The organism is Bradyrhizobium sp. SZCCHNS1050, from assembly GCF_032484785.1.
In the GTDB taxonomy this organism is placed as follows: domain Bacteria; phylum Pseudomonadota; class Alphaproteobacteria; order Rhizobiales; family Xanthobacteraceae; genus Bradyrhizobium.
Map to the genome: position 1 here is coordinate 5036750 of NZ_JAUETR010000001.1, position 57463 is coordinate 5094212.

Genomic DNA, 57463 nt, shown 5'->3' on the forward strand with positions numbered 1-57463 from the left:
GGTCTCAGGCTGAATTGGCTGCTCGATCCAATTTGAGTGAGAGTACCATTCGCGATTGCGAAAAAGGCCGCCGGATCCCGTCAATCAACAATTTGGCGGCCGTCAGGCGCGCCCTGGAGGCGGGAGGCGTGCAATTCATCGATGGCGACCAGCCCGGTGTTCGATTGGCGCGCTGAGAGTTAACTCCGATCGCTCAGATTCCAAAGTCGCCCTGGGCTCGCTAGCCGCCCATGGAATTGGCCATCATCTACTCTGCAGCCGCGGCAACTTCTGGCGAAGCCAATAGCCGAGTTCAACACTCGGATGGGACCGGCGCCGCGGACGCCTCTTGTTTGCGATCAAGGCGCGAGAATAGCCAATGATGGCTCATTGGTCATTCGCCCTGTTCTTGACGCTTGCCCTGACGCGCCCGCAACCCGGGAAGTGGTTCGAGACCGATTTGGCAGTCCGTAGGCCGGCTCGCGTTCCGAATAGCGATGTAACCTATTGGAATTCCCAGGGTCGGTTTCTCTCTGTGTTTCAGAATGCGCGTTGATTTGTATAGCGGACCGCGCAACTTTTGATTCCGCCATTCGGAGGTTCGATCCCTCCGCCCCAGCCAGGTCGAGCGCGACCGGCAGGGATGGATATTGCCGGTGGGAACCATGTCGCCGGCGCGTCCGATGTTTCGGACGCCTGCGACGGCAAATTTCCGGAAGTCCAGACAAGTCGCGGGCTGTGGCTTGGTCGCGCGCCGCGTGATGGTTCACAAATCGTAGCAAACTGAAGGACATGCAGGCGCCTCATGCGGCGCCGCTCCGCTGGCACGATTGCTGCTTACTGAGCCGCCAAACGAGCGCCAGCTCCAGAACAACAGATGCGAGGGGACGTCCGGATGCCAGCCCACAGCTCATTCCTGACCTGAGACCCGGCGACAGGCGATCCCGCCTGTGCGAGCTTCTCGGGTCCGCCCCCGGCGCGGCCCGCGTCCAGACGCACGACGTTGCCCCGGCACGCAATGGAGCCGGCGCGGAAGCGGGTCATAGGCAGACCAGAGAGATAGACCGAGTGAGATCAGGGAGAGAAGATTCGATGTCTGCAACCACCACAGCGGCCGCGGCGCCGCAGAAACCGTTCTACCGGGTCCTCTATGTGCAGGTCCTGTTCGCGATCGTGCTCGGTGTCATCGTCGGCTGGCTCTGGCCCGAGCTCGGCAGGAACGAATGGATCAAGGCGCTGGGCGACGGCTTCGTCAAGCTGATCAAGATGGTGATCGCGCCGGTCATCTTCTGCACCGTCGTGTCGGGCATCGCGCATGTCTCCGAGGTGAAGAAGGTCGGCCGCGTCGCCGTCAAGGCGCTGATCTATTTCGAGATCGTCTCGACCTTCGCGCTCGCGCTCGGGCTCATCGTCGGCAATTTCATTCAGCCCGGGGCAGGCTTCCAGGGCCAGAGCAGCAACGCCGCCGCCGTCGCCAACTACGCCAAGCAGGCGAGCGAGATGAAGTCGGTCGACTTCGTGCTCCACATCATCCCGGACACGGTGGTGGGAGCGTTCGCGCAGGGCGAGATCCTGCAGGTGCTGCTGTTCTCGATTTTGTTCGGCATTTCGCTGATGACGCTCGGTGAGCGCGGCCATACGATGCGCGCGTTCATCGACGACGCCGCGCACGCGATCTTCGGCGTCATCGCCCTCGTGGTGAAGGCCGCTCCGATCGGCGCCTTCGGCGCCATGGCCTTCACCATCGGCCGCTACGGGCCGCAGGCGCTCGGCAACCTCGCCGGCCTGATCGCGACCTTCTATCTCACCGCGCTCACTTTCGTCGTGGTCGTGCTCGGCATCATCGCCCGCATTGCCGGGTTCTCGATCTTCAAGTTCCTCAAATACATCAAGGACGAGCTGCTGATCGTGCTCGGCACCTCGTCGTCCGAGAGCGCGCTGCCGCAGATGATGGAGAAGCTTGAACGCCTCGGCTGCTCCAAGCCGGTCGTCGGCCTGGTGGTTCCGACCGGCTACTCGTTCAATCTCGACGGCACCAACATCTACATGACGCTGGCGACGCTGTTCATTGCGCAGGCGATGAACGTTCACCTGTCCTTCGGTGAGCAGATCACGATCCTGCTGGTCGCGATGCTGACCTCGAAGGGCGCCTCGGGCATCACCGGCGCCGGCTTCATCACCCTGGCCGGAACGCTGGCGGCCGTGCGGCCGGAGCTCGTTCCCGGCATGGCGATCGTGCTCGGCATCGACAAGTTCATGAGCGAGTGCCGCGCACTGACCAATCTGTGCGGCAACGGCGTCGCCTGCGTGATCGTGGCGTGGTGGGAAGGCGAGCTCGATCGCGACAAGCTGCGCATCGCGCTCGATCGCGATATCGACCCGGCCGACGTCGAAGTCGCGGTCACGACGGGATAGGCCTGCGGTCGTGGGGGCGCTGCCGTCGCATTCCAGCGCCGGTGGCGCCGGCCGCGGCCATGCCCAATCGCGATGCCGCCAACATCTCGGATAATCTGCTAAGGTAGCGGCGGGCAGGGGCTCACCGTGGAGGCATCCCGCCTGTTGCCGCAAGGCCGAGCAGGTTCCGACGCCATCGCGACGATACGGCGTATCGTGAACATGGTCGCGCTGGCTGGGGCGGCGGTGCCGGAGGGACGACGTCACCGGCGTGACATCGGAGTCATGCCGTCGCGCCGCGGTCACCCTTGGAGAGGTTCGATGATGGCCGTTGCGCAGCCTGGTGTCCCTCGCATCGTGATCGTCGGCGGCGGCGCCGGCGGCTTGGAGCTCGCGACCCGGCTCGGAGACAGATACGGCCGCAGGGGCAAGCTCGACGTCACCCTGGTCGAGCGCAACCGCACCCATGTCTGGAAGCCGAAGCTGCACGAGATCGCCGCGGGCAGCATGGACCTCTCGGCCCATGAGGTCGACTATCTCGCCCAGGCCTATTGGCACGGCTTCCACTACCGCATCGGCGACATGATCGGCCTCGACCGCGACAAGCGCGAGGTGCTGGTGGCGCCCTATCTCGATGCGGAGGGGCGCGAGGTCACGCCGCGGCGGACCATCCCCTATGACGTGCTCGTCATCGCCATCGGCAGCCAGAACAATGATTTCGGCACGCCCGGCGTGGTCGACCACGCGATCAAGCTGGAATCGCAGCACGACGCCCGGCGCTTCCACGAGCGCATGGTCAACGCCTGCATCCGCGTCCATTCGCAGTCCTCGCCGATCGCGCCGCACCAGCTGAAGGTCGCGATCATCGGCGCCGGCGCGACCGGCGTCGAGCTGGCCGCGGAACTGCATCGCACGACCCGCGAGGTGGTGGCCTATGGTCTCGACCAGGTCGACGCCGAGAAGGACATCAGGATCACGCTGATCGAAGCCGCGGGCCGGGTGCTGCCGGCGTTGCCTGAGCGGGTCTCGCGCGAGACCGAGAAGCTGCTCGCAAAGCTCGGCGTCGAGGTGCTCGTCGGCGCCAAGGTCGCCGAGGTCGGGCCTGACAAGGTGAGCCTCGCCGACGGCCGCGTCATCCCGGCCGAGCTGATCGTCTGGGCCGCGGGCGTCAAGGCGCCCGACTTCCTGAAGGACATCGCGGGGCTGGAAACCAACCGCATCAACCAGCTCGTGGTCAGGCAGACCCTGCAGACCACGCGTGACGAGCGCGTCTTCGCCATTGGCGACTGCTCGGCCTGCTCCTGGGGCGAGCGCGGCAACGTCCCGCCGCGGGCGCAGGCCGCGCATCAGCAGGCCTCGCACCTCTACAAGCAGATTCCGCGCTTCGTCAGGGGCGAGCCGCTGGCGGACTACCGCTATCACGATTTCGGATCCCTGGTGTCGCTCGGCGAGTTCAGCACGGTCGGCTCGATGATGGGCGCGCTGGTCGGGGGCAATCTGGTGTTCGAAGGCCTGTTCGCGCGGATGATGTATCTGTCGCTCTACAAGATGCACGAATACGCGCTGCACGGGCTCGCCAAGGTCACGCTGGACACGCTGGCGCGCCTGATCACCCGCCGCACCGAGCCGCACGTCAAGCTGCACTGACGGGCGCGCCGAGGGCGCCGGCACGGCCGATTTTGTTGTCGCCTATTGCCCGGCAAGACCTTAGACTTGCAGCACAATTACGGATACGGGCGCGGCCCGGTGCATGGGCCTGGGAAGCGATGGGCCTGGAAAAGGGAATGACGGACCTTCCATTCCGGATCGGCCTCGAGGGACATCCCGACGTCACCGCGGTGGTCCGCAGGCGCGCGGGCTTGGTCGTTCGCGGAGTGATGGCGGCTGCGCTGGTCGGCGTCGCGGCATGGCTCGGCTATGCCATTGCCTTTTCCCGCGGGCTCGATCAGCGGCACGCCGCGGCCCAGCAGCGGCTGGCGGTCGAGGCCGCGCAGCTCGACGGCTACCTCTCGCGCTTCGAATATCTGCCCTCGCTGCTGGAGACCTCGCCCGATGTCTTCCGGCTGCTCGGCACGCCGGACGATCGCGCGCTGCAGCAGAGCGTCAGCCTGCATCTGAAGTCGATCAATCTGCTGGCCGGCGCCGACAACCTCTATGTCCTCACCGTCGCCGGTGATGCGATCGCCGCCGCCGACTTCGATCAGCCGGGAACGCCGGTCGGCAGCAACCTGTCCTACCGGCCCTATATGCGCCAGGCGCTGGCGACCGGCCGCGGCGCGTTCTTCGGCATCGGCATCACCAGCGCGCGCGCCGGCTATTACCTGTCCTATGCGGTCAAGCAACAGGGACGGACGATCGGCGTCGCCGTCGTCAAGGTCAATCTCGATGCCTTCGAGCGCGAATGGCGCAACCGCGGTGCCGACATGCTTCTGGTCGACGCCCGCGGCGTCACCATTCTCGCCTCGCGCGAGGAATGGCGCTTCCGCCCGTTGACGCCGCTCTCGGTGGATGCGCTCGAGGAAATCGCGACGTCGAAGCCCTATGGCAGCTCCAGCCTCGCGCCGCTCGACTGGACCTTCATGGAGAGGACCGATCGCGGCGGCCAGGTCGCGACCGAGCGCGGCGCAGTCTACAGCGTCGACGAGCGTCCGCTCAACGGGCGGCAATGGCAGCTGCTGCTGCTCGACGACGAGACGCCGATCCGGCGGACGGCCTTGATCATCGGCACGCTCTCGGGTCTCGCCAGCATCGTGGCGCTGCTGGCGCTCGGCCTGCTGGCGCAGCGACGCCGCGAGATCCGGCAGCGGCTGGCGAGCCAGGCCGCGCTGCAGGCCGCCAATGATCGGCTGGAAATGCGGGTGCAGGAGCGCACCGCCGAATTGCGCGCCGCGCAGGACGAGCTCGTCCATGCCGGCAAGCTTGCCGTGCTCGGCCAGATGTCGGCCGGCATGGTGCACGAGATCAACCAGCCCTTGGCGGCGCTGCAGACCGCTTCCGACAATGCCGTGCAATTCGTCGATCGCGGCATGATCGGCGAGGCCCGCGGCAATCTCATCCGCATCGGCGAGATGGTCCGCCGTCTCGCGCGCCTGACCGGCCAGTTGCGCGTTTTCGCCTACAAATCGAACGCGCCGCTCGATGCCGTCGCGGTCGAGCAGGCCCTGTCCGAGACGTTCAAGATCCTCGGCGCGCGGGTGAAGGACGGCCATGTCGACGTGACCATCGATCTCGCGCCCGAGCTTCGTGTCAGGGCCGATCAGATCCGGCTCGAGCAACTGCTCTGCAACATCATCGCCAACGCGCTCGATGCCGTCGAGGGCGCCGCGCGGAAGTCCATCCACATCTGCGCCGTGCGTGAGGAGGGGCAGTGCCGCATCGCCATCGCCAACAGCGGCCCGGCGATCGCCGCCGATGTCCTGCCGCGCCTGTTCGAGCCCTTCGTCACGACCAAGCCGGCCGGCAAGGGTCTCGGACTTGGGCTCGTCATCGCCAATCACATCGCGCGGTCGTTCGGCGGCGAGCTGCGGGCGCGCAATCTTGAGCCGTCCGGCGCCGAGTTCATCGTGCTGCTGCCGCTTGCCGATTGAAGAGGTTCCCACATGACTCCTGAGCAACCGGTCGGCGTGATCTATGTCGAGGACGACGAGGATGTCCGCATCGGCGCCGTCCAGGCGCTGCAGCTCGCCGGCCTGTCGGTGACGCCGTTCGCCTCCGCCGAAGCCGCAGGCGGAATCGTTCGCGCCGACATGCCGTTCGTGGTGGTCTCCGACGTGCGGCTGCGCGGCAAGAGCGGCACCGAGTGGCTGTCCGAGCTGCACCGGCTCGATCCGGACCTGCCGGTCATCCTGGTCACCGGTCATGGCGACATCTCGATGGCCGTGGAAGCGATGCGCAACGGCGCCTATGACTTCATCGAGAAGCCGTGCTCGTCGGAGCAGCTCGTCTCCGTCGTGCGCCGCGCCCTCGACAAGCGTCGCCTGACGCTCGAAGTCCGCACCTTGCGCTCGGCGCTCGCCGACCGCCAGGGCATCGAGGCGAGCCTGCTCGGGCGCTCGCCGCAGATCCAGGAGGTGCGCCGCCTCGTCGCCAATCTGGCCTCGACCAATGTCGACGTGACGATCTATGGCGAGACCGGCACCGGCAAGGACGTCGTCGCCCGTTGCCTGCACGCTCACAGCGCCCGGCGCGGCGGCAACTATGTCGCGGTGAATTGCGGCGGCCTGCCGGAATCACTGGTTGAGAGCGAATTGTTCGGCCACGAGGCCGGCGCCTTCACCGGCGCGACCAAGCAGCGGATCGGCAAGATCGAATATGCCCATGGCGGCACGCTGTTCCTCGACGAAATCGAGAGCATGCCGCTCAGCGTGCAGGTGAAGCTGCTGCGGGCGTTGCAGGACCGCTCGGTCGAGCGCGTCGGCTCCAACAAGCCCGTGGCGGTGGACTGCCGCGTGGTGGCGGCCAGCAAGGCCAATCTGCTCGAGCTCAGCGAGCAGAAGCTGTTCCGCGCCGATCTGTATTATCGTCTCGGCGTCGCCTTCATCGAGCTGCCTCCGTTGCGCGAACGCCGCGAGGATATCCCGATCCTGTTCGAGCACTTCACCCTCGAGGCCGCCAAGCGGTTCGAGCGCGACGCGCCGATCGTGAACGAGCAGACCATGTCGCTGCTGCTCGGCTACTCATGGCCGGGCAACGTGCGCGAGTTGCGCAACGTCGCCGACCGCTTCGTGCTCGGTGTGCTCGACCGCAAGGTCCTCGACCGCTCGGGCGCCGCAGCCTCGGAGCTGTCGCTGCCACGGCAGTTGGAGAACATCGAGCGCTCGATCATCGAGGATGCGTTGCGCCGCAAGCTCGGCGACGTGCCGGCGACCGCGGCGCTGCTGAGCATTCCGAAGCAGACGCTTTACGACAAGATCAAGCGGCTCGCCGTGAAGGTCGATGGCATCCGCGAGGGCGCGCCGCTGCGGCCGCAGTCCTGACCGTGGCTGCATCGCCAGCGCTCGTCCGCATCATCATCGCGTCGACGCCGACCGCCACTGCGCTCATCTGATGTTGCGACGCGCGACTTATGCTCCTCGCGGACCCGGTCGTCCTGTGGCGGCAGGAAGGCATCTGTTCCATGCCGGCGATCAGGAACGAATGCTGGAGAAGGCTTGTTGAAGGATCATGACAGGCCGAGACACCCGCGACCTGCGCTCCGGCGCCTACGACCCCGTCAGCAAGGACGGTCTGCCGCAGCCGCAACAGGTCAAGGACAAAACGACGCCCCACCAGCAGGAGCAGTGGGGCGCCGACGTGCGGGCCAAGCCGTTGCCCGGCACCGAGCCGGTGCTTCCGGAAGGGCTCAGGCGCGAGCGGCGTGATCCGCTCAATCGCAACACTGGTCGCCGCGACACCGACTAGTGCGCGGCGACCCAGCGCCTACTTCGCCGCGATCACCATGATCTCGACGGTGTATTGCGGCGCGGCAAGCCCGGCCTCTACGGTGGCGCGAGCCGGGGTGTTGCCGGCCGAGACCCAGCCGTCCCACACGGCGTTCATTTCGCCGAATGTCTTGATGTCGGTGAGGTAGATCGTCGCCGACAACAGCTTCGACTTGTCGGTGCCGGCCTTGGCGAGATGGCCGTCGATGATCGAGAGAATCTCCTCGGTCTGCTTGGTAACGCTTTCACCGGCCGTCTTCTGCGCGACGACGCCGGCGAGATAGACGGTATTGCCGTGAACGACGACCTGGCTCATGCGCGGGCCAATTTCGAAACGCTGGATCGACATCGAAGAACTCCTCAAAAGGTCAATTCGGGGCCTCTCCCTAGCGCGTGCGACGCGGCAACGCCAGTCGGCCGAATGGCCACTCTCGCCACCTTGGGGCGTGCGACCTTGCGTTGTCGACAGCGCCGCGGCACACGGAACGCGGCACTTCACGATGATCCGCCCTTGTCGCGCTGCAAGGCGGGCTTGCCCATGGGGCAGGCAAAGGCGGGCGTTTTCCGCGCTTGCACAGATATTTGAGACATGAAACATTCTGCGCGAGGTTGCTTTTTGAATGGCGGAGGGGCGTGATGCGGAAACGATCGATGCTGGCGGCACTCGCGGCGATGGCTTTGGTGACGAGCGCGGGGCCGACATTCGCACAGCAGACGATCCGCGTCGGCTGGACCATCCCGGCGGAAGAATCCAAGTACTGGATGATGAAGCGGCCCACCGAATTTCCGGATCTCGGCAAGACCTACAACATCGAGTGGACCCAGTTCCAGGGAACGGCACCGATGACGCAGGCGCTCGCCGCCGGCGCGCTCGACTGCGCCACGCAGGCGCCGCTGTCGCTGGCGAACGGCGTGGTCGGCGGCGGCCTCAAGGCCTACATCGTCGCCCAGCACGTCTATGAGAAGCCGGGCGGTTTCTCGGTCTACTGGGCGGTCAAGGACGATTCCCCGATCAAGACCATCGCCGACCTGAAGGGCAAGACGGTCGGCATTTCCGTGATCGGTGGCGGCACGCAGGGGCCGTTCAACATGCTGCTGAAGCAGGCCGGGCTCGATCCCGCCAAGGACATCAAGCTGGTCGAGGTCGGCTTCGCGGTGTCGGAGGATGCGCTGCGCCAGGGCCGCGTCGACGCCGTCAACATGAATCAACCCTTTGCAGCGCGCGCCGAGGCCAAGGGCGGCACCCGCAAGCTGTTCTCGCTGTCCGAGGCGATGCCGAACATCGTGCACATCCTCGAGGCCTGCCGCGCCGACTTCGTCGACAAGAACCCGGAGCTGGTGAAGGCCTATGTCCGCGACATCACGACGGGCATGAAGAAGGCGCTCGCCAATCGCGACGAGACCTTGAAGGTGGTGTCGGAGGTCATGAAGGCGCCGGTTGCCGTCATCGACACCTATCTGCTGAAGGACAATGATTTCGGCCGCGATCCGGTCGCCGCGCCGAACTTCCCGGCGATCCAGAAGATGCTCGACATCTACGCCGAGACCGGCATGCTGCCGAAGCTCGACGTCGCCCAGTTCAAGCATCCGACGATCGTCGCGCCGATCCAGTAGGCGGCCGGCGCGGAGCCTTGTCGATGAGGAAGCTGCGATCGCGCGTGACGGTGGAGGGGCTCGATCGCGCCCCGCACCGCGCCTTCATGCGCGCGATGGGGCTGGATGATGCCGACATCGCCAAGCCGATGATCGGCGTCGTCAGCCAGAAGGGCGAGCAGACGCCCTGCAACATGACGCACGACTTCCAGGTCGATGCGGCCAAGACGGGCATCTCGGAGGCCGGCGGCACGCCGCGCGAGTTCGCCACCGTCTCGGTCTCCGACGGCATCAGCATGAACCACGAGGGAATGAAGTTCTCTCTGTTCTCGCGCGAGCTGATTGCCGACTCCATCGAGGCCGTCGTCCATGGCCTCGCCTATGACGCGCTGATCGGCTTCGGCGGCTGCGACAAGACCTTGCCCGGCGTCATGATGGGCATGGTCCGCTGCAACGTGCCGTCGATCTTCATCTATGGCGGCAGCGCGCTGCCCGGCAACTACCAGGGCCGGACGCTCACGGTGCTCGATTCTTACGAGGCCGTCGGCAGCTACATGACCGGCGAGATCGATGCACGGACGCTCGAAGGCATCGAGCGGACCTGCCTCCCGACGATCGGCGCCTGCGCCGGGCAGTTCACCGCCAACACCATGGGCATGCTGTCGGAGGCGATGGGCCTGTCGATGCCCAACGTCTCGATGATTCCCGGCGTCTATGCCGAGCGAGCCCACGTCGCGCGTCAGGCCGGACGCCTGATCATGCAGATGCTCGCGCGCGGCGGGCCGCTGCCGCGCGACATCGTCACCCGCAAGGCGCTGGAGAACGGGGCGGCCATTGTCGCGGCCACCGGCGGCTCCACCAACGCCGCGCTGCATCTGCCGGCGATCGCCAATGAGGCCGGCATCCGTTTCACGCTCGACGATGTCGGCGAGGTCTTCGCGAGCACGCCGCTGATCGGCAATCTCAGGCCGGGCGGCAAGTACACGGCGAAGGACGTCTACGACATCGGCGGCGCCGCCGTTGTGATCCGCGCGCTGATCGAGAGCGGCCACATCGACGGCTCCTGCATCACGGTCACCGGCCGCACGCTGGCTGAGGAATATGGCGCGGCCAATGCGCCGGACGGCGAGATCGTGTTCAGCCCGGCCAGGCCGATCATGGCGGATGGCGGCGTCGCTGTCCTCAAGGGCAACCTCGCGCCCGACGGCGCCGTCATCAAGGTTGCCGGCCTCAAGAACCTGGTGTTCGAGGGCCGCGCGCGGGTGTTCGAGGACGAGGAGGCCTGCGTCGCCGCGGTGCGCGCACGCAACTATCAGGCCGGCGAGGTGCTGATCATCCGCAACGAGGGTCCGGTCGGCGGTCCTGGGATGCGCGAGATGCTCGGCGTCACGGCGCTGATCTATGGCCAGGGCATGGGCGAGAAGGTCGCGCTGATCACCGACGGCCGCTTCTCCGGCGCCACCCGCGGCATCTGCATCGGCTATGTCTCGCCGGAAGCCTTCGTCGGCGGTCCGCTGGCGCTGGTGCAAGACGGCGATCCGATCCGCATCGATGCGAAGGCGCGCACGCTCGACGTGCTGCTCGATGAGTCCGAGCTCGCGGTGCGTCGCAGCGCGTGGTCGCAGCGGCCGCCGCGGCACAGGGCAGGGGCACTGGCGAAATACGCGAAACTCGTTGGGCAGGCACCGCTCGGCGCCGTGACTCACGAAGGGCCGGCCGAATGGCCCTGGTTCGATCAGGACCGGGAATGATCCGCGCGTGGCGACGATTGGCAGGTTTCTTGCTAATCTGCGGCAGTCTGTCTTGCCTGATTTCACGGAGCGTTTGAGCGTGCTGCATCGGAAAGAGAAGCCGACATGGACGTGACCCCGATCCGCCCCGGCCAGCTCGCGGGCACTCCGCTCGGCCGTCGCGCGGCCACGCCGATCATCGAGATCGATCACGTGTCGCAGGTGTTCAAGACCTCGTCGCGCCGCGACCACACCGCGCTGTCGGACATTTCGCTGACGGTCGGCGAGGGCGCCTTCGTCTCGATCCTCGGTCCCTCCGGCTGCGGCAAGTCGACCTTGCTCTACATCGTCGGTGGCTTCGTCAGCCCGACCAGCGGCACCGCGAAAATGAAGGGCAAGCCGATCACCGGTCCCGGCACCGATCGCGGCCCGGTGTTCCAGGAGTTCGCGCTGTTTCCCTGGAAGAGCGTGCTCGGCAACGTCATGTATGGTCCGCTGCAGCAGGGCAAGAAGCCGGCGAAGGCCGAGGCGCTCGCGCGGACTTTGCTCGCCATGGTCGGACTTACCGGCTTCGAGAAATTCTATCCCAAGGAGCTCTCCGGCGGCATGAAGCAGCGCGTCGCGCTGGCCCGCACGCTGGCCTACGGGCCGGAGGTGCTGCTGATGGACGAGCCGTTCGGCGCGCTCGACGCGCATACGCGCACGCGGCTGCAGAACGACCTGCTCGACATCTGGGAGCGCGACCGTAAGACGGTCCTGTTCGTGACCCACTCGGTCGAGGAAGCCGTGTTCCTGTCCGACAAGGTCGTCATGATGTCGCGCTCGCCCGGCCGAATCCGCGAGGTGATCGACATCGATCTGCCCCGGCCGCGCCGCCGCGAGGAACTGCTGCTGGACCCGCGCTATCAGAAATACATCGTCGACATCGAGCGCATGTTCGACGATTCCGGTGACAACGAGCTGCCGTCATGAATGGTCTGTCGAAGCCGCTCGCGCCGATTCTGGCCTGCTGCGGCCTGCTGCTGGCTTGGCAGCTCGCCTCGCTCGGGCTCAAGAACGACAGCTTCCCGACCGCGCTGGAATCGCTGCGCGCGATCCCGCCGATCCTCACCGACAAGGAATCCCTGATCAACATCATGGCCTCGCTGCGGCGGATGGCGATCGGCTTCGCGCTCGCGCTTGCGTTCTCGATTCCGCTCGGGTTGCTGATGGGGCGCAGCCGGTCGACCGCCGCCTTCTTCAATCCGCTGCTGATGCTGATCTACCCGGTGCCGAAGGCGGCGCTGATGCCGATCATCATGCTGTGGCTCGGCGTCGGCGACATCTCCAAGACGCTGGTGATCTTCCTCGGCGTCAGCCTTCCGGTGATCTACCACAGCTTCGAGGGCGCCAAGGCGGTCGAGGAGAAGATGCTGTGGTCGGGCGCGGCGATGGGGCTCTCGGCCGGCGAGCGCCTGCTGCGCATCGTCCTGCCCGCAGCCTTGCCGGAGATCCTGACCGGCTGCCGTACCGGCCTGGTGCTGGCGCTGATCACGATGGTCACCAGCGAGATGATCGCGCGGCAGTCCGGCGCCGGCAACATCCTGTTCAACGCGCTCGACATGGGCCAGTACGACACGGTGTTCGCGATGATCATCATCATCGGCGCCATGGGCATCTGCCTCGATGCGGCGTTCGAGGTCGTCAGGCGCTGGCTGGTGCGCTGGTCCGAGCCGCAGTTCGACATGCCGCTGAGCTTCTCATGACGCGCACCTCCAACGACATCCTGCTGGGCGCCGCGCCGATCGTGCTGGTCCTGCTGCTGTGGCAGGGGCTGGTGTCGTTCGGCTACGCGCCGCCGACCCTGCTGCCGCCGCCGGGACAGGTGTTCCTGCGCATGGGCCAGCAACTCACCAGCGTCACCTTCCAACAGGACATCGTGGCGACGCTGTTCCGGCTGTTCGCGGGCTTTGCGATCGCCGTGGTGCTCGGTGTTTCCCTGGGAATTGCCGCCGCGGTGAGCCCGCCTGTCAACGCCGCCGTCAAGCCGATCGTGCGCGTGCTGGCGCCGCTGCCGAAGGTCGCGCTCTATCCGGCCTTCCTGCTGCTGCTCGGCTTCGGCCACGAATCCAAGATCATGCTGGTGGCGGCGGATGCGCTGTTTCCGATCCTGCTGTCGAGCTATTACGGCGCCGCCACGGTCGAGCAGAAGCTGATCTGGTCGGCGCTCGCCGCCGGGACGCCGCCGCGCGACGTCCTGTGGAAGGTGGTGCTGCCGGCCGCGATGCCCTCGATCCTGACCGGTTGCCGCATCGGCCTCGTGATCTCCTGCATCGTCGTGTTCCTGGCCGAGATGATCACCTCGACCGACGGGCTCGGTCACGTGCTGGTGACCGCCGCGCGCACCTTCCAGGCCGTCGACATGTTCGTGCCGCTGATCACGATCTCGCTGCTGGGCCTCATTCTCAACGCCCTGCTGCAAGGCCTGCGCGCTTATCTGCTGCGCGGCTTCCCCTCGGTCTGATAACAACACAACGACAATCGGGAGAACGACCATGCTGGCGGATCGCATCGAGGCGAAATGGATCGACGCATTCTGTGAGATCTTCGAGCGCTGCGCCGTGAAGGCGGGCGACACCGCTGCGATCCTGTCGGAGACGCAGTCGCGCGCGCTCAACGTGCACATCGCCGAACTGGCGCTGCTGCGCATGGGTGCGCGTCCGTTCCACGTGGTGGTGCCGACGCCGCGCAACAAGCATCCCGTTCCCGTCCGTTCGACCGGCGCGTCGGAGGCGATCGGCAAGCTCGGGCCGGTGGTCTCAGCGCTTCAGCAGGCCGGCTTCGTCGTCGACTGTACCATCGAAGGCCTGATGCATGCGGTGGAGACGCCGGAGATCCTGAAGGCCGGCGCGCGCATCCTGGTGATCTCCAACGAGCATCCCGAGGCGCTCGAGCGCATGGTGCCGGACTCGGCGCTCGAAAAGCGGGTGCGCGCCGCCGCCAAGATGCTGCGCGGAACCAAGCGGATGCGCGTGACGTCGAAGGCCGGCACCGACCTCGACGTGATCATGGAGGGCGCCTCCACCGTCGGCGTATGGGGCTGGACCGATCGTCCGGGCACCCTGGCGCACTGGCCGGGTGGCATCGTCGTCAGCTTCCCCAAGAGCAAATCGGTCAACGGCACCATCGTGATGGCGCCCGGAGACATCAACCTCACCTTCAAGCGTTATCTGAGTTCGCCTGTCACGATGACCCTGCGCGACGACTACGTCACCGATCTGGCAGGCGAGGGCGCCGACGCAGCGATGATGCGATCTTATCTCGCGTCCTGGGGCGACCGCGAGGCATACGCCGTGTCGCATGTCGGCTGGGGCATGAACCCCGGCGCGCGCTACGAGGCGCTGGCCATGTACGACCAGCGCGACACCAACGGCACCGAGCTGCGCGCCGTCCCCGGCAACTTCCTGTTCTCCACCGGCGCCAACGAATTCGCCGGCCGCTACACGGCGGGTCATTTCGACCTGCCGATGATGGGCACCACGATCGAGCTGGACGGTGTGGCCGTGATCAAGCACGGCGTGCTGCAGGACGTGTTCGGATAGAGTCCTGCGCATTCTACTGGCGAGCTGCCGCCGCGGCGGTAGTGCGCTCCCCTCCCCCTTGCGGGGAGGGGGCGGGGGTGGGGGTCCCCATACGCTGAACTTCGTTGTGGGCACAACTGCTCGTACCCAAACCTCCACTGTGAGACGCGTGGGGCCGCAACACGCCATCGGTTGATCGATGCAGGGCTCTTGTGCTCCAAGCACAACTCGTGGGCCCCCACCCCCAACCCCTCCCCGCAAGGGGGAGGGGGGCGCACCGTCCTCACGGGGCGGGCCGGCCCAAATGACAAGCGCCGAGACAGAATCATCTCGTTATTCTGTTAAAAATAATCTTCTTGCTATTTTTCGGAAATCATGGTTCTCTCTCTGCATCCCGCCTCACTGCGGAGGGGCGTTGCGCGCGATCGTCACGACACGCGAGGTGGGGATGCGATGGCCGCGAGAGATCGCAGCGTCTTCTTACGAGGGCGCGGACGAACGATCGCTCGCGGACGTGAAGTCGCAGCGTCCTGATACCCCGATGCTGGTATCAAGTCGCGTCGGCCTGAGTGCCGCGCGGTGATGGTGGCCAACAAGCCCGGCGCACCAGGGAGACTGCGTATAAGCGTTAGACCCATCGCGCAGGGAATGCCGGCGTGTTCGGCTTTGCCTGTGGTACCTGCCGCCTGCATTTTTTTCGCAGGCGGGCCATGGGTGAGGCCTTCACCCGGCATTCCCTGCGCCCTCTGCATGATTCGCGAGGGACCCATTCGATGCATGACTCGGGCGAGATGCGCCGCGAGAACGACCAGTTATGCCGTAGCTGTTTATTTGGCCCGCTGTTTGAGCCGTGAACCCACCCCACCCACCGCCGTCGGCGTTCGCCGGGACGACGTCGGAGTTCGTTGATGTCGTTGCGGTCAACATTCGCGAGAGGCGAAGATCACCGCAGCCGTAGGGTGGGCAAAGCGGCCACCCGCAGGGCGGTTGCGTGCGCACCGTAGATCCACGCAATCGGCGCGACTGGTGGGCACGGCGCGCGAGAGATCGTCACGATCCGGCGACGGCGTGGCGCGCCTTTGCCCACCTCACGGCTCCGTTGCTGCCGCGTGCTCCGCCTCAATCCACCACCGGCGGCCGGGCGAGCTTGAAATGCCGCAGCATCTCGACCAGCGCGCCGAGCCGCTGCTCGCGATAGGCCGCAACGTCCATGCCGGAATAATCGAGGAAGCCGGCGCCGGTGCGCAGGCCGATGCGGCCCTCGGCCATGTTGCGCTCGATCACCTCGGGTGCGCGGTAGCGGTCGCTGCCCAGTGCGCCTTCGAGGTAGCGGCTGGCGTAGTAGAGAATGTCACCGCCGCCCCAGTCGATGAATTCGAGCAGGCCGAGTACCGCATAGCGGAAGCCGAAGCCGTAGCGGATCGCCTTGTCGATCTCCTCGGCGCTGGCGACGCCTTCGCCGACCATCCGCGCCGCCTCGTTCATCGCGAGTGCCTGGATGCGCGGCACGATGAAGCCCGGCGTCGCCGCGCAGACCACCGGCACCTTGCCGATGTCTTCCAGTAGCGCCTTCAACCGCGCCGTGACCTCGGGATCGGTCGCCTTGCCCGGCGAGATCTCGACCAGCGGAATCAGATAGGCTGGATTGAGCCAGTGCGCATTCAGGAAGCGCTCAGGCCGCTCCACCGCACCGGAGAGATCGTCGACCAGGATCGTCGATGTCGTCGAGGCGATGATGACGTCGGGCGCGACCGCGCGCGACGCCGCAGCCAGCACTTCGCGCTTGAGGTCGACGATTTCCGGCACGCCTTCGAACACCAGCGTGGTCTGTGCGAGGACATCGCCGCTCGAGCCGGCCGGCGCGACGGCGATCTTGTCCATCAGCTTGTCGGCGTCAGCGGCCTGCAGCATCCCGAGCCGCGCCAAGGTCGCGAATGTCGCGCCGACCTCGCCGAGCGCGTCGCGCTGCAGGCTGGCGAACTCTTCCGCCGTGCGCGGCTTGATGTCGATCATCGTCACGGGATGGCCGGCATAGGCGAAGGCGACGGCGATGCCGCGGCCCATGCGGCCGGCGCCGAGGCAGGCGATATGACCGCGCGCGCTCATTGAGCAAATCCATCGCGCAGCAACGCCTGCAGTGCGGTCCGGTCGAGACCAGCCAGGCCGAGGCTCGCCAGCGTGCGTCCCGTTGCCATGAAATCCTCACCGCAGATCGCACCGCCGATGGCCAGGAAGGCGCGGGCGAGCGGCGTCGGCGTGCCGGTCAGCTCGGCGGCCGAGATCAGGAACGACAGGCCGAGCCTGAGATCCTCGCGCATGTAGCGGTGCTGCGTCAGCACGAGCTGCTCGCGCCAATCGCCGGAATCGGTGAGCCGATCGTGCGAGCCGCGGCCATACATCCAGATCTCGCCCTCCTTGGCGTAGTGATGCGCCAGCGGAAAATGCGGCGCGCCGTAGCCGAGCGCCTCGCGCACCGCGATCCGCTCCGCATCGAGCGCGTCGGTGACGCGGCGGATAGAGGGCTGCGTGCCTTCCTTGTGAATGTCCCAGCGCTCGAAATGCTCGATGGGACCTGCATTCATCACGATCAGCGGCGGATGGATGATGCAGCCGGCATTCATCAGCGCACCCGACAGCGCATCGCCGCATGGCTCGATCACGCCGGGGAAGGCGCGGCCGATCACCGCGAGCGCGTTCTCCGCCGTCTTGAGAGGAAACACGCCGACCGGGAGCCGCTTGGCGCGGATGGTGATCGCGACCTCGAACGGGGCGTGCTTGCGCGTCAGCCAGGGCAGGGTGCCGGTCTCGGCGTAGCTGACGCTGGCTTCATTGCGGGCCTCGCGCGCCGCCGCCGCGAAGATCATGGTGCCGAAGGTCGCCGGGGGCAGGAACACGACCTGCCCATCGGCGAGATGCGGCGCCAGCAGGCGGGCGATGTCGGCTTGCGCGAAGGCCGGCGCCGGGCAGAGGATCAGCTCGGCACCGCTGATAGCCTCGCCGATGTCGGTCGTGACCAGCGCGAGCCGCGCCTCATGCCGGCCATTGACGTCCTTGACGACGATCGTTGCGCCCGCCGCGCGATGCTGCGCGACAGCGTCCGCATCGCGGCGCCACAGCCGGACCTCGTGACCTCCCAGCGCGAAATCGCCTGCCGCCGCAAAGGAGCCGTTGCCGCCGCCGAGCACTGCGATTTTCAAGAGCGCGTCTCCGTCTCGCTTATTTTGGGGCCATCGATCTGGCGCAGCAGATGGTGCTGCACCTTGCCGAGCGCAGTGCGCGGCAGGTCGTCGACGAACACGATGTCGCGCGGCACCTTGAAGCGCGCGAGCTGCGACTGCAGATGCGCGCGCAGGGTCTCGGCGTCCAGCGCGCAGCCCTGGCGCCTGACGACGAACGCCACCGGCACCTCGTCCCAGCGCGGATCGGGCCGGCCGATCACGCCGCAATCGACGACGTCGGGATGCTCGCTGAGCACGCGCTCGATCTCGGCCGGGTAGACGTTCTCTCCGCCGGAGATGATCATGTTGTTCTTGCGCTCGAGCACGAAGAAGTACCCCTCCGCATCGCGCTGGGCGATGTCGCCGGTGCGGTACCAGCCGTCATGGATCGCCTGTTGCGTGGCTTTGGCGTTGCCCCAATATTCGAAGAACAGATTGGGCCCGCGCACGGCGATCTCGCCCGCTTTGCCCGCCGGAAGCTCGTCGCCGTCTTTGTCGATGATCTTGGCCTCGCAGCACAGCCCGGGCAGGCCGGTCGAGCCTGCGCGCGAGAGGTCGCCGCCGAGCCGTGTGTAGACCGCGATCGGACAGGTCTCGGTCGAGCCATAGACCTGCAGCACCGGCACGCCGCGCGCCGTGATACGCTCGATCAGCGCTGGCGGCACGATGCTCGATCCGGTCGCAACAGCTCTCAGCGAGGACAGGTCCGTCGCGTTCCAATCCGGATGCTCGGTGACGGCCTGGATGGTTGCCGGCACCAGCACGGTCAATGTCGGCCGGTCGTTGACGATCGCTGCCAGCGTCGAATCCGGCGTGAAGCGGGCGTGCAGCGTGACGGTGGCGCCGTGATGCAGGGCCGGCGTGGTCTGGATGTTGAGGCCGCCGACATGGAACAGCGGCAGCACCGTCAGTACGTGATCATCGGAGGTCAGGCCATGCATGTGCTGGCTCATCACCCCGTTCCACAGCAGCGCCTCCTGCCGCAGCACCGCGCCCTTCGGCCGGCCCGTGGTGCCCGAGGTGTATACGATCAGCAGCGGGCAGGAGAGATCGATGTGCGGGTTGCGGTCGTCGCCATGACCGCGCGCCAGCAGTTCATCGAGCGTCAGTCCGTCGGCCGGGGCAAAGTCGATGCCGACCGGCGCTGTCTCCGGGTGGCTCTCGGCCAGCGCCGGCAGCACCGGCGCGAACGCCTGCTCCAGCACCAGCACCTTGGCGGCAGCATCCGAGAGAATGAAGACCTGCTCGGGCACTGCAAGCCGCCAGTTCAACGGCACCAGGATCGCGCCGAGCCGCGCACAGGCATAGAGCAGGACCAGATAGTCCGGCCGGTTGAGGCTCAGAATCGCGACGCGGTCGCCACGTCCGACGCTGAACTCCGACTTGAGCGCGCGGGCCATCAGCGCGATGCGCTCGCTGAAATCGGCATAACTCTGCGTTACGCCTTCGAAATGGATCGCCGGCTTGTCCGGCGTGAACGCCACATTGCGCTCGATCAGGCTGCAGAGGTCCACGCTCAGTCGTCCGTCTCGCCGGGCTCGTACAGTGCCTCGCGGCCGATGCGGTCGAGGCACAATTCCGCGGTCCAGGGCAACATCAGGGAGCCGCAACGGCTATCGCGATAGATGCGCTCCAGCGGCAGCGTCTTCAGCATCGATTGTCCGCCGCAGGTGCGAATGGCGAGCGCCGCCAGATCATTGGCCCCCTCCATCACCGAGTACTGCGCCGCATAGGCGCGCAGCACCTGCTCCTTCGTCGGATTGGCGCGTGCCTCGGTGACGGCCTGGAACCAGATGCCTTTGACTTGTTCCAGCTTGATCTGCATCTGCGCGACCGCGATCTGCTTGGTCGGGTACATCCGCCGCTTGACCGGCGGCATGCCCGGCACCTCGCCGCGCAGATATTTGACGGTGAAGTCATACGCGGCCTGCGCCAGCCCCATATAGGTCGGCGACAGCGTCATGAACATGTGCGGCCAGCGCATCGCTGCCTGGAAGTAGACGCCGCGCGGCATCAAGGCGGCGTCCTCCGCAACGAAGACATCCTTGAACAGCAGTGTGCGTGACACCGTGCCGCGCATGCCCAGCGGATCCCAGTCACCGACGACAGAGACGCCCTCCGTTTTCGCCGGCACAGCGAGATAGAGCGTGTTGCGGCGGGACGCCTTCTCACCCTCGCTGACTTCGGTGCATAGCACTCCATAATAATCTGCGTGTCCGGCAAGCGAGGCGAAGATCTTCTTGCCGTTGATCAGCCAGCCGCCCTTGACCGGCTTGGCCTCGGTGCCGAACGCGACGCCGCCCGCTGCCGCCGCGCCGCCCTCCGAGAACGGCTGCGAATAGATCGCGCCGTCGTCGACGATGCGCTTGTAGTGGATCGCGCGCCGCCGCTCGTGCTCGGCGCGGACGTCCTCGTCCATGTCGAGATCGTCGGCGAGCGGTCCGGACCACAGGGTCGAGCAGACGTGCATGTTCCAGGTCAGCGCGGTGGCGCCGCAATAGCGGCCGATCTCGGCGGCGGTGAGTGCATAGGTCTGGTAGCCCGCACCGAGGCCGCCGAGAGCCTTGGGAACGGAGATGCCGAGCAGGCCCGCGCGATGCAGGTCCTTGTAGTTCTCAGTCGGAAAGCTCGCCTCGCGATCCCAGGTCGCGGCGCGGCCCGCCAGCACGCTCTGCCCGAGTTCCCGGGCCCGTGCGATGATGTCGGCCTGCTCGGCCGTGAGCCGATATGCCGCCGGATCGAACATCGGAGCATCGAGGGCTTCGCCGGAGGCTGTCGCCGTCTTCTGGACCGGGATCGTCATCATCTCTCCGCTGTCGCTGGTGTTGCACGTGCCGTCAGGAACGTATCGAGTGCGGCGTTGAAATCGCCGGGCCGTTCGAGATTGACGAGATGACCGGCGCCCTGAAGTTCGACGTAGTCGGACGAAGGAATGAAGCTCGCCATCTTCTCCATCATCGGCGCCGGCGCGTTGCGATCCTTCGAGCCCGAGAGCACCAGCGCCGGCACCTTGATGTCCTTCAAGGCTTGTCGCCGGTCGAAACCGAGCAGGGCCAGCATGCTGGCGCGATAGCTTGCCTCGGGTACGCCGGCCATGCAGGAGGTTGCAATTTCAAGGCCGCGCGGATCGGGATCGTCGCCGACCAACTCCTTGACCAGGTCCGGCGCCAGCGACGCCATCGTCGCGCCCCGATCGAGCGGGCCGAGGCGCGCCTCGATGAACGATTTCTGCCAGTCGCCGTCGGCCTTGCCGAAGGCCGGGCTGGTCTGAGCCAACACCACGGCTGCCGCGGCCTGCGGATGCGTCGTCAGCCATTCCTGTACGATCATTCCGCCGATGGAATGACCAACGAGGATCGGCTGCTTGGCGCCGATCTGGATCAGGAAATCTTGAAGCGCAGCGGCGAGCGTGGTGATGCTGACCATGTCGAGCCGTGCGGATCGGCCATAGCCCGGCATGTCCCAGGCCACCGCATGGCAGCGCTCGCCGAAATAATCGAGCTGACCACGCCATGCGCGCGCGGCACCACCGATGCCGTGCAGGAACACAACGCTCTGTTGCTCGGGCGTCCCCGATGCCTCGTAGCCGAAGCGGCCGTCCTTCGTGGTAAAGATTTGCGACGCAGGCACGCAGACCTCCGAGATATGCCCGAGGCCGCTACGTTGCTCGCTCCGGGCCCTTGAACGCTAGTCGCGGTAACCGAGGTGTCAAGCCGCTTCCGGCGTGTTGTTGCAAAAATTTGAAGTTTAAAATAACTTCCCCGTCGAGACCTGCCAACGAAATCAGAGGAGGCGCACGCATGTCCGGACTTCCGCAAGCCGCGCATGCGATGGTGACGGGGGGCGGGCGCGGCATCGGCCGCGAAATCGCGCGCGCCTTGAAGCTTGCGGGCGCAACCGTGACGATCGTCGGTCGCAACGGCGCAACGCTCGATGAGGCGGTCGCGGCCGGATGCGCGGATCACGCCGCAATCGCCGATGTTGCCGATCCGGCGGCGCTCAATGCCGCAGCCGCAAGCGCCGCCGCGCGTCGGCCGATCGACATCCTGATTGCCAATGCGGGAAGCGCAGAATCGGCGCCGTTCCTGAAATCCGACACCGCGCTGTTCCACCGCATGATGGACATCAACTTCATGGGCGTCGTCCACGCCGTGCAGGCGGTGCTGCCGGCGATGAAGGGCAGGCCCTATGGCAGGATTGTCGCCGTGGCGTCGACCGCGGGTCTCAAGGGCTATCCCTATGTCAGCGCGTACACCGCGGCCAAGCATGCGGTCGTCGGCCTCACGCGATCGCTGGCGCTGGAGCTGGCCGCGACGCGCGTCACGGTCAATGCCGTGTGTCCCGGCTTTACCGATACCGATCTTGTCGCGGAAAGCGTCGACAACATCATGAAAAAGACCGGCCGCAGCCGGGAGCAAGCGATCGCCGAACTTGCCAAGCACAATCCGCAGGGGCGTCTCATCACGCCGCAGGAGGTTGCCGACACCGTGCTGTGGCTGTGCGGCAGCGGTGCCGGTGCGATCACAGGGCAGGCGATCGCGGTTGCCGGCGGCGAAGTGTGAGCCGCAGCGCCCTGGCCTAACGAAGACAGTTGAACAGAGGGAGCTTACATGTCGAGACCGGCCAATCCCGTCACCGTGCCGCTGGCGGACTACAAGCCCAGCCATTTCCTGCTTGCGGTCAAGGATCGCGTCGCGACCGTGACGTTGAACCGGCCCGAGCGCAAGAACCCGCTGACCTTCGAGAGTTATCGCGAGCTGACCGACTTCTTCCGGGCCTGCGCGTTCGACGATGACGTCAAGGCGATCGTCGTGGCCGGTGCAGGCGGCAATTTCTCGTCCGGCGGCGACGTTTTCGAGATCATCGGTCCGCTGGTGAAGATGGACACTAAGGGCCTGACCGCGTTCACCCGCATGACCGGCGATCTGGTCAAGGCGATGCGCGCCTGTCCTCAGCCGGTCGTGGCTGCCGTGGAGGGCATCTGCGCCGGCGCGGGCGCGATCGTCGCGATGGCCTCGGATATCCGGCTCGCCACGACCGGTGCCAAGGTCGCCTTCCTGTTCAACAAGGTCGGCCTTGCCGGCTGCGACATGGGCGCCTGTGCGATCCTGCCGCGCATCATCGGCCAGTCGCGCGCCTCCGAGCTGCTCTACACCGGCCGCTTCATGAGCGCGGACGAAGGCGAGCGCTGGGGCTTCTTCAGCCGTATCGTTGCGCCGGCCGAAGTGCTGACCCAGGCGGTGACGCTGGCGACCGAGATCGCGAACGGTCCAACCTTCGCCAACACCATGACCAAGCGCATGCTGGCCATGGAATGGGCGATGTCGGTGGAGGAGGCGATCGAGGCGGAGGCAGTTGCCCAGGCCTTGTGCATGACAACAGAGGATTTCAATCGCGCTTTCGAAGCCTTCGCCGCCAAGTCCAAACCGGTCTTCCAGGGGAATTGAGCTGCTGCGGGAACCGAAGGGACTTGCCAGGAGATATTTTAGGTCTAAAATAATTTTCATTGGCTCGGCTCTCCAGTGGAGGCGCTCATGAAGATCGCGATCATCGGCGGCGGACCTGCCGGTCTCTATGCGGCGATATTGCTCAAGAAGCAGCGGCCCAGCGCCGACATCGCGGTCTACGAGCGCAACCGCGCCGACGATACGTTCGGCTTCGGCGTGGTGTTCTCCGACGCCACGCTCGACAATTTCGAGAAGCACGATCTGCCGAGCTACCAGCGGATCACCCAGGAGTTCGCCTACTGGGATGATATTGCCGTGCATTTCCGCGGCGCGGTCCACCGGGTCGGCGGCAATGGTTTCTGCGGCTGCTCGCGCCGCACGCTGCTGCGAATCCTGCAGGAGCGAGCGCGCGAGCTGGGTGTGACCCTGCAGTTCGAGGTCGACCTCGAGGACGAGTCGCAATTCGCTGATGCGGATCTCCTGATCCTGTCTGACGGCATCAACAGTCGTTTCCGTCAGAAGTACGTCGATCACTTCCAGCCGGAGGTGGATCTGCGCGCCAACAAGTTCGCGTGGATGGGCTCGACCAAGCCGCTCGATGCCTTCACCTTCATCTTCCAGGAGACCGAGTGGGGTCCGTTCATCGCGCACGCCTACCAATACGAGGCGGGGCACTCGACCTGGATCTTCGAGACCGATCCAGAGACCTTCGAGCGGGCCGGCCTGACCGGGCTCGATGAGCGGCAATCCGCCGACCGCATGAAGGAGATCTTCGGCTGGTTCCTCGGCGACCATCCGCTGCTGATCAACCGCTCGATGTGGCGCAATTTCCCGATGATCCGCAACAAGCGCTGGGTCAAGGACAACATGGTGCTGCTCGGCGACGCCAAGTCGACTGCGCATTTCTCGATCGGCTCGGGCACCAAGCTTGCGATGGAGGACGCGATCGCGCTGGCTGACGCCATGCAGCGCGCGCCCAACATTCCGGCGGCGCTCGATCTTTACGAGCATGGCCGGCGCGAGGAGGTCGAGAAGACCCAGCACGCCGCCGACGTGTCGCTGGTCTGGTTCGAGCACGTCGACCGCTTCTGGGATTTCGATCCGGTTCAGTTCGCGTTCGGCGTGATGACGCGCTCGAAAGCGATCACCTACGACAATCTCACTCTGCGCGCGCCGGACTTCGTGGCCGAGGTCGACAAGGCCTTCGCGCGCCAGGTGCGATCCAAGGGGTTTGACGTCGATGTCGACAAGCCGGTCGCGCCGATGTTCCAGCCGCTCAAGCTGCGCGAGATGACGCTCGCCAACCGCGCCGTGCTGTCGCCGATGTGCATGTACTCGGCCGAGGAGGGCGTGCCCGGCGATTTCCACCTCGTGCATTATGGCTCGCGGGCGATCGGCGGCGCTGGCCTGCTGTTCACCGAGATGACCTGCGTCAGCCGCGATGCGCGTATCACGCCTGGCTGCGCCGGCCTTTGGAACGATGCGCAGCAAGCGGCGTGGAAGCGCATCGTCGGTTTCGTTCATGCGAACTCGCGGGCGAAGTTCGCGCTGCAGCTCGGCCACGCCGGCCGCAAGGGCGCGACCAAGTTGATGTGGGACGGCATGGACCGTCCGCTGGAGCAGGGCGGCTGGGACATCGTGTCGGCGTCGCCGCTGCCGTACTTCCCGGACAGCCGGGTGCCGCGCGAACTCGACCGCGCGGCAATGGATGCGATCAAGGCCGACTTCGTTGCGGCCGCCGAACGCGGCCACGCTTGCGGATTCGACATGCTCGAACTGCACTGCGCCCACGGCTATTTGCTCGCCAGCTTCATCTCGCCGCTGACCAACAAGCGGACGGACGAATACGGCGGGTCGCTGGAGAACCGGTTACGCTTTCCGTTGGAGGTCTTCGCCGCCATGCGCGCGGCGTGGCCGGCGCACAAGCCGATGTCGGTGCGCATCTCCGCCACCGACTGGGCCGACGGCGGCGTCACTGGTGACGACGCGGTGCTGATCGCCCGCGCGTTCGGCGAGGCCGGCGTCGATCTCGTCGATGTCTCGACCGGCCAGACCGTTTGCGAGGCCAAGCCGATCTACGGCCGCATGTTCCAGACGCCGTTCTCCGATCAGGTCCGCAATGAGGCTGATGTCGCGACCATGTGCGTCGGTAACATCACCTCGGCCGACCAGGTCAACACCATCCTGGCCGCCGGCCGCGCCGATCTCGTCGCGCTCGGCCGTCCGCATCTGGTCGACCCCGCCTTCACGATGAAGGCCGCGGCCTGGTACGGCGCCGACATGTTCTGTCCGCCGCAATATCTGCCGGGCAAGGAGCAAATCTTCCGCAACAGCGTCCGCGACCGGCAGGATTTCGAGGAGCTGAAGATTAAGGCTAAGCCGAAAACGCGGGCCGAGCTGACGGCAGAGGCTGCGAAGCCGCTTGCGGCGGAGTAAGGCTCCGTGCCACGCTGCTGCCCGGTACGAGAAGTACGAGTGGAGTAGAGGCGATGAAGGCGATCATCGTTGGCGGCGGTATCGGCGGATTGACCACGGCCCTGATGCTGCGGGCGCGCGGCATCGACTGTGAGCTGTTCGAGCAGGCGGATGCAATCCGCGAGCTCGGTGTCGGCATCAACACCCTGCCGCACGCGATCCGGGAGCTCGCCCAGCTCGGGCTGCTCGACCGGCTCGACGAAGTCGCCATCCGGACCTATGAGCTGTTCTACTTGACTCGGCGCGGCCAGGAGGTCTGGCACGAGACCCGCGGGCTCGACGCCGGCCACGACGTGCCGCAATTCTCGATTCACCGCGGCCGTCTGCAGAGCGTGATCCATCAGGCGGTGATGCAGCGGCTCGGGCCTGAGAAGGTCCACACCGGCTGCCGGCTCGGCTCGTTCACCCAGGACGAGGGCGGTGTGACCGCCTATTTCTTCGACCGCACCGGCGCTCATGTTCACACCGTCCGCGGGGACGTCCTGATCGGCGCCGACGGCATTCATTCCAAGGTCCGGCAGACGCTGTTCCCCAATGAGGGCGCGCCGTGCTGGAACGGCCTGATGCTGTGGCGCGGCGCCACCGACTGGCCGGCGTTCCTGACCGGGCGGTCGATGATCATCGCCGGCGGCCTGAACGCCAAGGCGGTGATCTATCCGATCGCCGAGGGCTCGAGCCCCGCGACCCGCCTCACCAACTGGGCCGTGCTGGTGCGCATCGGCGATGCCAACACCGCGCCGCCGCGGCGTGAGGACTGGTCGCGGCTCGGCAAGACGGACGAGCTGATGCCGCATGTCAACGGCTTCTCCATTCCCCAGGTCGACTTCGCCGCGATGGTGCGGGCGACGCCGGAGTTCTGGGAATATCCCTGCTGCGACCGCGATCCGCTGCCGTACTGGTCGAGCGGCCGCGTCACCTTGTTGGGCGATGCCGCGCATCCGATGTACCCGGTCGGCTCCAATGGCGCCTCGCAGGCCATTCTCGATGCCCGCGCGCTCGCCGATGCCTTGGCCCGCTCCGAGCATCCGCGCCAGGCGCTGATGGCCTATGAGCAGAAGCGGCTGCCGATGACCGCCGAGATCGTCGCGTCGAACCGCCGCGGCGGCCCCGAGGGCGTCATCGATGCCGTCGAGCAGCTCGCGCCGCAAGGCTTCACGGACATCAACACCATCCTCAACTACGAGGCCCGAGAGGGTATCGTGCGCGGTTATGCGAGCCGGGCCGGCTTTGCCGCGCGGATGGTAACGCGGCAGGCGTCGTAGCAACGATCTGAGACTGCCCGAACGGCTGCCCCTCGCCCCATCCCTCTCCCCGTGAGGACGGGGAGAGGGAGCGCGCTACGTTCTGCGCAACAGTTCGAAACAAGCGCCAGATCAGACTCACGCCCCCGGAGGCGGGGGCAGAAAGTGGATGTTGTGCTCGGCGGCGAGCTTCACCACGTCGTCCGGGTTCTGCTCGCGCATGTTGTGGATCGCCCAGAACAGCTCGTAGAGCCGCCGCGTCGGCGACACCCAGAACAGCGTCTTTGCCGTCTGCTGCGACTTGTTGAAGATGCCGTGCGGCTTGCCCATCGGCAGCCGCACCGTGTCGCCGGCGGTGGCGTATTCCTCGGCGCCGTCCAGGAAGAAGTCGAGCCGTCCTTCGAGGATGTAGAGATACTCGTCCTGGTCGGGGTGGATGTGCGGCGGCACGAAGGTGCCTACCGGGAACGTCGCGTGCCAGGAGAAGCTGTGCTCGGTGCGGTTCTTCGGCACATAGACCTGGCCGAGAATTTTCCAGGAGATGCCCTGGATGCCCTCATTGGCCCGGGTGATGCCGGCGATTTCCGGATGGTTCATGTCGTTTTCGCTCCCTGCTGTTACTTGGCCGCGCAATCCTTGGCGTAGCGGTCGGCGTAGTTTTCAAACACCTTCTGCACGATCTCGGTCTGGAACTTGCCGTCCGGCCGCTTGGCGACCTTGGTCAGATAGAAGTCCTGGATCGGATAGCCGTTGGTGTTGAACTTGAAGTTACCGCGCAGCGAGGCAAAATCGGCCTTCTTCAGCGCCGCGGCCACTGCATCCTTGTTGCTGAGGTTGCCGCCGACCGCCTTCACGGCGCTGTCGATCAGCAGCGCAGCGTCATAGGCCTGCATCGCGTAGGTGCCGGGCACGCTGTTGTAGGCGGCCTCGTAGCCGGCGACGAACTTCTTGCTCTGCGGATTGTCGAAATTGGGCGCCCAGTTGGCGCCGCCGAACATTCCGACCGCGGCATCCTGCTGCGCAGGGAGCGTGGATTCGTCGACCGTGAAGGCCGAGAGCACCGGAATGGTGTCGGCAAGGCCGGCCTGCTTGAACTGCTTGACGAGGTTCACGCCCATGCCACCCGGCATGAAGGTGAACACGGCGTCCGGCTTCTGCGAGGAGATCTTGGACAGTTCAGGCTGGAAGTCGAGCGTGTTGAGCGGAACGTAGGACTCTTCGACGATCTCGCCCTTGTAGTCGAGCTTGAAGCCGGCGACGGAATCGCGCCCGGCTTGATAGTTCGGAACCAGCAGATACATCTTCTTGTAGCCGCGGTCCTGCGCGACCTTGCCGAGAACGGCATGCACCTGGTCGTTCTGGTACGAGGTCACGTAGAAGTAGGGGCTGCATTCCTTGCCGGCGTAGCTGGACGGACCGGCATTCGGGCTGATCAGGAAGGTCTTGTTCTCGGTGACCGGCCGGTGGATGGCCTGCAGCATGTTGGAGAAGATCGGACCGACGACGAAGTCGACCTTGTCACGCTCGAGCAGGCCCTTGACCTTGGTGATCGCGGCATCCGGCTTCAGCTCGTCGTCGGCGACGACCACCTCGACGTCCTTGCCGCCCATCTTGCCGCCGAGGTCCTTGATGGCAAGGTTGAAGCCGTCGCGGACCTGGCCGCCGAGCGCGGCGGCGGGGCCGGAGAGGGTGACGATGACGCCGATCTTGATCTTGTCGTCGGCCAGCGCCGGCTGGGCGAGCAGGCTCGCGGCAATGCCAAGACCGACGCCGAGACCGGCCAGCTTCGAACTCATTTTCATGACAACTCCCCCGGGATGCGGAAATTCAGGTTTATGTTTTTTGCACCTGACCAAACGATGGGCCAGACCGCAGCTTGGTCACAAGCCTAGTCTGATGACGCCCTCAGCTGCAAGCGAGCTGCTTGCGGAAGGGGCAGTTTCGGCACGCATGCAAGCGCCGCGCCAATTGCTTGAAGGTTAAAGGAATTGCCGCCTCATCGTCCTGCGCAAAATGACGGTACATTTTTCCTTGCTCCCAGGAGGTCCTGAAGGTCAAACTCACGAGCCTCGCCAGACGAGGCTGAACGTGCCCAAGTGATTCCGTCATGACGCTTGATTCCGAGACCAAGGCCGTCGAGCTGCCCGAGGACCATGCCGAGGAGCTGCGGCTGTGGCTGCGCCTGCTCACCTGTACGACCCTGATCGAAGGCGAGATCCGCAGCCGGCTGCGCGAGCGTTTCGACGTGACCCTGCCGCGTTTCGACCTGATGGCGCAGCTCGACAAGGCGCCTGATGGCATGACCCTGTCCGACGTCTCCAAGCGCATGATGGTCTCGAACGGCAACGTCACCGGACTGGTCGAGCGCCTCGTCGAATCCGGCCATCTGGATCGCCGCACCTCCGACACCGACCGCCGCGTCCAGGTGATCCGGCTGACCAAGCTCGGCCGCGCCGAATTCCGCAAGATGGCGGCCGAGCACGAGACCTGGATCGCGGAAATCTTCGGCGATCTCACGGAGAAGGACGTGCGCGAGTTGATGCGGCTGCTCGCCAAGACCAAGGGATCGGCGCAGAAGGCCGTGCAGCGCCGGCAGGATTGAAGCGGGCCTGACAGGACGTCGCAGGCCACGCTGCCACGCGCGGCAGGCGCTCAAACAATTTGCGGGCAGTGCACAATCTTCGGCTCTTGCGCCTAGATGTTTTAAGTCTAAAATGTTTAGGACTGAAACGTGCCGGGCGTCCTTCCCTTCAGACAGGAGCGTGTGATGGCCACTGCCGCCAAGGTTCAGCAGCCGGAGAGCACCAGCGCGCATGCGCATAGCGCCCACGTCGACACCTTCGCCCAGGACAATCTGCCGCCGCGTGAGCTGTGGCCAGACTTCGTCTTCAGCCGGCCCGAATTCCAGTATCCGCCGCGGCTGAACTGCGTGACGCATTTCGTCGATCGCTGGGTCAAGGAGGGGCGGGGCGATGCGCCATGCATCATCAGCGCTGACATCAGCTACACGTATCGCGAGCTGCAGGCACTGGTGAACAGGATCGCCAACGTCCTGGTCGGCAAGCTCGGTCTCGTGCCCGGCGGCCGCGTGCTGCTCCGCTCCGCGAACAATCCGATGATGGTTGCCACCTATCTGGCCGTCATCAAGGCCGGCGGCATCGTGGTCGCCACCATGCCGCTGCTGCGCGCCAAGGAGCTGTCCTATCCGATCCAGAAGGCGCAGATCGCGCTGGCCTTGTGCGACGGCAAGCTGGCCGACGAGATGGAAAAGACCCGCCCGATCGCGCCGGCGCTGAAGCAGGTGGTCTATTGGGGCAACGGCCAGCCCAACGCGCTGGAGGCGCTGATCGCCGATGCCAGCCCGGAGTTCACCGCGGTCGATACCGCCTCCGACGATCTCTGCCTGATCGCATTCACCTCCGGTACGACCGGCGATCCCAAGGGCACCATGCATTTCCACCGCGACATGCTCGCGGTGTGCGACGGCTACGCCCGCAACGTGCTGCGCGCCAGCCAGAGCGACCGCTTCATCGGCACCGCACCGCTCGCCTTCACCTTCGGTTTCGGCGGCGTGCTGTTTCCGATGCACATCGGGGCATCCTACGTCGTGCTGGAAAAGACCTCGCCGGACGATCTGCTCGCGGCCATCGAGCGCTACAAGGCCACCATCTGCTTCACGGCGCCGACCGCCTATCGGGCGATGCTGAGCAAGCTCGAGGGGCGCGACATCTCCTCGCTGCGCAAATGCGTCTCCGCCGGTGAGACCCTGCCGAAGCCGACCTTCGACGCCTGGCTGAAGGCGACCGGGCTGAAGCTGATGGACGGCATCGGCTCGACCGAGATGCTGCATATCTTCATCAGTGCCGTCGAGGACGAGATCCGTCCCGGCGCCACCGGCAAGCCGGTGCCGGGCTACGAGGCCAAGATCGTCGACGACGAGGGCCACGACGTGCCGCCGGGCACGATGGGGCGGCTCGCGGTGCGGGGTCCCACCGGCTGCCGCTATCTCGCCGACGAGCGTCAGCGCAAATACGTCCAGAACGGCTGGAATGTCACCGGCGACACCTATGTGATGGATGAGGACGGCTACTTCTGGTATCAGTCGCGCTCTGACGACATGATCGTCTCGTCCGGCTACAACATCGCCGGCACCGACGTCGAGGCGGCGCTGTTGACGCATGCGGCGGTCGCCGAATGCGGCGTCGTCGGTGCTCCCGACGACGCGCGCGGAATGGTCGTGAAGGCGTATGTCGTGCTGGCGCCGGGGGTGGAAGGCACGCCGGCGCTGGTGGCCGAGCTGCAGGAGCATGTCAAACGCGAGATCGCGCCGTACAAATATCCGCGCGCGATCGAGTTCGTGACGCAACTGCCCAAGACCGAGACCGGCAAGCTGAAGCGGTTCGCCCTGCGGCAGATCGCGCAGGCTGCCGCTACGCCGTCGCCCGGCGCGGCCTCGTAGGAGAGACAAGGAGAGACGTTCGTGAGCACGACCAAGGCGCCCACGCTGGCCGTGGTGAAGCAGGATGAGGCCGAGGGCATGCGCGTTCTGCAGCCGAGCGGCTGGCCGATGCCAAAGGGCTACGCCAACGGCATCAGTGCCGAGGGGCGCATCGTCGTCACCGGCGGCGTGATCGGTTGGGACGCGAGCGAGACGCTCGCCGATGGCTTTGTGACGCAGGTCCGGCAGGCGCTGGAAAACATCGCCGCGATCCTGGCTGAAGGCAATGCGCGTCCGGAGCACCTGGTGCGGCTGACCTGGTACGTCGTCGACATGGATGAGTATCTCGGCAATTTGAGGGAGCTTGGGAAGATCTATCGCGAGATCTTTGGCAGTCATTATCCCGCGATGGCCCTGGTGCAGGTCGTCAGGCTGGTCGAGAAGGCCGCGCGGGTGGAGATCGAGGCGACTGCGGTGGTGCCGCGCTGAGGGCGCGTGCTGCCGGCAGGGGCTGGTCTTTGATCGGTCGAACTTGGAACGTGACATCGCGTTCTCGCGGCTGGTCGGCCCGAGCTTTGCTGGTCGATCACCCCCGGCGAAAATCGAGGGCGCAGGGAAGGCCGGGTGTCCACCACACCCGCGGCCCCCTGCGACAGAAAATGCACGGGGCAGGAACCACAGGTGGGCCGAACATGCCGGCCTTCCCTGCGCGATGTTTGACGGCTTATACGTGGTCTCCCTGGTGCGCCGGGCTTGTTGGCCACCATGATCCGCGCGATGCACTGAGCATCGTCGCGAACGTGATACCAGCGTCGGGGTATCAGGACATCACGACTTCACCGTACGCCACGACATCACTCGTCCGCGCAACAAGCGCATGATGCAACGGCGTCCACCGCGGCCTGCCCCACGTATCGTGACGACGCGTACGCCCCTCTTCGCCTGGGCAGGTTGGGCGCAAGCATCGTGGTGATTTGCCCGACGGCACAAGGCCAGCGCGCTGCGACATGGTAACGCGACGGGCAGTCACACAGGACATCACGGTTCGCAGGCATGTCGCTTCGTTAGTGGAACAATTGTGGTCGTCTGATGATCCTGCCGCCGAATGAACGACTTGGGATCGCCATGTCGCAGACATCAACCTGTTCGAGCGTGACGGCGCAGTGGCGGGTGAGAGCAGGGGGCGGACTTGGACTGGAAACTCTTCGTGACGACGGCGCTGGCCGCCGGCATCGGCGCCGCGGCCGGCGCGCTGGCATTGGCGACGGCCGGGGGCGGCGGCATCGAGCATCAGGCCGACGCCAAGATGCTGGAGATCGGCGTCGCCATCCTGCGCGAGCCGGCGCGGGTGGATGACGATCCGATGCGGTCATGGGCCGTGCGGGTGGTCGAGAAGAAGTCGGGTGTGACTTTTACAGATCAGCAGCGCGCGGCGTTGCTGAAGCGGGCCGCGGGGGGACGGTAGCTCCGCTCCCGGTGCGTAGGGTGGGCAAAGGCGCGCCGTGATCGCGATTGTTTTTTGGCACTGTCTGATCGCGCCGTGCCCGCCGTTGTTCGCGGACGGTCCGCCGGTGGGCACGCGATCGTGCGGCTTACTCCGCACGACGGCTTTGTCCACCCTACGAACTTATGGCGTCATTGCGAGGAGCGCAGCGACGAAGCAATCCAGAGTCGCGCACTCGGCCCTGGATTGCTTCCGCCTTCGCCCGAGAGGGCTTCGGCGGACACCTCGCTGCGCTCGCAATGACGCGTGGGGAGAGCGGAGTGCTACTGATACGCCGAGACGATGTCGCTCACAGCGCGTTCCAATTGCTGAGCTGTCGCGCAGGGGCGGACGACGTTGCAGAAGGTCTGGTAGCGCGGCATCTCTGAATCGCCCCAGCCCCAGGTCATGCGGCCCTCTGGATTGAGCCAGACCACGCGCTTGGCGCGTTCGGAGATGGCTTTGAGGATGTCGGCGCGTGGGTCGAGCTTGTTGCTGCGGGCATCACCCAGAATGATCACGGTGGTCTGTGGCGTCACCGACGACATGAACTGCTTCTCGAAATCCACCAGCGAGGAGCCGTAGTCGGACGAGCCGAAGCCGACCTTGTGCATGATCTCGGCCATGGCCTCCTCGGCCGGCTTCTGCTCAAGGATCTCGCTGACCTCGATCAGGTGGCCGGAGAACGCGAACGAGCGAACATCGCTGACGACGTCGTGCAGGCTGTGGATCAGCAGCAGGAAGAAATCCGAGACGCGGGCGACGGAGCCCGAGACGTCGCACAGCGCGACGATCTTCGGGCGGTCGCGGTGCCGGCGCTTCCACGCGGTGAGGAAGGGCACGCTGCCCCAGGCCGCGTTGCGGCGGAGCGTGCGGCGGACGTCGAGATGGCCGCGGCGCTGGCGCTTGCGCGGCTTCGCATAGCGCTCGCGCAGGCGGCGCGCGATCTGCCGGATCAGCGCCCGCATCTCCGCGACCTGGCGCGGCTCGATCCGCGACAGCTGCGCGTTGCGCAGGATCTCGTGGCGAAGGTTCTCGGTCTCCTCGCGGCCGTACAGCGCGAGCGACTGCGCGACCGCATCGCGCACGGTGTCGCGCAGGCCGTCGAGCCCGGCCTGCAGCCGCTCCGCCAACGCCGGATTGGTCTCGGTGAGCCTATCGAGATCGTCGCGCAGCCGCTGGATCCCCATCGTCTCCAGCATGCGGCTGGAGAACAGGCCGCGCTGGGTGAAGTAGCGGATCTCCGACAGCCCGACGGCGCTGGACGCGTTGGCGATCGCGGCCGAGATGTCAGCCGTGTTCTGCGCCAGCAGCATCTGGGCAAGAGCGCCGAGCTCCGCGTCCGCCTCACCGCCGATCGGCTCTCCGGATGGCGGGGCCGACTGGGCCTCATTCGACGCCGCGTCCTGCTGCGTCTCGTCATTCGCCTCGGCCTGCGCCGGATCGACATGGGCGAAGAACAGGTCGAAGCAGGCGCCGAGGGCCTTCTTCTCGTCCTCGCTCTTGGCGAGCGTCAGCAGCAGGCTGTCGCGCAGCACCGTGCGATCGGCGAGACCGACGCTCGCCACAGCGCGCATCGCGTCGATGCTCTCGGCCGGCGACACGTGCACGCCGGCGCCGCGCGCCGCCCGAAAGAACCGATGCAGGTTCTCCTGCATGAGAGCCTCACCCGAAGATGTTCTGGCGCTGCGCCTTGGCGACGAAGGTCGTCACCTGCGGCAGCGCCACCTCGATGTCGGACTCGTATTTCAAGAGCACGTTGAGCGTATCCTTCACCACGTCATGGCCGAGCTCGGCCGCCTGCAGCAGCACCAGCACGCGCGCCCAGTCGATGGTCTCGCTGACCGACGGCTGCTTCTTCAGGTCGAGCGTTCTGACGTCGTGGATGAAGGCCACGAGCTGCCGGCGCAGATTCTGCGAGATGCCGGGCACGCGGCTCTCGACGATGCGCTCTTCCAGCCGCTGCTCGGGGAAGCCGATGTGCAGATGCAGGCAGCGCCGCTTCAGGGCGTCGCCGAGGTTGCGCTCGGAGTTGGAGGTCAGGATCACGGTCGGCGGCTTGGCGGCGGCGATGCTGCCGAGCTCGGGGATCGTGACCTGGAAGTCCGAAAGGATCTCCAGCAGCAGCGACTCGAACTCGGCGTCGGACTTGTCGATCTCGTCGATCAGCAGCACGCAGCCGTTGGGCTCGAGCAGCGCCTGCAGCAGCGGCCGCGGCTCGACGAACTCCTTGGAAAAGAACACGTCGCCGAAATCGTGCAGCTGGCCGAGCGCCGCATGCAAGGTCTGAGCGCCGCCGAGCACCTCGCCGAGCTTGTCCTTCAGGATCTGGGTGTAGAGCAGCTGCTTGGCGTATTTCCACTCGTACAGCGCCTTGGCCTCGTCAAGCCCCTCATAACATTGCAGCCGGATCATCTTGAGGCCGCGCCAGGCGGCGATCGCCTTGGCAAGTTCGGTCTTGCCGACGCCGGCTGGGCCCTCGACCAGGATCGGCTTGTCGATCGCCTGCGACAGGTACACGGCGGTGGCGATCTGGCGGCTGGCGATATAGCCCTGGGCGGCGAGGCCGGCTTCGACGGCCGCGATCGAGGCGATGGCTGAAGAGGGGGCCGGGGAATCAGCCACTGACGAAACTCCGTTTCCTGGTATCAGGACCCGGCGCAGATGTGATCGGCGTTCCGGTCCCTGGACGTTGGTGGTCAGGCGAAAACCCTGACTTTTCCTCGCATTGTGTTATGTCCTGGCTACGCGTCCCGGGCAGCCCTGTCCAGTGCGCGCGTGGGTGCCTCGGCCGCATGGCTGCCGGTCGCCAGCGGACCGGACCGAGAACCTCCTCCTGCAAATCACGCCGAGCGGAATATGAACCGATCCATCCTGCATCTCCTCGTCCTGCTGGTTCTCGTGGTCGGAGGCGGCTGGATCATCGGCGCCTCCAACATGCCCGGCGCCTGGTACGGCTCGCTCAACAAGCCTTGGTTCACCCCGCCGGGCTGGCTGTTTCCGATCGCCTGGACCGTGCTCTACGTCATGATCGCGGTCGCTGGCTGGCGCACCTATGAGCGGGTCGAAAGCGGTGCGGTGATGCAGGTGTGGTGGGGACAGCTGGTGCTGAACTTCGCCTGGTCGCCGGTGTTCTTCACCGCGCATCTGATGTGGGTCGCGTTCGCGATCATCGCCAGCATGTTCGTGCTGATCGTGACCTTCATCGTGATGCAATGGCGCGAGGACCGGATCGCGGCGCTGCTGTTCGTGCCCTATGCCTGTTGGGTCGCGTTCGCGTCGGCGCTGAATTTTGCGGTGAACGTGCTGAATTGAGATGAGGCGGCTGATGGGGAGAAGCTGTCAACAATCGGGTGTGCTGCCGCCGCGTCCTCCGCTGTCGTCCCTGCGAACGCAGGGACCCATACCGCGGACGGCCGATTGTCGGAAAAGACTCCGAGTTGCCTTTCGTGCTCAACAATCAGGGCCGGTGGTTATGGGTCCCTGCGTTCGCAGGGACGACAGTCGGGGGTGGGGCGGGCAGCGCGGCAGACTGACGCTTGATGGTCGAGGCGTTCACCCATGAATCTCAAGCAGCTCGAATATTTCGTGCAGGTCGCCGAGCTCGGCTCGTTCAGCAAGGCCGCGTCCGTGCTCGACGTGGCGCAGCCGGCGCTGTCGCGGCAGGTGCGGGCGCTGGAATCGGAGTTGAAGCAGCAGCTGTTCGCGCGCAACGGGCGGGGCGTGGCGCTGACTGAGGCCGGCAAGCGGCTGCTCGACCACAGCGTCGGCGTGCTGCAGCTGGTGGCGCATGCGCGCGAAGATCTCGGCGCCAGCCGCGATGCGCCGGTCGGCCGCGTCACCATCGGCCTGCCACCGAGCATCGCGCGGCAATTGACGCTGCCGCTGATCGATCGCTTCCGCAAGGAGTATCCGGCGGCGCGACTGGCCGTCGTCGAGGGGCTGTCGACGCATGTGGTGGAGTGGGTCACCACCGGACGCATCGACGTCGGCATGGTCTACAATCCCGAGGCCCAGGCCGGCATCGAGATCACGCCGGTGCTGCAGGAGCCGCTGGCGCTGGTGAGCCATGCGCCCAAGGGCAAGCGCCGCGTCACCGCGCCGCTGCCGATGGCCGAGCTGTCGCGCTACAGCCTGATCATGCCGGAGCGGGTGCACGCGATGCGGCGCCTGCTGGAGACGCAGGCGGCGCTCGCCGGGATCAAGCTCGACATCGCCTGGGAGGTGTCGAGCGTGCCCTCGATCATCGATCTCGTCTGCGCCGGCTACGGCCACGCCGTGCTGACCCCGAGTGGCGTCGCCGCCTCGGGCCGCGCCAGCGAGCTCGCCATCCGCCCACTGACCGAGCCCGCCCCGACCAGCGTGCTGTGCTTCGTCACCTCGGCGCACAAGCGCCCGACGCCGCTGGCGCAGCAGACCATCAAGCTGGCGACCGCGCTGATCCGGAAGCTGCCGCGGTAACTGAAGCACTCTGTATCCGCTCTACCGGTGCCCACCCTCCCCTGGAGGGGGAGGGTCGCTCGCACGCGAAGCGGGCGAGCGGGGTGGGGTGAAGCCATGGGCACCGGTGCATCTGGAGAGATCACCCCACCCCGCCTCACGGCTCGCTTCGCTCCCCGTGAGCCGACCCTCCCCCTCCAGGGGAGGGTGGAGCCCGCGGTGTCTGAGCCGTGCGAAAGCCAACAGCGGAGTTGTTCAGACCCATTCTAAAATCAGCATGGCTCATCTGATATCTTATGCCGTTTCAGAATAGCTGATAGAAGCCCCCGGGCGCTGGCGCGGGCCGGCGCGCTCGGTCACATACCCGGTCAAGCCGCCGAAGCAGCAGGGCCGATCCCGTCAGGGATCGCGCGCCCTGCGGACCTCGGCCAACGCGCCAGAACAGCACCCAAGGAAGCAGAAGCGATGCCAACGACCGCCCGCGTCGACGTCCAGGCCTTTCTCGACGACCACAAGTTCTCCGGCTTCCAGTGGCTGATCTTCGCGCTCGGCTTCGTCATCGTGCTGCTCGACGGCTTCGACACCGCGGCGATCGGCTTCATCGCGCCGTCGCTCCTGAAGGAGTGGGGCATCGAGAAATCGGCGCTTGGACCGGTGCTGAGCGCGGCGCTGTTCGGTCTTGCCGGCGGGGCGCTGTTCGCGGGGCCGATCGCCGATCGTCTCGGCCGCAAGCTGGTGCTGGTCGGCTCCGTGCTGATCTTCGGCATCGCCTGTCTGGCCTCGGCGTTCGCGACCAACCTGACCGAGCTCACCGTGCTCCGCTGCGTCACCGGCATCGGCCTCGGTGCCGCCATGCCGAATGCCGTGACCCTGCTCAGCGAGTACTGTCCGGGCCGGCTGCGCGCGACCATGACCAACCTGATGTTCTGCGGCTTTCCGCTTGGGGCGGCCTGCGGCGGCTTCCTCGCGGCGTGGATGATCCCGCAATGGGGCTGGCGCAGCGTGCTGGTGCTCGGCGGCGTCACGCCGCTGGTGTTGACCGTGCTGCTGATCGCGATCCTGCCGGAGTCGGTGCACTACCTGCTGTCGCGCGGCGCGAGCGTCGAGCGCGTCCGCAAGGTGATGCGCCGGATATCGGCTGCAGCCTCCGATGTCGCCCAGTTCGTGATGCTGGAGCCGGAGCACGCCGAGACCACCCGGCGCGTCAACGCCACCGGCATCGGCATGGTGCTGTCGCCGGTGCTGCGCGTCGGCTCGGTGATGCTGTGGGTCACCTATTTCATGGGGCTCGTGATCTTCTACTCGCTGATCAACTGGATGCCGATCCTGTTCAAGGATGTCGGGCTCAACCCGCAGACCGCGACCCTGATCTCGGCGCTGTTCCCGCTCGGCGGCGTCGGCGCGGTGTTCTTTGGCCTGCTGATGGACCGCTTCAACGCCAACCGCATCGTCGCGGTCGGCTACGCCCTGACCGCGGTGACGATCTTCCTGATCGGGCAGGCGGTCGGGAACATGGGCTTCCTGGTGGTGATCGTGTTCGCCGCCGGCGTCGTCATGAACACGGCGCAGTCGTCGCTGCCGGCGCTGGCCGCCTCCTTCTATCCGACCCAGGGCCGGGCCACCGGCGTGGCCTGGATGATGGGCATCGGCCGCTTCGGTGGCATCGCCGGCTCATTCCTGGTCGCCGAGCTGACCGCGCGCCACCTGACCTTCAGCGAGATTTTCACCGTGATCGCGGTTCCCGGCTTGATCGCGGCGCTCGCCCTTGTGGTAAAGCAGGTCGTGGGACCGGGAGGCCGCGGCAGCGGCGAGGATGTCGGCTCCGCCGTGGTGGCGCATTGAGCGGCGCGCGCCACCGCAAGACACAGAAGCTTTGAGGGAGAGACTGACGTGATCATCGACGTGCACGGCCATTACACGACGGCCCCGAAGGCGCTGGAAGAGTGGCGCAACCGGCAGATCGCGGGCATCAGGGATCCCTCCGTCATGCCCAAGGCGTCGGAGCTTTCGATCAGCGACGACGAACTGCGCGAGAGCATCGAGAGCAACCAGCTCAAGAAGATGAAGGAGCGCGGCAGCGACCTCACCGTGTTCTCGCCGCGCGCGAGCTTCATGGCGCACCACATCGGCGACTTCCAGGTGTCCTCGACCTGGGCCGCGATCTGCAACGAGCTGTGCTACCGCGTCAGCAAGCTGTTCCCGGACAATTTCATCGGCGTCGCGATGCTGCCGCAGTCGCCGGGCGTCGACCCCAAGACCTGCATTCCCGAACTGGAGAAGTGCATCAAGGAGTACGGCTTCGTCGGCATCAACCTCAACCCGGATCCCTCGGGCGGCCACTGGACCTCGCCGCCGCTGTCGGACCGGCACTGGTATCCGATCTACGAGAAGATGGTCGAGCTCGACATCCCCGCGATGATCCACGTCTCCACCAGCTGCAACGCCTGCTTCCACACCACGGGCGCGCACTACCTCAACGCCGACACCACGGCGTTCATGCAGTGCCTGACGTCGGACCTGTTCAAGGACTTCCCGACGTTGAAGTTCCTAATCCCGCATGGCGGCGGCGCGGTGCCGTATCACTGGGGCCGGTTCCGCGGCCTCGCCCAGGAGCTGAAGAAGCCGCTGTTGAAGGATCACCTGCTCAACAACATCTTCTTCGATACCTGTGTCTATCACCAGCCGGGCATCGACCTGCTCACCGGCGTGATCCCGATCGACAACATCCTGTTCGCGTCGGAAATGATCGGCGCCGTCCGTGGCATCGACCCGGAGACCGGCTTCTACTACGACGACACCAAGCGCTATATCGAGGCCGCCAAGCTGACCCCCGAGCAGCGCCACCAGATCTATGAAGGCAATGCACGGCGCGTGTTCCCGCGGCTCGACGCCGCGTTGAAGGCCAAGGGCAAGTAATCTAAAGGGCAGGCGATATGAGCACCCCCATGAACAATCTCGGCATCGTCAAGACGAAGATCACCCGCGCCGACAAGGCGGCGGTGGAGAAGCTGTCCAAGTTCGGCGTCGCCACCATCCACGAGGCGATGGGCCGCGTCGGCCTGATGCAGTGCTACATGCGCCCGATCTATCCGACGGCGAAAATGTGCGGCACGGCCGTCACCGTGCTGCTGCAGCCCGGCGACAACTGGATGCTGCATGTTGCGGCCGAGCAGATCCAGCCCGGCGACGTCGTCGTCGCCGCCTGCACGGTGGAGAACACCGACGGCTTCTTCGGCGATTTGCTGGCGACCAGCTTCCGCGCCCGCGGCGCCCAGGGCCTCGTGATCGACGGCGGCGTGCGCGACGTTGCTGATCTGACTGAGATGCAGTTCCCGGTGTTCTCGCGCGCCATCTCGGCTCGCGGCACCGTCAAGGCCACGCTCGGCTCGGTCAACATCCCGATCGTCTGCGCCGGAGCTGCCGTCAATCCGGGTGACGTGATCGTCGCCGATGTCGACGGCATCGTCGTGGTGCCGGCCGCGGTCGCCCACCAGGCAGCCGACGCCGCTGCTGCGCGCGAGGCCAACGAGGCCGACAAGCGCGAGAAGCTCGCGTCCGGCGTGCTCGGCCTCGACATGTACAAGATGCGCGAGCCGCTGGCGAAGGCCGGGCTCAAATACATCGATTGAGCATGACCGCGGCGTCCAACCCAAATCCTTCGAACCGATGGCATGTCGGGCTGATCGGCTACGGCGAGGTCGGCAAGATCCTCGCCGAGGATCTGCGCAAGGACGGCGTGCGCGTCTCGGCCTATGACGTCAAGCTGGCCGACTCGCGCGGCGACGCGATGCGTGACCACGCCGACAGCATCGGCGTGACGCTGGCCGCATCGCATGCGGAGCTGGCGGCGGAGGCCGACTTCATCGTCTCCGCGGTGACCGCCAGCCAGGACGTGGCCGTCGCCGAGGCCTGCGCTGCAGCCATCAAGCCTGGCGCGTGGTTCCTCGACTTCAACTCGGCCTCGCCCGGCGCCAAGCAGCGCGCCGCCGCGCTGATCGACGGCGCCGGCGGCCGCTATGTCGAGGGCGCGGTCATGACCTCGGTGCCGCCGTATCGCATCAAGGTGCCGCTGCTGCTCGGCGGCGCCGGCGCGCGCGAGTTGGCGCCGCTGCTCAACGATCTTGGCTTCGCCGCCAAGCCCGCCAGCGACAAGCTCGGCGTCGCCTCGGCGACCAAGATGTGCCGCAGCATCATGATCAAGGGCCTCGAGGCGATGGTGATCGAGAGCTTCACCACCGCGCGCGCCTATGGCGTCGAGGACGCGGTGCTGGCTTCGCTGCAGGAGACGTTCCCCGGCATCGACTGGGAGAAGCAGGGCGCCTATTTCTTTCAGCGCGTGATCGAGCATGGCCGCCGCCGCGCCGAGGAGGTGAGGGAGGTTGCCGAGACCGTGCGCGACATCGGGCTGACGCCGTGGTCGGCGGAAGGCACCGCCGAGCGCCAGGCCTGGGTCGCCGATCTCGCCGATGGCGGCCTGTTCGGCACCCGCGGCACCAAGGAATTCGCGCGCAGCCCGGACTGGCGCACCGAGGCCGATCGCATTCTCAACAAGATCAAGTCCAAGGAGTAGGGAACCTCATGGAGTTCCAGAAGACCCCGGGATGGCTCGACTGGTATGACGGCCCGTCGAAGCCGCGCTTCAAGGTGCCGGCCGGCAGTGTCGACGCGCATTGTCACGTGTTCGGCCCCGGCGCCGAATTCCCCTATGCGCCCGAGCGCAAGTACACCCCCTGCGACGCCTCCAAGCAGCAGCTCTATGCGCTGCGCGACCATCTCGGCTTCGCGCGCAACGTCGTGGTGCAGGCAACCTGCCACGGCGCCGACAACCGCGCCATGGTCAATGCGCTGGTGCATTCCAACGGCAGGGCTCGCGGCGTCGCCACCGTCAAGCGCAGCGTCACCGACGAGGAACTGAAGGCGATGCACGACGCCGGCGTGCGCGGCGTCCGCTTCAATTTCGTCAAGCGCCTGGTTGACTTCACGCCCAAGGACGAGCTGATCGAGATCGCCAACCGCATCAGCAAGCTCGGCTGGCATGTCGTGATCTATTTCGAAGCCGTCGACCTGCCGGAGCTATGGGACTTCTTCACCTCGCTGCCGACCACGGTCGTCGTCGACCACATGGGCCGTCCTGATGTGACCAAGCCGGTCGATGGTCCGGAGTTCGAGCTGTTCGTGAAGTTCATGCGCGAGCACGGCAACGTCTGGTCCAAGGTGAGCTGCCCGGAGCGTCTCTCGGTCAAAGGACCGCCGGCGCTGAACGGCGAGCAGAGCGCCTATCGCGACGTGGTGCCGTTCGCCCGACGCATCGTCGAGACCTTCCCGGATCGCGTGCTGTGGGGCACCGACTGGCCGCATCCGAACCTGAAGGACCACATGCCGGACGACGGCCTGCTGGTCGACTTCATTCCGCATATCGCCGTCACCGCGGAGCTGCAGCACAAGCTCCTGGTCGACAATCCGATGCGGCTGTACTGGCCCGAAGAATCCTGAAGGAGGGAAGCGATGTCGCTCGACAAACCCTATACCGACGTTCCCGGCACGACCATCTTCGACGCGGACATGTCGCGGATGGGCTATCACCTCAACCAGTTCTGCATGTCCCTGATGAAGGCGGAGAACCGCGCCCGCTTCAAGGCCAATGAGCGCGCCTATCTCGACGAATGGCCGATGAGCGAGGAGCAGAAGCAGGCCGTGCTCGACCGCGACCTCAACCGCTGCATTGCGCTCGGCGGCAACATCTACTTCCTCGCCAAGATCGGCGCGACCGACGGCAAGAGCTTTCAGCAGATGGCGGGCAGCATGACCGGCATGACCGAGGACCAGTACCGCGAGATGATGATCAAGGGCGGCCGCTCGGTCGAGGGCAACCGCTACACCGGGGAGAAGAAGTAAATGGCCCATATCTCCGCAAGCGTCTTCACCTCGCACGTCCCGGCGATCGGCGCAGCCCTCGACCTCGGCAAGACCGGCGAGGATTATTGGAAGCCGGTCTTCGCCGGCTACGACTTCGCCAAGCAGTGGGAGAAGGAGCAGAAGCCGGACGTCGTATTCCTGGTCTTCAACGACCATGCGACCGCCTTCAGCCTGGACATGATTCCCACGTTCGCGATCGGCACCGCGGCTGAATATCAGCCGGCCGACGAGGGCTGGGGCCCGCGCCCGGTCCCCAAGGTGATCGGGCATCCGAAGCTCGCCGCGCACATCGCGCAGTCGGTGATCCAGGACGATTTCGACCTCACCATCGTCAACAAGATGGACGTCGATCACGGCCTCACCGTGCCGCTCAGCCTGATCTTCGGCCAGGTCGATGCCTGGCCGTGCCCGGTGATCCCGTTCGCCGTCAACGTCGTGCAATATCCGGTGCCGTCCGGCCGCCGCTGCTTCATGCTCGGCAAGGCGATCCGCAAGGCGATCGAGAGCTATGACGAGCCGCTCAACGTGCAGATCTGGGGCACCGGCGGCATGAGCCACCAGCTGCAGGGGCCGCGCGCCGGCCTGATCAATCGCGAATGGGACAACATGTTCCTGGACAAGCTGATCAACGATCCGGAAGGCCTGTCCAAGGTGCCGCATATCGAGTACGTCCGCGAGGCCGGCAGCGAGGGCATCGAGCTCGTGATGTGGCTGATCGCGCGCGGCGCCATGAGCGACGTCAACGAGACCAAGAAGGGCAACGCGCCGACCGTGCGTCACCGCTTCTATCATGTGCCGGCGAGCAACACGGCCGTCGGCCATCTGATCCTGGAGAACAACTGATATGGCCAAGACCATCAAGGTCGCGCTCGCCGGCGCCGGCGCCTTCGGCATCAAGCATCTCGACGGCATCAAGAACATCGACGGGGTCGAGGTGGTGTCGCTGGTCGGCCGCCGCTTCGACCAGACCAAGGAAGTCGCCGACAAATACGGCATCAAGCACGTCTCGACCGAGCTCGCCAACAGCCTCAAGCTGCCGGAGGTCGATGCCGTCATCCTCTGCACGCCGACCCAGATGCATGCGGCGCAGGCGATCGACTGCCTCAAGGCCGGCAAGCATGTCCAGGTCGAGATTCCGCTCGCCGACTCGCTGAAGGACGCGCAGCAGGTGGTGGAGCTGCAGAAGGAGACCAAGCTGGTCGCTATGTGCGGCCACACCCGCCGCTTCAATCCCAGCCACCAGTTCGTGCACAAGAAGATCAAGGCCGGCGAATTCCACATCCAGCAGATGGACGTGCAGACCTACTTCTTCCGCCGCACCAACATGAACGCGCTGGGCCAGCCGCGCAGCTGGACCGACCATCTGCTGTGGCACCACGCCGCCCACACCGTCGACCTGTTCGCCTATCAGGCGGGCTCGCCGATCGTGAAGGCCAATGCGATCCAGGGTCCGATCCACCCGACCCTGGGCATCGCCATGGACATGTCGATCCAGCTCAAGGCCGCCAATGGCGCGATCTGCACGCTGTCGCTGTCGTTCAACAATGACGGCCCGCTCGGCACCTTCTTCCGCTACATCGGCGACACCGGCACCTATATCGCCCGCTACGACGATCTGGTGAACGGCAAGGAAGAGAAGATCGACGTCTCCAAGGTCGACGTCTCCATGAACGGCATCGAGCTGCAGGACCGCGAGTTCTTCGCCGCGATCCGCGAGGGCCGCGAGCCCAACGCCTCCGTTGCCCAGGTGCTGCCCTGCTACCAGGTGCTGCACGATCTCGACGTGCAGCTCGCCAAGGGCTGATACTTCTTCCCTCCTCGCGCGCGTTGCGCGTGAGGAGGTTTCTACGATGGCGCAGATCTACGGCGCCTTGGACGGCTTCAGCTTCGGCAGCGTCGCGACGATCTTCTGCTTGCCGTCGACGATCTCGGCCAGGAAGCTCTCACGGTCGATGTCGCCGTTCTGGTCCCAGCTTGCCTCCATCAGCATGCCCGGCGCCTTGTCCGGCGTCAGCGTCAATCCCTTCATGGTGGCGCCGAAAGCGTGGCCGTCGAACTTGCCGATCATCTCGGTCACGTATTTGACGAGATAGACCGCGGTATAGCCCTTGATGCCGTTATGGTCGGGCCAATAGCGGTAGCGCTCGTTGAACTTCTTCGCAAAGGCCTGGATGGCTGGGACCGGCGCATCCGCGCTCAGGCCGACATGGCCGCGCACGCCGTTGGCGGCGGGGCCTGCGAGCTCCACGACCTTCTGGCTGAGCAGCGTCGTCTCTCCGAACAGCGGCACCGACAATCCCTGACGTTTGGCCTCGATCAGGAAACGCGCGCTTTCTTCCTCGTTGGTGTAGACGAAGATCGCGTCGGCCTTGACGTTCTTCAGCTTGATGACGTCGGAGCCGAAATCGACCTGGCCCTGCTCGGTCGACAGGTCGGACACGACGTCGATGCCGCGGGCCTTCACCTCCTTGACGAAGCTGTCGCGGCCGCCTTTGCCGAAATCGTTGTTCACCCAGACCACCGCGACGGACTTCACGTTCAGCTGGTCATGCAGATAGTTGGCGATCTTCGGCATGCTGAACTGCTGGCCGAAGGCGGTGCGGAAGATCCAGGGATTGCCCTGCGTCGTGATATCGGCGGCCTCGGCGCCGACGATCTGCGGCACCTCGGCCTGCTGCGTCAGCGCCATGTTGACCTTGACCGAGCCCGAATAGATCGGCCCCAACACCACATAGGGCTCGCGGTCGAGCACCTTCTGCACCTGGGCCCGGGAGACGCCGGGATTGCTCTGGGTGTCGAGGTGCTCGGTCGCAATCTTGCGGCCGAGAATGCCTCCGGCATTGTTGATCTCGTCGACCGCCAGGGCGACGCCATCGCGCCAGTTCGTGCCCGACACGGCTCCGGGGCCGGACAGCTCGACGACATCGGGAATGTAGACGGTGTTCTCTGCCCAGGCCAAACCCGTCCACAATGACATGGCGGCCGCCAAGCCGCTCAATCTTCCCAGATGCCTCATGACGTCCTCCCGATTGTTTTTTGCTTATGATGATGAACTTGCGGGTGCCTCTGCAAAACCCAGTAGTCGCGACGGCGTTCGCCATAGCAGCCGGTGCTGATCGTCCGGGTCCGGAAAGATCTCGGTAATGCCGGCCAGCAGCGGCCCGTAGTCGAGGCGTTCGGGCGCGCGCAGGAACGGCCAATCGGAGCCCCACACGCAGCGGTCGAGCGTGAAGGCCTCGACCAGCGCGGCGATGAACGGCCATGTGTCGGCGTACGGATAGGGCTGGCGCGCGAATTTGTAGTAGCCGGACAGCTTCACATGCGCGTCGCGGTCGCGGCCGAGCGCGAGCAGGGCCTGGAAGGATGGGCGTTGCAGCCCATGCTCCACGGCAGGCCGGCCGCAGTGATCGAACACGAGGCGGACCGTCGACCGCTCGATGAGGGGCAGCAGGTCGAGCAACTGATCCTGCTCGACCTGGACCTGCAGAAACAGATCGAGGTCGGTCAGCTTGTCCAGCAGCGGCGCGGCGTCACGGTAATAGTCGGTGCCATGAAACGGCACGTTGAAGGCGACGCCGATGACGCCTGCGGCCTTCAACCGCTCCAGTTCTCCGATGTCGACGTCCTTCTCGACGACCGCGACGCCCTTGAACCTGCCATCTCCGAGCCTGAGTGTGTCGAGCAGGATGCGGCTGTCGGAGCCATAGCCGGAATTGGTTGCGACGATCAGCGCGTGCCGGACGTCGAAGACGTCGAGCACGCGAATGAGATGCGCGGCGGGCGCGATTTCCTGGCCGGTCGGACGATAGGGCGTATCCGGCGCGTAGGGGAAGCGCGCGGGATCGATGGCGTGGATGTGGCAATCGATCCTGGGGCCTGCCGGAAGTGCCATGGTCGAGCCCTCTCTGACCGACGTTCAGAACGTCGCCTGAATCGCCTTGATCAGTTCGGGCGTGACGTCGGGCAGAACCCCGAACCAGGCCTCGAAGGCGAGGCGGGCCTGGTTGAGCAGCAGGCCGAGCCCGTTCACCGTCGTGCAGCCGCGCCCGCGCGCGTCCACCAGGAAGGGCGTTTCGAGCGGTGTGTAGATCAGGTCCGCGACGAGCGTCTTCGCGGACAGTCGTCCCAGATCGATCTCCAGTGCGGGCCTTCCGATCATGCCGCGATCGGTGCTGTTGATGAGCAGCGCGACATCGGCGACTGCCGCCGAACGATCATCCCACGCCACCGTGCTGATGGCCGTCCCGAATTCGGCTGCGATGGACTGCGCCTTCTCGGTGGTGCGGTTGCTGATGCGGATGTCGCGGGCGCCATTCTCCAGCAGCGCCACAACGACCGCGCGCGCTGCACCGCCGGCCCCGAGCAAGAGAACAGGGCCTTCGTCGGCGCGCCAGTTCGGCCTGGCATCGCGCAGGCTCTGGACAAAGCCGTTGCCGTCATTGTTGAAGCCGCTCAGCGTGCCATCCGCTTCGACCACGATCGTGTTCACGGCGCCGATGCGTCGTGCGGTGTCGTTGACCCGGTGCAGCAGCGGCATCGCCGTCTGCTTGTGCGGCATGGTCACGTTGCAGCCGCGGAATCCGAGCGCCACCAGCCCAGCCAGCGCATCCTTCAGCCGCTCCGGCTGAACCGCGAGCGGGACGTAGGCGCCGCGCAGGCCGTGCGCGTTGAGCCAGAAATTGTGGATCGTGGGCGAGCGGGAATGAGCGACGGGCATGCCGATGACGCCAGCCAATCCGAATCCATTCGCTTGCGACATGCTGCGCGATGACCTCCCTTTTCAGATATCGACCTGTTCCGGCCAATGTGAAACCGTCTTATGAGCAATGACGCGCACAGGCAATTGAAACATTCGGCCACAAATCCTTGTCGCAATGCAGCGCATCATGGCTCAACGTCCAGTTCATGGGCGTCGTCGCGTGACCCGCCCCCCTGGGCAAAGCCAGGGGTGATTTCTATGATTGCGCAAGTCTGCCTCGACGACCGTCCGCCGGATACAAAGGATCGCCATTGACTGTCCAATCTCCGCCCCCCGTGGCAACAGAAACCTTCACCGACGCGGCCGCCGCGGTGGCCCGGCTCGAGGAGATCTACGAGCGCAATACCGCTTTCCTGCGCGGTCATTTCGAGGCCTATGCCAACGGCGTCGTGCCGGCGACACGGATCCGCGCGACCTATCCCTTCGTGCGGCTGACCACCGCAAGTCACGCCCGGCTCGACTCGCGTCTCGCCTATGGCTTCGTCGCGGGGCCCGGCGTGCACGAGACCAGCGTCACGCGGCCGGACCTGTTCCGCTCGTACCTGACCGAGCAGATCCGTCTGTTGATCGAGAATCATGGCGTGCCGGTCGAGATCGGCGAGTCGGCCGAGCCGATCCCGGTGCATTTCGCCTACCGCCGCGACATCAACATCGAGACGGCGCTTCCGCACCACGAGAGCCCGCTGGTGACGCGCTCGCTGCGCGACGTGTTCGACGCTCCGGATCTTGCGACCATGGACGATGCGATCGCCGACGGCACGCTCGGACTGAAGCCCGGCATGCCCGAGCCGCTGTCGCTGTTTCGCGCCGCGCGCGTCGACTACTCGCTGCGCCGGCTCTATCACTACACCGGGACCGATCCCGACCATTTCCAGAACTTCGTGATCTTCACGAACTACCAGTTCTATGTCGACGCCTTCGCGGATTGGGGCCGCCAGCAACTGGCGGCCGGGCAGGGCGCAGCCGAGGCCTTCGTCGAGCCGGGCAACGTCATCACCCGCAATGCCCGTCTCGGCGGCGGCACCACCGGCTCCGCGCCGGCGCGCACGCCGCAGATGCCGGCGCTTCATCTCGTCGAGCCGGGGCACCAGGGCATCACGCTGATCAACATCGGTACTGGTCCGTCGAACGCGCGTAACGTCACCGACCACATCGCGGTGCTGCGGCCGCATGCCTGGCTGATGGTCGGCCACTGCGCGGGCCTGCGCAATACGCAGCGGCTCGGCGATTACGTGCTGGCGCACGGCTATGTCCGCGAGGACCATGTGCTCGACCAGGAGCTGCCACCCTGGGTGCCGATCCCGGCGCTCGCCGAGGTGCAGGTCGCGCTCGAGGAGGCCGTGGAGACGGTCACCGGCTATTCCGGGTTCGAGCTGAAGCGGGTGATGCGCACGGGCACCGTGGCCAGCGTCGACAACCGCAATTGGGAGATCTCCGGCCCGGCCGTCATCCATCGCCTCTCGCAGTCGCGCGCCATCGCGCTCGACATGGAGTCGGCCACAATCGCCGCCAACGGCTATCGTTTCCGCGTGCCCTACGGCACCTTGCTCTGCGTCTCCGACAAGCCGCTGCATGGCGAGATCAAGCTCGCCGGCATGGCGAGCGACTTCTATCGCCAGCGTGTCGGCCAGCATCTCCAGATCGGGCTGAAGGCGCTGGAGCTCTTGAAGCATCAGGAGTCGGAGCGGCTGCATTCGCGCAAGCTGCGCAGCTTCGCGGAGGTGGCCTTCCAGTAGCGGCCTTTGGCCGCCTGGGATCAGCGACTCCGGCGCTCGTCGAAGGCCTGCCGGGCCTGCTCGACCTCCGGCATCTTGGCGATGGTCCAGGCATAGAGCGCGCGGAACGGGGGCTGCAGGGTACGGCCGAGCGGCGTGATCTCGTACTGAACCGCGACCGGCGAGTCCGCGATCACCTCGCGGGCGACGAGGCCGTTGCGCTCGAGCCGGCGCAGGCATTGCGTCAGCGCCTTCTGGGTGACGCCCTCGAGCTGCTTCTTGATCGCGTTGAAGCGCAGTGGACCGGAGTCCAGCACGGCCAGCACCATCATCGACCATTTGTCGGCGATCTGGTCGATCAGCACCCGGCTCGGACATTCCGACGAGAAGTGCTGCGGCTTGCAGCGGAGCGGGGCGGTCTGTGATGTCGATGCGGCGGTCACGACAGCAGTTTCCTCCGATATACCTGAGCGACTTCGGGTGCCTGATTGACTTCAGGTTTACGAAGTATACTGGAGCGGTTCCGAACGCAATGGAGCCCCCTGAATGTCCGACCTCGATACCAGCGTGCTGTTTCGTCCGTTTCGCCTGAAGTCGCTGGAGCTGAAGAACCGCATCGTCATGGCGCCGATGACCCGCAACGCCGCGCCGAACGGCGTTCCCGGCGAGGCCAACGCCGCCTATTACCGCCGCCGCGCCGAAGGTGGCGTGGGGCTGATCCTCACCGAGGGCACGGTCGTCAACCGCCCGGCCTCGCGCAACGAGCCCAATATTCCCTTCTTCCACGGCGATGCCGCGCTGGCGGGCTGGCAGAACGTGGCAAGCGCCGTGCACACCGCCGGCGGCCGCATCGCGCCACAGATCTGGCACACCGGCTCGACCAAGGGCATGAGCCGCTGGGAGCCCGATGCGCCGGTCGAGAGCCCATCCGGGCTGGTTGCGCCCGGCAAGCCGCGCGGCAACGCGATGACCGAGAACGACATCGCCGACACCGTTGCCGCATTCGCGCAAGCCGCGGCCGACGCCAAGCGCACGGGCTTCGACGCCGTCGAGATCCATGGTGCGCACGGCTATCTGGTCGACGAGTTCTTCTGGTCCGGCACCAACCAGCGCGAGGACCGCTATGGCGGCGCCACCATCAAGGAGCGCTCCCGCTTTGCCGGCGAGGTCGTCGCCGCGATCCGCAAGGCGGTGGGTCCCGATTTCCCGATCATCCTGCGCGTCAGCCAGTGGAAGCAGCAGGACTATGCGGCGCGCCTCGCCGAGACGCCGGCGCTGATGGCCGACTGGCTGCAGCCGCTGGTCGCGGCCGGCGTCGACATCCTGCACTGCTCGCAGCGCCGTTTCTGGGAGCCGGAATTCCCGGACGTGGACGGCGAGAAGGGCCTGAACTTCGCCGGCTGGGCCAAGAAGATCACGGGCGCTGCGACCATCAGCGTCGGCTCGGTCGGCTTGTCCGATGAATTCTTCTCGGCCTTCGCCGGCAAGCCGTCGACGACGGCCGATCTCGATGCGCTGCTGGAGCGCATGGCCAAGGAGGAGTTCGACCTCATTGCGGTCGGCCGCGCGCTGATCAGCGATGCCGAATGGGTCGCCAAGATCAAGGCCGGCGACAAGGCGGGCCTGAAGGGCTTCAGCGCAGCGGATCTCGGCGCGCTGGTTTGAGCTCTTGTAGACCCGTTGGTGCCCCTCGTCCGGCGTAAGCGGGGCGAGGGGGCGTACCGTCAGCGAGGCGCGAGCTCGAGCCTGCCATTAGTCCTCGCGATGACTAATGCACCGTCAGCTCGAGATACATCGGGCTGCGGAAGGTCGAAGACGGCATCCAGGGCAGTTGCTCCTGGGTGCGGCGATAGTCCGGCACGACCTTGTGCAGCTCGTCGAACGCGATCTTGATCGCCATGCGCGCGATCGCCGATCCCAGACAGGCGTGCACGCCGCCGCCGAAGCCGAGATGGCCGCGTGGCTTGCGCCTGATGTCATAGACATCCGGATTGGGAAACTGCCGCTCGTCGCGGTTGGCGGAGCCGTAGGCGAGGCAGACGAAATCGCCCTCGCGCATGGTCTGGCCGTGCAGGGTGACGTCCTTCTGCAGGCAGCGGCGGAAGCGCTGCGCCGAGGTGTTGAAGCGCAGCGACTCTTCCACGGCGTCCGCCATCAGGTCGGGATTGGCGACGACGGCCCGGCGCGCCTCCGCGTGATCGGCGAGATTGTAAGCCAACATCGTCATGAAACCGCCGAGCGACTCGATGCCGGCCATGATCAGCGTGGTCGTCGTCAGCAGCACCTCGCGCTCGTCGAGCTTGTCGCCGTCGATCTCGGCCATGCTGAAATGCGAGATCAGGTCGTTCTGCGGCCGCGCGCGGCGCTCCGCGATGATGCCGGCCGCATAGTCCTGCATCCAGTTGTAGGCTGCGATGTGCTGCGGTCCCTTGGCGCGGCTCACCGGATCGCTCTGCACCATCAGCACCGCCTTGTCGCGCACCGTCTGCTCGTCGCCGAGCGGCAGGCCGAGGGCGGCGAACAGCACGCGCACGGTGAATTTCGAGGAGAACGCCTCGATGAAGTCGAACCGGTCCTGGCCGCGCAGCGCCTCGGCGCAGTCGCGCGCGATGTCGCGGATCGGGCCTGACAGGCTCTCCAGATTGCGCTTCATGAAGGCATGCTGGACGAGGCCGCGCAGCCGGTCGTGGCGCGGCGGGTCGGTGGTGCCGAGCGTCGCGCCGGCACGGTTCGGCAGCTCGGTCATCAGGTTGCCCTTGGCCGACGAATAGGTCTGCCAGTTCGTTCCGGCCGCCGCCACATCGGCATAGCGCGACAGGATCCACACCTGGGCCTGCGGGCTCCAGAAGCAGGGGTGCTCGTCGCGCAGCGTCTTGTAGAATGGGAACGGGTCGGCATCGACCGCAGGCGAATATGGGTCGAACGCGAACATGTTGGGCCTCCTCTCCATTGAGTGTGGTCGTTGTTGTTCTTTTCACTGATCTAGCCGAGCCGTGGCCGCGGCGTGAGACACGATAGCCGGCCAAGACTTGTACTTTTCCGACATTCGGGGTTAGCTCTCGCTCATGCCCCGCTTTCGCACCAAGCCGTCGATCCCCGCGTTCGCGCTGTACGGCGAAGCGTCGGCCGCGCAGCCGGACATGCTGCATGTCGAGCCGATCCAGGTGCGCAGCAAGCTGTATCGCTGGGAGATCGAGGCGCACACCCATCAGGGCCTGCACCAGATCCTCTGGGTCGCTGCCGGTCCGGCCGAGATCGCCCTGGACGAAAGCCGCGAGCGCTGTACCGGCCCGGTCGCCGTGATCATTCCCCCCGGCGTCGTCCATGCCTTCCGCTTCTCGCGCGACACTGACGGCTATGTGCTGACGTTCAATCCGCGGGCGGTGGTGGAGGGCGACGTGCCGGCGACCGGCGAGGCGTTGCGCGACTTGTTCGCAACCGCGCAGATCCTGCATCTCGACGCACAGGCGGTCGCGACGCGGCGCATCGCCGCGCTGTTCGTCGACCTCGCCGACGAGTTCGCCGCCGCCGATTCCGCGGCCTCGCCGGTTCCGCACTGGCTCGGTCGCTCGATCGTGTGGCGGCTGGCGCAGCAGAGCGCGCGGCAGTCGCAAGGCGCGCGGCGCGGCAGCGGGCATGCCGCGCTGTTCACCCGCTTCATCGTGCTGGTCGAGGCGCATCACCGCGATCACTGGTCGGTGGCGCGCTACGCCGACGAACTCGGCATGACGCCGGAGCGGCTCAATCGGTTGACGCGGGCCGAGACCGGTCAGTCCGCGCTCGACATCGTGCATGCGCGGCTCGCGCGCGAGGCGTGCCGGCGGCTCACCTATATTGCGGCGCCGGTGTCGAAGCTGGCGTTCGAGCTCGGTTTCAAGGACCCGGCCTATTTCTGCCGCTTCTTCAAGCGGCACACCGGGGCGAGCCCGCGCGACTATCGCCGTGCGATGGGCGTCGGAGACGACGCGGCGCCGCCGGCAGGCTGATCGGCGCCGCCGATACCATGCGGCGGTCGTTGTGCATCGCGGCATGGTGTCGGAAAAGTGCAAGAGAATGCCGCGTCCATCCAAGTGATCCCTGCGCATTCCTTGCTAAAATCCGCGACTGAAAAGCATACCCAACAAGCCTGCGTCTGCGAATCCGGGAGAACACGCCCATGAAAGTCCAAGTCTGCATCATCGGCGGAGGCCCGTCGGGCCTGATGCTGTCGCAGCTCCTGCATCTGCAGGGCATCGATACGATCATCCTGGAGAAATCCAGCCGCGACTACGTGCTGTCGCGCATCCGTGCCGGCGTGCTCGAGCACGGCTTTGCCGAGCTGATGCGCGAGGCGCAGTGCGGCGAGCGCATGGACCGCGAGGGCGAGATCCATCACGGTTTCTACATCGCCCATGACGGCAAGCTCGATCGCGTCGACCTGCACAAATATTCCGGCGGCAACTCGGTGATGGTCTATGGCCAGACCGAGTTGACGCGCGATCTCTACGAGGCCCGCGACAAGCTCGGCGGCAAGGTCGTGCACAACGCGGCCGACGTGACGCCGCACGACATCGCTTCCGACAAGCCCTTCGTCACCTACCGTCAGGACGAGGAGGTCGTCCGCATCGACTGCGACTACATCATCGGCGCCGACGGCTTTCATGGCGTCAGCCGCAAGTCGATCCCGCACGACAAGCTGACGGAATACGAGCGGGTGTACCCATTCGGCTGGCTCGGCGTGCTGTCGCGCACCAAGCCGGTGTCGCCGGAGCTGATCTATGCCAAGCACGAGCGCGGCTTCGCGCTGTGCTCGCTGCGCTCGCAGGTGCTGAGCCGGTACTATGTCCAGGTGCCGCTCACCGACAAGGTAGAGGACTGGAGCGACGACGCGTTCTGGGAGGAGCTGAAGCGCCGGCTGCCGGCGGAGATCGCTGGCCGTCTGATCACCGGGCCCTCGATCGAGAAGAGCATCGCGCCGCTGCGCAGCTTCGTCGCCGAGCCGATGCGCTACGGCAGGCTGTTCCTGGCCGGCGACGCCGCCCATATCGTGCCGCCGACCGGCGCGCGCGGGCTGAACTCGGCTGCGTCCGACATCTACTATCTCTATCATGCGCTGCTCGACCACTACAAGAAAGGCGACGATCGCGGCATCGACGGCTACTCGCAGCGGGCGCTGGCGCGGATCTGGAAGGCGCAGCGCTTCTCCTGGTGGATGACGACGCTCTTGCATCGTTTCCCCGACCGGCTGTCCTACGACGACAGACTGCAGGACACCGAGCTCGCCTATCTGTTCTCGTCCGAAGCCGCGCAGCGGTCGCTGGCGGAGAACTATGTCGGGCTGCCGTTCTGAGCGGGGTTATCGCGACGCGTTTCGCCTGCGCTGCCTGATCTCATCACGCATCAGCAGCCTCGCTGTCGTCCCAGCGAACGCCGGGACCCATACCCAGGGAGCGGTTTGAGGCAGGCTGGCGATTGGCTTTGTGCCCATCCGCCTGCGGCTGCTTCGGCTGGTGCAACTTCGCTCAGCTCGAGATGGAGGGGGCAAACGATCCGGGACGCGCTGTCGGGATTGGCGCCGGCTGCCTCAGTCTGTCGGCTTCCCCGCCCGCCCTCAAAAATGAGTTGCGTACCTCAAAAACCGCGCTATGGTCCTCAACCCAAAGGGGAGGAGCATGAACGCGCCGCTGACATTGCGGGATATTGCGCGGCAGGCGGGCGTGAGCCTCGCCACTGTGGATCGCGTGCTGCACAACCGGCCGGGCGTGCGCCCGGATACGGTGCGACGCGTCAAGGACGCGATGGAGCGCAGCGCGTTCCAGCCGCATGCGGCGGCCTCCGAACTCGCCCGTGCCCGCGCGCGGCGCTTTGCCTTCGTGATGCCGTCCGGCGCCAATCCCTTCATGCAGCAGATTCAGGCGCATCTCGGCGATCTGACGAGCTGGATGGCCGCGCGCCGGCTCACGGTCGATGTGGTCACGACGGACGTGTTCGATGCGGCCGTGCTGGCCGCGAAGCTCGAGCAGCTCGTCGGTCAGGTCGACGGCGTCGCGGTGGTGGCGCTCGATCATCCGAGCGTGCGCGCGGCGATCAACGATCTCGTCGAGTCCGGCGCCAAGGTGGTGACGCTGGTGTCGGACGTGCCGTCGTCGCGACGGCATCATTATGTCGGCATCGACAACATCGCCGCCGGCCGCACCGCGGGCGCGCTGGTCGGACGCTTCGCCGGTGGCAGGGCGGGGCGGGTCGCGATCATGGCCGGCTCGCAAAGCCTGCGCGATCATGCCGAGCGCATCTTCGGCTTCGGCCAGGTCCTGGCGGCGGAGTTTCGGCAACTTGAGGTTTTGCCGGTCGCTGAGGGGCATGACGTGGACGATCGCTCAGAGCACCTCATGCGCAAGCTGCTGACCGAGCATCGCGACATCGTCGGGCTCTACAATGTCGGCGCTGGCACGGCCGGCGTCGCCAAGGCGCTGACCGAGTCGGGGCGCGCCGACAACATCGTGTTCGTCGGCCACGACGTGACGGCACTGACGCGCAAGCTGCTGTTGAACGGCGTGATGGACGCGGCGATTTCGCAGAACCCGGGACACGAGGCGCGCTCCGCGGTGCGCGTGCTCCTGGCGCTGGCGCGCGGCGAGCCGATCCTGAGCGAACAGGAGACGATCCGCATCGACATCGTGATGCGGGACAATCTGCCGTGAGCGGATGGCCGCGATGACGCGGTCGGCCTGAGCACGGAATGAGAAGAGACCGAGGTGCTGGTTTCGAGGCGACGGCAGATCGCCGAAGCGCCTTGCGGTCGGTGGGAGGAGTGGAGACGTGTTTCTCGGACTGGATGTCGGCACATCCGGCGTGAAGGCCGTGCTGGAGGACGAGACGGGCGCGCTGATCGCGAGCGCCGCGCGGCCGCTGGCGCTGTCGCATCCGCAGCCGCTGTGGTCCGAGCAGAATCCGGATCACTGGGTCGAGGCCGTCATCGGCGCGGTCGATGATCTCGCGCGGGAGCGTCCGCGCGAGACCGCTGCCGTCAGCGGCATCGGCCTGTCCGGCCAGATGCACGGCGCGACCTTGCTGAACCGCACCGGTCGGCCGCTGCGGCCGGCGATCCTTTGGAATGACGGCCGCTCGCAGGCCGAATGCGCCGAGCTCGAACGCCGCTGTCCCGAACTGCACGCCATCGCCGGCAACCTCGCGATGCCCGGCTTCACCGCGCCGAAGCTCGTCTGGGTGGCGAAGCACGAGCCGAAGATATTTGCCGAGGTCGCGAAGGTGCTGCTGCCGAAGGCCTATGTGCGCTATCGGCTGTCCGGCGAGATGGTCGAGGACATGTCGGATGCGGCGGGCACCCTGTGGCTCGATGTCGGCGCGCGGCGCTGGTCGGAGAAACTGCTGGCGGCGACCGGGCTCGGTCTCGATCACATGCCGCGCCTCGTCGAGGGCAATGAGCGCAGTGCCGTGTTGTCGCCCGAGCTGGCGCGGCGCTGGGGCATGGGGGCTGACGTCGTGATCGCGGGCGGCGCCGGCGACAACGCGGCGAGCGCAATCGGACTCGGCGCCATCACGCCCGGCGATGCCTTCCTGTCGCTCGGCACATCAGGCGTGCTGTTCCGGGTGACCGACCGCTTCGCGCCAGCGCCGGAAGCGGCCGTGCATGCGTTCTGCCATGCGCTCGGCGG

51 protein-coding genes (2 of these 51 cut by a window edge) are annotated in these 57463 nt (G+C 66.1%); 36 read left to right on the forward strand and 15 right to left on the reverse strand.

What is annotated here, in order from left to right:
- The 6 genes from QX094_RS22805 to QX094_RS22830 all read left to right on the forward strand — a co-directional run.
- On the forward strand, positions 1 to 176 hold the 3' portion of the coding sequence (locus QX094_RS22805) for a helix-turn-helix transcriptional regulator (protein WP_316174716.1). The gene continues 43 nt to the left of window position 1, outside the view; only the last 176 of its 219 coding nucleotides appear in the window; the start codon falls outside the window, past its left edge; it ends in the stop codon at positions 174 to 176.
- Between the two features lie 895 nt (positions 177 to 1071).
- Entirely contained in the window at positions 1072 to 2394 is a 1323-nt protein-coding gene (locus QX094_RS22810; RefSeq protein WP_315715597.1) for a dicarboxylate/amino acid:cation symporter, read from the forward strand.
- 303 nt (positions 2395 to 2697) lie between these two features.
- On the forward strand, positions 2698 to 4020 hold the full coding sequence (locus QX094_RS22815) for an NAD(P)/FAD-dependent oxidoreductase (RefSeq protein WP_315715806.1): 1323 nt from the start codon (positions 2698 to 2700) through the stop codon (positions 4018 to 4020).
- Positions 4021 to 4157: 137 nt separating this feature from the next.
- On the forward strand, positions 4158 to 5960 hold the full coding sequence (locus QX094_RS22820; protein WP_316188137.1) for an ATP-binding protein: 1803 nt from the start codon (positions 4158 to 4160) through the stop codon (positions 5958 to 5960).
- 12 nt (positions 5961 to 5972) lie between these two features.
- On the forward strand, positions 5973 to 7349 hold the full coding sequence (locus QX094_RS22825) for a sigma-54 dependent transcriptional regulator (RefSeq protein ID WP_316170666.1): 1377 nt from the start codon (positions 5973 to 5975) through the stop codon (positions 7347 to 7349).
- 187 nt (positions 7350 to 7536) lie between these two features.
- A complete protein-coding gene (locus tag QX094_RS22830; RefSeq protein ID WP_316188138.1) occupies positions 7537 to 7773 on the forward strand; it encodes a hypothetical protein in 237 nt (78 codons plus the stop codon).
- An 18-nt stretch (positions 7774 to 7791) separates the two neighbouring features.
- Here the strand turns inward: QX094_RS22830 and QX094_RS22835 are convergent, their stop codons facing one another.
- Complete coding sequence (locus QX094_RS22835) at positions 7792 to 8142, reverse strand: RidA family protein (RefSeq protein ID WP_315715601.1); 351 nt, start codon at positions 8140 to 8142, stop codon at positions 7792 to 7794.
- A 287-nt stretch (positions 8143 to 8429) separates the two neighbouring features.
- On the opposite strand from QX094_RS22835, the gene QX094_RS22840 reads away from it, so the two are divergent.
- The 6 genes from QX094_RS22840 to QX094_RS22865 all read left to right on the forward strand — a co-directional run bounded on the left by QX094_RS22840 (position 8430) and on the right by QX094_RS22865 (position 14697).
- Positions 8430 to 9407: an ABC transporter substrate-binding protein gene (locus QX094_RS22840; protein ID WP_316170664.1), complete on the forward strand. Its 978-nt coding sequence runs from the start codon at positions 8430 to 8432 to the stop codon at positions 9405 to 9407.
- 23 nt (positions 9408 to 9430) lie between these two features.
- Complete coding sequence (ilvD, locus tag QX094_RS22845; protein WP_316188139.1) at positions 9431 to 11137, forward strand: dihydroxy-acid dehydratase; 1707 nt, start codon at positions 9431 to 9433, stop codon at positions 11135 to 11137.
- A 105-nt stretch (positions 11138 to 11242) separates the two neighbouring features.
- Complete coding sequence (locus QX094_RS22850; protein WP_315715604.1) at positions 11243 to 12088, forward strand: ABC transporter ATP-binding protein; 846 nt, start codon at positions 11243 to 11245, stop codon at positions 12086 to 12088.
- Positions 12085 to 12861, forward strand: a complete 777-nt coding sequence (locus QX094_RS22855; RefSeq protein WP_315715605.1) for an ABC transporter permease — start codon at positions 12085 to 12087, stop codon at positions 12859 to 12861. Before QX094_RS22850 ends, QX094_RS22855 begins: the two co-directional genes overlap by 4 nt.
- Entirely contained in the window at positions 12858 to 13619 is a 762-nt protein-coding gene (locus QX094_RS22860; RefSeq protein WP_315715606.1) for an ABC transporter permease, read from the forward strand. Before QX094_RS22855 ends, QX094_RS22860 begins: the two co-directional genes overlap by 4 nt.
- 31 nt (positions 13620 to 13650) lie before the next feature.
- Positions 13651 to 14697, forward strand: a complete 1047-nt coding sequence (locus QX094_RS22865) for a peptidase M29 (protein WP_315752007.1) — start codon at positions 13651 to 13653, stop codon at positions 14695 to 14697.
- Positions 14698 to 15795: 1098 nt separating this feature from the next.
- Here QX094_RS22865 and QX094_RS22870 read toward each other — a convergent pair.
- From QX094_RS22870 to QX094_RS22890, 5 genes are read right to left on the reverse strand one after another with little or no spacing between them, the layout of a single operon-like run.
- Positions 15796 to 16782, reverse strand: coding sequence for a 3-hydroxybutyryl-CoA dehydrogenase (locus QX094_RS22870; RefSeq protein ID WP_315715608.1), 987 nt, complete (start codon positions 16780 to 16782; stop codon positions 15796 to 15798).
- Entirely contained in the window at positions 16779 to 17873 is a 1095-nt protein-coding gene (locus QX094_RS22875; RefSeq protein ID WP_316188140.1) for an NAD/NADP-dependent octopine/nopaline dehydrogenase family protein, read from the reverse strand. Before QX094_RS22875 ends, QX094_RS22870 begins: the two co-directional genes overlap by 4 nt.
- Entirely contained in the window at positions 17870 to 19408 is a 1539-nt protein-coding gene (locus QX094_RS22880; RefSeq protein ID WP_316188141.1) for a class I adenylate-forming enzyme family protein, read from the reverse strand. The genes QX094_RS22875 and QX094_RS22880 overlap by 4 nt, the downstream gene beginning before the upstream one ends.
- 2 nt (positions 19409 to 19410) lie before the next feature.
- Entirely contained in the window at positions 19411 to 20697 is a 1287-nt protein-coding gene (locus tag QX094_RS22885) for an acyl-CoA dehydrogenase family protein (RefSeq protein ID WP_315715611.1), read from the reverse strand.
- A complete protein-coding gene (locus QX094_RS22890) occupies positions 20697 to 21524 on the reverse strand; it encodes an alpha/beta hydrolase (protein WP_316174704.1) in 828 nt (275 codons plus the stop codon). Before QX094_RS22890 ends, QX094_RS22885 begins: the two co-directional genes overlap by 1 nt.
- A 170-nt stretch (positions 21525 to 21694) precedes the next feature.
- Here QX094_RS22890 and QX094_RS22895 point away from each other — a divergent pair, with 170 nt between their 5' ends.
- The 4 genes from QX094_RS22895 to QX094_RS22910 all read left to right on the forward strand — a co-directional run bounded on the left by QX094_RS22895 (position 21695) and on the right by QX094_RS22910 (position 27078).
- Positions 21695 to 22456 (forward strand): SDR family oxidoreductase, encoded by a 762-nt coding sequence (locus tag QX094_RS22895; RefSeq protein ID WP_315715613.1) that lies wholly within the window; start codon positions 21695 to 21697, stop codon positions 22454 to 22456.
- A 48-nt stretch (positions 22457 to 22504) separates the two neighbouring features.
- Positions 22505 to 23341, forward strand: coding sequence for an enoyl-CoA hydratase family protein (locus QX094_RS22900; protein WP_315715614.1), 837 nt, complete (start codon positions 22505 to 22507; stop codon positions 23339 to 23341).
- Positions 23342 to 23428: 87 nt separating this feature from the next.
- On the forward strand, positions 23429 to 25777 hold the full coding sequence (locus tag QX094_RS22905; RefSeq protein ID WP_316188142.1) for a bifunctional salicylyl-CoA 5-hydroxylase/oxidoreductase: 2349 nt from the start codon (positions 23429 to 23431) through the stop codon (positions 25775 to 25777).
- Positions 25778 to 25830: 53 nt separating this feature from the next.
- Positions 25831 to 27078, forward strand: a complete 1248-nt coding sequence (locus QX094_RS22910; protein ID WP_315715616.1) for a flavin-dependent oxidoreductase — start codon at positions 25831 to 25833, stop codon at positions 27076 to 27078.
- 117 nt (positions 27079 to 27195) lie between these two features.
- On the opposite strand, the gene QX094_RS22915 is transcribed toward QX094_RS22910, so the two are convergent.
- Entirely contained in the window at positions 27196 to 27654 is a 459-nt protein-coding gene (locus QX094_RS22915; RefSeq protein ID WP_315715617.1) for a cupin domain-containing protein, read from the reverse strand.
- Between the two features lie 20 nt (positions 27655 to 27674).
- The gene (locus tag QX094_RS22920; RefSeq protein ID WP_315715618.1) at positions 27675 to 28859 is read right to left on the reverse strand and encodes an ABC transporter substrate-binding protein; all 1185 of its coding nucleotides are present in this window, start codon (positions 28857 to 28859) and stop codon (positions 27675 to 27677) included.
- A 305-nt stretch (positions 28860 to 29164) separates the two neighbouring features.
- Between QX094_RS22920 and QX094_RS22925 the strand changes: the two genes are divergently transcribed.
- The 4 genes from QX094_RS22925 (at position 29165) to QX094_RS22940 (ending at position 32960) form a co-directional block, all read left to right on the forward strand.
- Positions 29165 to 29659: a MarR family transcriptional regulator gene (locus tag QX094_RS22925; RefSeq protein ID WP_315715619.1), complete on the forward strand. Its 495-nt coding sequence runs from the start codon at positions 29165 to 29167 to the stop codon at positions 29657 to 29659.
- A 165-nt stretch (positions 29660 to 29824) separates the two neighbouring features.
- Positions 29825 to 31516 carry a benzoate-CoA ligase family protein gene (locus tag QX094_RS22930; protein ID WP_315715620.1) on the forward strand — a complete coding sequence of 564 codons (1692 nt, stop codon included), beginning with the start codon at positions 29825 to 29827 and terminating at the stop codon, positions 31514 to 31516.
- Between the two features lie 21 nt (positions 31517 to 31537).
- The gene (locus tag QX094_RS22935) at positions 31538 to 31984 is read left to right on the forward strand and encodes a RidA family protein (protein WP_315715621.1); all 447 of its coding nucleotides are present in this window, start codon (positions 31538 to 31540) and stop codon (positions 31982 to 31984) included.
- Between the two features lie 700 nt (positions 31985 to 32684).
- Positions 32685 to 32960, forward strand: a complete 276-nt coding sequence (locus QX094_RS22940) for a hypothetical protein (RefSeq protein WP_315715622.1) — start codon at positions 32685 to 32687, stop codon at positions 32958 to 32960.
- Between the two features lie 302 nt (positions 32961 to 33262).
- On the opposite strand, the gene QX094_RS22945 is transcribed toward QX094_RS22940, so the two are convergent.
- The gene (locus QX094_RS22945) at positions 33263 to 34636 is read right to left on the reverse strand and encodes a vWA domain-containing protein (protein WP_315715623.1); all 1374 of its coding nucleotides are present in this window, start codon (positions 34634 to 34636) and stop codon (positions 33263 to 33265) included.
- A 7-nt stretch (positions 34637 to 34643) separates the two neighbouring features.
- Positions 34644 to 35603: a MoxR family ATPase gene (locus tag QX094_RS22950; RefSeq protein ID WP_315715624.1), complete on the reverse strand. Its 960-nt coding sequence runs from the start codon at positions 35601 to 35603 to the stop codon at positions 34644 to 34646.
- Between the two features lie 276 nt (positions 35604 to 35879).
- On the opposite strand from QX094_RS22950, the gene QX094_RS22955 reads away from it, so the two are divergent.
- The 10 genes from QX094_RS22955 (at position 35880) to QX094_RS23000 (ending at position 45138) form a co-directional block, all read left to right on the forward strand.
- On the forward strand, positions 35880 to 36293 hold the full coding sequence (locus QX094_RS22955) for a TspO/MBR family protein (RefSeq protein ID WP_315715807.1): 414 nt from the start codon (positions 35880 to 35882) through the stop codon (positions 36291 to 36293).
- Between the two features lie 246 nt (positions 36294 to 36539).
- Positions 36540 to 37439: a LysR substrate-binding domain-containing protein gene (locus tag QX094_RS22960; RefSeq protein WP_315715625.1), complete on the forward strand. Its 900-nt coding sequence runs from the start codon at positions 36540 to 36542 to the stop codon at positions 37437 to 37439.
- A 444-nt stretch (positions 37440 to 37883) separates the two neighbouring features.
- A complete protein-coding gene (locus QX094_RS22965) occupies positions 37884 to 39260 on the forward strand; it encodes an MFS transporter (protein WP_315715626.1) in 1377 nt (458 codons plus the stop codon).
- 48 nt (positions 39261 to 39308) lie between these two features.
- Positions 39309 to 40334: an amidohydrolase family protein gene (locus QX094_RS22970; protein ID WP_315767947.1), complete on the forward strand. Its 1026-nt coding sequence runs from the start codon at positions 39309 to 39311 to the stop codon at positions 40332 to 40334.
- 17 nt (positions 40335 to 40351) lie between these two features.
- Positions 40352 to 41047 carry a 4-carboxy-4-hydroxy-2-oxoadipate aldolase/oxaloacetate decarboxylase gene (gene ligK, locus QX094_RS22975; protein WP_011925385.1) on the forward strand — a complete coding sequence of 232 codons (696 nt, stop codon included), beginning with the start codon at positions 40352 to 40354 and terminating at the stop codon, positions 41045 to 41047.
- A gap of 2 nt (positions 41048 to 41049) precedes the next feature.
- Positions 41050 to 41988 (forward strand): NAD(P)-dependent oxidoreductase, encoded by a 939-nt coding sequence (locus QX094_RS22980; RefSeq protein ID WP_315715630.1) that lies wholly within the window; start codon positions 41050 to 41052, stop codon positions 41986 to 41988.
- Positions 41989 to 41996: 8 nt separating this feature from the next.
- A complete protein-coding gene (locus tag QX094_RS22985) occupies positions 41997 to 42911 on the forward strand; it encodes an amidohydrolase family protein (RefSeq protein ID WP_315715631.1) in 915 nt (304 codons plus the stop codon).
- Between the two features lie 12 nt (positions 42912 to 42923).
- Positions 42924 to 43313, forward strand: a complete 390-nt coding sequence (ligA, locus tag QX094_RS22990) for a protocatechuate 4,5-dioxygenase subunit alpha (protein WP_257168873.1) — start codon at positions 42924 to 42926, stop codon at positions 43311 to 43313.
- The gene (locus QX094_RS22995) at positions 43314 to 44177 is read left to right on the forward strand and encodes a class III extradiol dioxygenase subunit beta (RefSeq protein ID WP_315715633.1); all 864 of its coding nucleotides are present in this window, start codon (positions 43314 to 43316) and stop codon (positions 44175 to 44177) included.
- A gap of 1 nt (position 44178) precedes the next feature.
- Positions 44179 to 45138 (forward strand): Gfo/Idh/MocA family oxidoreductase, encoded by a 960-nt coding sequence (locus QX094_RS23000; protein ID WP_315715634.1) that lies wholly within the window; start codon positions 44179 to 44181, stop codon positions 45136 to 45138.
- Positions 45139 to 45195: 57 nt separating this feature from the next.
- Here QX094_RS23000 and QX094_RS23005 read toward each other — a convergent pair whose 3' ends face one another.
- Genes QX094_RS23005 through QX094_RS23015 form a run of 3 tightly spaced genes read right to left on the reverse strand, consistent with a single transcriptional unit; the run spans position 45196 to position 48093 of the window.
- Entirely contained in the window at positions 45196 to 46350 is a 1155-nt protein-coding gene (locus QX094_RS23005; RefSeq protein WP_315715635.1) for an ABC transporter substrate-binding protein, read from the reverse strand.
- Between the two features lie 24 nt (positions 46351 to 46374).
- Positions 46375 to 47226, reverse strand: a complete 852-nt coding sequence (locus QX094_RS23010) for an amidohydrolase family protein (protein ID WP_315715636.1) — start codon at positions 47224 to 47226, stop codon at positions 46375 to 46377.
- A gap of 24 nt (positions 47227 to 47250) precedes the next feature.
- Positions 47251 to 48093 (reverse strand): shikimate dehydrogenase, encoded by an 843-nt coding sequence (locus QX094_RS23015; protein ID WP_315715637.1) that lies wholly within the window; start codon positions 48091 to 48093, stop codon positions 47251 to 47253.
- Positions 48094 to 48344: 251 nt separating this feature from the next.
- Here QX094_RS23015 and QX094_RS23020 point away from each other — a divergent pair, with 251 nt between their 5' ends.
- On the forward strand, positions 48345 to 49829 hold the full coding sequence (locus tag QX094_RS23020; protein WP_315715638.1) for an AMP nucleosidase: 1485 nt from the start codon (positions 48345 to 48347) through the stop codon (positions 49827 to 49829).
- A 20-nt stretch (positions 49830 to 49849) separates the two neighbouring features.
- Here QX094_RS23020 and QX094_RS23025 read toward each other — a convergent pair whose 3' ends face one another.
- On the reverse strand, positions 49850 to 50173 hold the full coding sequence (locus QX094_RS23025; protein WP_409977936.1) for a winged helix-turn-helix transcriptional regulator: 324 nt from the start codon (positions 50171 to 50173) through the stop codon (positions 49850 to 49852).
- A 181-nt stretch (positions 50174 to 50354) separates the two neighbouring features.
- Here QX094_RS23025 and QX094_RS23030 point away from each other — a divergent pair, with 181 nt between their 5' ends.
- Positions 50355 to 51473: an NADH:flavin oxidoreductase gene (locus QX094_RS23030; protein ID WP_316164308.1), complete on the forward strand. Its 1119-nt coding sequence runs from the start codon at positions 50355 to 50357 to the stop codon at positions 51471 to 51473.
- Positions 51474 to 51576: 103 nt separating this feature from the next.
- Here the strand turns inward: QX094_RS23030 and QX094_RS23035 are convergent, their stop codons facing one another.
- Entirely contained in the window at positions 51577 to 52740 is a 1164-nt protein-coding gene (locus tag QX094_RS23035) for a cytochrome P450 (RefSeq protein ID WP_315715641.1), read from the reverse strand.
- A 133-nt stretch (positions 52741 to 52873) separates the two neighbouring features.
- Here QX094_RS23035 and QX094_RS23040 point away from each other — a divergent pair, with 133 nt between their 5' ends.
- From QX094_RS23040 to xylB, 4 genes are all read left to right on the forward strand, one after another.
- On the forward strand, positions 52874 to 53794 hold the full coding sequence (locus QX094_RS23040) for a helix-turn-helix domain-containing protein (RefSeq protein WP_315715642.1): 921 nt from the start codon (positions 52874 to 52876) through the stop codon (positions 53792 to 53794).
- A gap of 170 nt (positions 53795 to 53964) precedes the next feature.
- Positions 53965 to 55137, forward strand: coding sequence for a 4-hydroxybenzoate 3-monooxygenase (pobA, locus tag QX094_RS23045; protein ID WP_315715643.1), 1173 nt, complete (start codon positions 53965 to 53967; stop codon positions 55135 to 55137).
- 322 nt (positions 55138 to 55459) lie between these two features.
- Positions 55460 to 56488, forward strand: a complete 1029-nt coding sequence (locus QX094_RS23050; protein ID WP_315751983.1) for a LacI family DNA-binding transcriptional regulator — start codon at positions 55460 to 55462, stop codon at positions 56486 to 56488.
- 118 nt (positions 56489 to 56606) lie between these two features.
- Positions 56607 to 57463, forward strand: the 5' portion of a protein-coding gene (xylB, locus tag QX094_RS23055) for a xylulokinase (protein WP_315826456.1). 592 nt of this gene lie beyond the right edge of the window; the window shows 857 of its 1449 coding nt (coding positions 1-857); the start codon lies at positions 56607 to 56609; its stop codon lies beyond the right edge, outside the window.

Bases quoted from the DNA above. Each gene is read 5' to 3' on its own strand.
- QX094_RS22810 (WP_315715597.1), top strand. From the start codon at position 1,072: ATGTCTGCAACCACCACAGCGGCCGCGGCGCCGCAGAAACCGTTCTAC.
- QX094_RS22815 (WP_315715806.1), top strand. From the start codon at position 2,698: ATGGCCGTTGCGCAGCCTGGTGTCCCTCGCATCGTGATCGTCGGCGGC.
- QX094_RS22820 (WP_316188137.1), top strand. From the start codon at position 4,158: ATGACGGACCTTCCATTCCGGATCGGCCTCGAGGGACATCCCGACGTC.
- QX094_RS22825 (WP_316170666.1), top strand. From the start codon at position 5,973: ATGACTCCTGAGCAACCGGTCGGCGTGATCTATGTCGAGGACGACGAG.
- QX094_RS22830 (WP_316188138.1), top strand. From the start codon at position 7,537: ATGACAGGCCGAGACACCCGCGACCTGCGCTCCGGCGCCTACGACCCC.
- QX094_RS22835 (WP_315715601.1), bottom strand. From the start codon at position 8,142: ATGTCGATCCAGCGTTTCGAAATTGGCCCGCGCATGAGCCAGGTCGTC.
- QX094_RS22840 (WP_316170664.1), top strand. From the start codon at position 8,430: ATGCGGAAACGATCGATGCTGGCGGCACTCGCGGCGATGGCTTTGGTG.
- ilvD (WP_316188139.1), top strand. From the start codon at position 9,431: ATGAGGAAGCTGCGATCGCGCGTGACGGTGGAGGGGCTCGATCGCGCC.
- QX094_RS22850 (WP_315715604.1), top strand. From the start codon at position 11,243: ATGGACGTGACCCCGATCCGCCCCGGCCAGCTCGCGGGCACTCCGCTC.
- QX094_RS22855 (WP_315715605.1), top strand. From the start codon at position 12,085: ATGAATGGTCTGTCGAAGCCGCTCGCGCCGATTCTGGCCTGCTGCGGC.
- QX094_RS22860 (WP_315715606.1), top strand. From the start codon at position 12,858: ATGACGCGCACCTCCAACGACATCCTGCTGGGCGCCGCGCCGATCGTG.
- QX094_RS22865 (WP_315752007.1), top strand. From the start codon at position 13,651: ATGCTGGCGGATCGCATCGAGGCGAAATGGATCGACGCATTCTGTGAG.
- QX094_RS22870 (WP_315715608.1), bottom strand. From the start codon at position 16,782: ATGAGCGCGCGCGGTCATATCGCCTGCCTCGGCGCCGGCCGCATGGGC.
- QX094_RS22885 (WP_315715611.1), bottom strand. From the start codon at position 20,697: ATGACGATCCCGGTCCAGAAGACGGCGACAGCCTCCGGCGAAGCCCTC.
- QX094_RS22895 (WP_315715613.1), top strand. From the start codon at position 21,695: ATGTCCGGACTTCCGCAAGCCGCGCATGCGATGGTGACGGGGGGCGGG.
- QX094_RS22900 (WP_315715614.1), top strand. From the start codon at position 22,505: ATGTCGAGACCGGCCAATCCCGTCACCGTGCCGCTGGCGGACTACAAG.
- QX094_RS22905 (WP_316188142.1), top strand. From the start codon at position 23,429: ATGAAGATCGCGATCATCGGCGGCGGACCTGCCGGTCTCTATGCGGCG.
- QX094_RS22910 (WP_315715616.1), top strand. From the start codon at position 25,831: ATGAAGGCGATCATCGTTGGCGGCGGTATCGGCGGATTGACCACGGCC.
- QX094_RS22915 (WP_315715617.1), bottom strand. From the start codon at position 27,654: ATGAACCATCCGGAAATCGCCGGCATCACCCGGGCCAATGAGGGCATC.
- QX094_RS22920 (WP_315715618.1), bottom strand. From the start codon at position 28,859: ATGAAAATGAGTTCGAAGCTGGCCGGTCTCGGCGTCGGTCTTGGCATT.
- QX094_RS22925 (WP_315715619.1), top strand. From the start codon at position 29,165: ATGACGCTTGATTCCGAGACCAAGGCCGTCGAGCTGCCCGAGGACCAT.
- QX094_RS22930 (WP_315715620.1), top strand. From the start codon at position 29,825: ATGGCCACTGCCGCCAAGGTTCAGCAGCCGGAGAGCACCAGCGCGCAT.
- QX094_RS22945 (WP_315715623.1), bottom strand. From the start codon at position 34,636: ATGCAGGAGAACCTGCATCGGTTCTTTCGGGCGGCGCGCGGCGCCGGC.
- QX094_RS22960 (WP_315715625.1), top strand. From the start codon at position 36,540: ATGAATCTCAAGCAGCTCGAATATTTCGTGCAGGTCGCCGAGCTCGGC.
- QX094_RS22965 (WP_315715626.1), top strand. From the start codon at position 37,884: ATGCCAACGACCGCCCGCGTCGACGTCCAGGCCTTTCTCGACGACCAC.
- ligK (WP_011925385.1), top strand. From the start codon at position 40,352: ATGAGCACCCCCATGAACAATCTCGGCATCGTCAAGACGAAGATCACC.
- QX094_RS22980 (WP_315715630.1), top strand. From the start codon at position 41,050: ATGACCGCGGCGTCCAACCCAAATCCTTCGAACCGATGGCATGTCGGG.
- QX094_RS22985 (WP_315715631.1), top strand. From the start codon at position 41,997: ATGGAGTTCCAGAAGACCCCGGGATGGCTCGACTGGTATGACGGCCCG.
- ligA (WP_257168873.1), top strand. From the start codon at position 42,924: ATGTCGCTCGACAAACCCTATACCGACGTTCCCGGCACGACCATCTTC.
- QX094_RS22995 (WP_315715633.1), top strand. From the start codon at position 43,314: ATGGCCCATATCTCCGCAAGCGTCTTCACCTCGCACGTCCCGGCGATC.
- QX094_RS23000 (WP_315715634.1), top strand. From the start codon at position 44,179: ATGGCCAAGACCATCAAGGTCGCGCTCGCCGGCGCCGGCGCCTTCGGC.
- QX094_RS23005 (WP_315715635.1), bottom strand. From the start codon at position 46,350: ATGAGGCATCTGGGAAGATTGAGCGGCTTGGCGGCCGCCATGTCATTG.
- QX094_RS23010 (WP_315715636.1), bottom strand. From the start codon at position 47,226: ATGGCACTTCCGGCAGGCCCCAGGATCGATTGCCACATCCACGCCATC.
- QX094_RS23015 (WP_315715637.1), bottom strand. From the start codon at position 48,093: ATGTCGCAAGCGAATGGATTCGGATTGGCTGGCGTCATCGGCATGCCC.
- QX094_RS23030 (WP_316164308.1), top strand. From the start codon at position 50,355: ATGTCCGACCTCGATACCAGCGTGCTGTTTCGTCCGTTTCGCCTGAAG.
- QX094_RS23035 (WP_315715641.1), bottom strand. From the start codon at position 52,740: ATGTTCGCGTTCGACCCATATTCGCCTGCGGTCGATGCCGACCCGTTC.
- QX094_RS23040 (WP_315715642.1), top strand. From the start codon at position 52,874: ATGCCCCGCTTTCGCACCAAGCCGTCGATCCCCGCGTTCGCGCTGTAC.
- pobA (WP_315715643.1), top strand. From the start codon at position 53,965: ATGAAAGTCCAAGTCTGCATCATCGGCGGAGGCCCGTCGGGCCTGATG.
- QX094_RS23050 (WP_315751983.1), top strand. From the start codon at position 55,460: ATGAACGCGCCGCTGACATTGCGGGATATTGCGCGGCAGGCGGGCGTG.